Origin of the sequence: Marinobacter sp. NSM (assembly GCF_052380025.1) — a bacterium.
In the GTDB taxonomy this organism is placed as follows: domain Bacteria; phylum Pseudomonadota; class Gammaproteobacteria; order Pseudomonadales; family Oleiphilaceae; genus Marinobacter.
Map to the genome: position 1 here is coordinate 227,621 of NZ_JBQTCK010000001.1, position 55,982 is coordinate 283,602.

The 55,982-nt window shown below is 57.8% G+C and carries 58 protein-coding genes (2 of these 58 running past the window's edge); 23 read left to right on the forward strand and 35 right to left on the reverse strand.

Annotation, left to right across the window (positions count from 1 at the left end; translation table 11 throughout):
- From ACTZWX_RS01075 to ccoN, 9 genes are all read right to left on the reverse strand, one after another.
- On the reverse strand, positions 1-542 hold the 5' portion of the coding sequence (locus ACTZWX_RS01075) for a sulfite exporter TauE/SafE family protein (protein WP_444712377.1). Its footprint begins 145 nt before the window's first position; only the first 542 of its 687 coding nucleotides appear in the window; its start codon is at positions 540-542; its stop codon lies beyond the left edge, outside the window.
- On the reverse strand, positions 543-782 hold the full coding sequence (gene ccoS, locus ACTZWX_RS01080; RefSeq protein ID WP_444712378.1) for a cbb3-type cytochrome oxidase assembly protein CcoS: 240 nt from the start codon (positions 780-782) through the stop codon (positions 543-545).
- A 36-nt stretch (positions 783-818) separates the two neighbouring features.
- A complete protein-coding gene (locus tag ACTZWX_RS01085; RefSeq protein ID WP_444712379.1) occupies positions 819-3,266 on the reverse strand; it encodes a heavy metal translocating P-type ATPase in 2,448 nt (815 codons plus the stop codon).
- On the reverse strand, positions 3,263-3,778 hold the full coding sequence (locus ACTZWX_RS01090; protein WP_444712380.1) for a FixH family protein: 516 nt from the start codon (positions 3,776-3,778) through the stop codon (positions 3,263-3,265). The genes ACTZWX_RS01085 and ACTZWX_RS01090 overlap by 4 nt, the downstream gene beginning before the upstream one ends.
- A 48-nt stretch (positions 3,779-3,826) precedes the next feature.
- Positions 3,827-5,260: a cytochrome c oxidase accessory protein CcoG gene (gene ccoG / locus ACTZWX_RS01095; protein WP_444712381.1), complete on the reverse strand. Its 1,434-nt coding sequence runs from the start codon at positions 5,258-5,260 to the stop codon at positions 3,827-3,829.
- 127 nt (positions 5,261-5,387) lie between these two features.
- Positions 5,388-6,278 carry a cytochrome-c oxidase, cbb3-type subunit III gene (gene ccoP / locus ACTZWX_RS01100; RefSeq protein WP_444712382.1) on the reverse strand — a complete coding sequence of 297 codons (891 nt, stop codon included), beginning with the start codon at positions 6,276-6,278 and terminating at the stop codon, positions 5,388-5,390.
- A complete protein-coding gene (locus ACTZWX_RS01105) occupies positions 6,275-6,466 on the reverse strand; it encodes a CcoQ/FixQ family Cbb3-type cytochrome c oxidase assembly chaperone (RefSeq protein WP_058089528.1) in 192 nt (63 codons plus the stop codon). The genes ccoP and ACTZWX_RS01105 overlap by 4 nt, the downstream gene beginning before the upstream one ends.
- Before the next feature lie 4 nt (positions 6,467-6,470).
- Complete coding sequence (gene ccoO / locus ACTZWX_RS01110) at positions 6,471-7,079, reverse strand: cytochrome-c oxidase, cbb3-type subunit II (RefSeq protein WP_444712383.1); 609 nt, start codon at positions 7,077-7,079, stop codon at positions 6,471-6,473.
- A 13-nt stretch (positions 7,080-7,092) separates the two neighbouring features.
- Positions 7,093-8,523 carry a cytochrome-c oxidase, cbb3-type subunit I gene (gene ccoN / locus ACTZWX_RS01115; RefSeq protein ID WP_444712384.1) on the reverse strand — a complete coding sequence of 477 codons (1,431 nt, stop codon included), beginning with the start codon at positions 8,521-8,523 and terminating at the stop codon, positions 7,093-7,095.
- 221 nt (positions 8,524-8,744) lie between these two features.
- Here ccoN and ACTZWX_RS01120 point away from each other — a divergent pair, with 221 nt between their 5' ends.
- Positions 8,745-9,407, forward strand: coding sequence for an alpha/beta family hydrolase (locus ACTZWX_RS01120; protein ID WP_444712385.1), 663 nt, complete (start codon positions 8,745-8,747; stop codon positions 9,405-9,407).
- Here ACTZWX_RS01120 and ACTZWX_RS01125 read toward each other — a convergent pair.
- Positions 9,374-11,251, reverse strand: a complete 1,878-nt coding sequence (locus tag ACTZWX_RS01125) for a sensor domain-containing diguanylate cyclase (protein WP_444712386.1) — start codon at positions 11,249-11,251, stop codon at positions 9,374-9,376. The genes ACTZWX_RS01120 and ACTZWX_RS01125 overlap by 34 nt on opposite strands.
- Before the next feature lie 129 nt (positions 11,252-11,380).
- Here ACTZWX_RS01125 and rlmM point away from each other — a divergent pair, with 129 nt between their 5' ends.
- Positions 11,381-12,457, forward strand: a complete 1,077-nt coding sequence (gene rlmM / locus ACTZWX_RS01130; protein ID WP_444712387.1) for a 23S rRNA (cytidine(2498)-2'-O)-methyltransferase RlmM — start codon at positions 11,381-11,383, stop codon at positions 12,455-12,457.
- An 11-nt stretch (positions 12,458-12,468) separates the two neighbouring features.
- Here rlmM and ACTZWX_RS01135 read toward each other — a convergent pair whose 3' ends face one another.
- Positions 12,469-12,762 carry an antibiotic biosynthesis monooxygenase family protein gene (locus tag ACTZWX_RS01135; protein ID WP_444712388.1) on the reverse strand — a complete coding sequence of 98 codons (294 nt, stop codon included), beginning with the start codon at positions 12,760-12,762 and terminating at the stop codon, positions 12,469-12,471.
- Positions 12,763-12,844: 82 nt separating this feature from the next.
- Between ACTZWX_RS01135 and tusA the strand changes: the two genes are divergently transcribed.
- The gene (gene tusA / locus ACTZWX_RS01140; protein WP_444712389.1) at positions 12,845-13,087 is read left to right on the forward strand and encodes a sulfurtransferase TusA; all 243 of its coding nucleotides are present in this window, start codon (positions 12,845-12,847) and stop codon (positions 13,085-13,087) included.
- Between the two features lie 9 nt (positions 13,088-13,096).
- Here the strand turns inward: tusA and dsbD are convergent, their stop codons facing one another.
- Complete coding sequence (gene dsbD / locus ACTZWX_RS01145) at positions 13,097-14,992, reverse strand: protein-disulfide reductase DsbD (protein ID WP_444712390.1); 1,896 nt, start codon at positions 14,990-14,992, stop codon at positions 13,097-13,099.
- A gap of 131 nt (positions 14,993-15,123) precedes the next feature.
- On the opposite strand from dsbD, the gene ACTZWX_RS01150 reads away from it, so the two are divergent.
- From ACTZWX_RS01150 to pdxB, 3 genes are read left to right on the forward strand one after another with little or no spacing between them, the layout of a single operon-like run.
- Positions 15,124-15,714, forward strand: coding sequence for an elongation factor P hydroxylase (locus ACTZWX_RS01150; RefSeq protein ID WP_444712391.1), 591 nt, complete (start codon positions 15,124-15,126; stop codon positions 15,712-15,714).
- On the forward strand, positions 15,711-16,994 hold the full coding sequence (locus ACTZWX_RS01155) for a DEAD/DEAH box helicase (RefSeq protein WP_444712392.1): 1,284 nt from the start codon (positions 15,711-15,713) through the stop codon (positions 16,992-16,994). The genes ACTZWX_RS01150 and ACTZWX_RS01155 overlap by 4 nt, the downstream gene beginning before the upstream one ends.
- A 43-nt stretch (positions 16,995-17,037) precedes the next feature.
- The gene (gene pdxB, locus ACTZWX_RS01160; protein ID WP_444712393.1) at positions 17,038-18,192 is read left to right on the forward strand and encodes a 4-phosphoerythronate dehydrogenase PdxB; all 1,155 of its coding nucleotides are present in this window, start codon (positions 17,038-17,040) and stop codon (positions 18,190-18,192) included.
- Between the two features lie 59 nt (positions 18,193-18,251).
- On the opposite strand, the gene htpX is transcribed toward pdxB, so the two are convergent.
- The 3 genes from htpX to ACTZWX_RS01175 all read right to left on the reverse strand — a co-directional run bounded on the left by htpX (position 18,252) and on the right by ACTZWX_RS01175 (position 20,926).
- Positions 18,252-19,133 carry a protease HtpX gene (gene htpX, locus ACTZWX_RS01165; RefSeq protein WP_444712394.1) on the reverse strand — a complete coding sequence of 294 codons (882 nt, stop codon included), beginning with the start codon at positions 19,131-19,133 and terminating at the stop codon, positions 18,252-18,254.
- 93 nt (positions 19,134-19,226) lie between these two features.
- Positions 19,227-19,700 (reverse strand): hypothetical protein, encoded by a 474-nt coding sequence (locus tag ACTZWX_RS01170; protein WP_444712395.1) that lies wholly within the window; start codon positions 19,698-19,700, stop codon positions 19,227-19,229.
- An 11-nt stretch (positions 19,701-19,711) separates the two neighbouring features.
- Entirely contained in the window at positions 19,712-20,926 is a 1,215-nt protein-coding gene (locus ACTZWX_RS01175) for a pyridoxal phosphate-dependent aminotransferase (protein WP_061330984.1), read from the reverse strand.
- A gap of 250 nt (positions 20,927-21,176) precedes the next feature.
- Here ACTZWX_RS01175 and ACTZWX_RS01180 point away from each other — a divergent pair, with 250 nt between their 5' ends.
- A complete protein-coding gene (locus ACTZWX_RS01180; RefSeq protein WP_152437957.1) occupies positions 21,177-21,662 on the forward strand; it encodes a glutathione peroxidase in 486 nt (161 codons plus the stop codon).
- 1 nt (position 21,663) lies between these two features.
- A complete protein-coding gene (locus tag ACTZWX_RS01185) occupies positions 21,664-22,128 on the forward strand; it encodes a MarR family winged helix-turn-helix transcriptional regulator (protein ID WP_444712396.1) in 465 nt (154 codons plus the stop codon).
- On the opposite strand, the gene ACTZWX_RS01190 is transcribed toward ACTZWX_RS01185, so the two are convergent.
- Both ACTZWX_RS01190 and ACTZWX_RS01195 read right to left on the reverse strand, forming a co-directional pair.
- Positions 22,082-24,364, reverse strand: a complete 2,283-nt coding sequence (locus tag ACTZWX_RS01190; protein ID WP_444712837.1) for an ATP-binding protein — start codon at positions 24,362-24,364, stop codon at positions 22,082-22,084. The genes ACTZWX_RS01185 and ACTZWX_RS01190 overlap by 47 nt on opposite strands.
- 110 nt (positions 24,365-24,474) lie before the next feature.
- The gene (locus ACTZWX_RS01195) at positions 24,475-25,245 is read right to left on the reverse strand and encodes a hypothetical protein (RefSeq protein WP_444712397.1); all 771 of its coding nucleotides are present in this window, start codon (positions 25,243-25,245) and stop codon (positions 24,475-24,477) included.
- A 243-nt stretch (positions 25,246-25,488) separates the two neighbouring features.
- Here ACTZWX_RS01195 and ACTZWX_RS01200 point away from each other — a divergent pair, with 243 nt between their 5' ends.
- Complete coding sequence (locus ACTZWX_RS01200) at positions 25,489-26,499, forward strand: LysR family transcriptional regulator (protein WP_058089869.1); 1,011 nt, start codon at positions 25,489-25,491, stop codon at positions 26,497-26,499.
- Here the strand turns inward: ACTZWX_RS01200 and ACTZWX_RS01205 are convergent.
- The 8 genes from ACTZWX_RS01205 to ACTZWX_RS01240 form a co-directional block, all read right to left on the reverse strand.
- Positions 26,488-27,453 (reverse strand): GNAT family N-acetyltransferase, encoded by a 966-nt coding sequence (locus tag ACTZWX_RS01205; protein ID WP_444712398.1) that lies wholly within the window; start codon positions 27,451-27,453, stop codon positions 26,488-26,490. The genes ACTZWX_RS01200 and ACTZWX_RS01205 overlap by 12 nt on opposite strands.
- Before the next feature lie 3 nt (positions 27,454-27,456).
- Complete coding sequence (locus ACTZWX_RS01210; protein WP_444712399.1) at positions 27,457-28,608, reverse strand: JmjC domain-containing protein; 1,152 nt, start codon at positions 28,606-28,608, stop codon at positions 27,457-27,459.
- Between the two features lie 14 nt (positions 28,609-28,622).
- Complete coding sequence (gene purB / locus ACTZWX_RS01215; protein WP_058089546.1) at positions 28,623-29,990, reverse strand: adenylosuccinate lyase; 1,368 nt, start codon at positions 29,988-29,990, stop codon at positions 28,623-28,625.
- 82 nt (positions 29,991-30,072) lie between these two features.
- The gene (hflD, locus tag ACTZWX_RS01220; RefSeq protein ID WP_444712400.1) at positions 30,073-30,693 is read right to left on the reverse strand and encodes a high frequency lysogenization protein HflD; all 621 of its coding nucleotides are present in this window, start codon (positions 30,691-30,693) and stop codon (positions 30,073-30,075) included.
- Positions 30,690-31,868 (reverse strand): tRNA 2-thiouridine(34) synthase MnmA, encoded by a 1,179-nt coding sequence (gene mnmA / locus ACTZWX_RS01225; RefSeq protein WP_444712401.1) that lies wholly within the window; start codon positions 31,866-31,868, stop codon positions 30,690-30,692. The genes hflD and mnmA overlap by 4 nt, the downstream gene beginning before the upstream one ends.
- 50 nt (positions 31,869-31,918) lie before the next feature.
- Complete coding sequence (locus ACTZWX_RS01230; protein ID WP_058089549.1) at positions 31,919-32,368, reverse strand: NUDIX hydrolase; 450 nt, start codon at positions 32,366-32,368, stop codon at positions 31,919-31,921.
- A gap of 2 nt (positions 32,369-32,370) precedes the next feature.
- Complete coding sequence (locus ACTZWX_RS01235; protein ID WP_444712402.1) at positions 32,371-33,000, reverse strand: pseudouridine synthase; 630 nt, start codon at positions 32,998-33,000, stop codon at positions 32,371-32,373.
- Positions 33,001-33,132: 132 nt separating this feature from the next.
- The gene (locus tag ACTZWX_RS01240; RefSeq protein ID WP_058089870.1) at positions 33,133-33,444 is read right to left on the reverse strand and encodes a cold shock domain-containing protein; all 312 of its coding nucleotides are present in this window, start codon (positions 33,442-33,444) and stop codon (positions 33,133-33,135) included.
- Between the two features lie 344 nt (positions 33,445-33,788).
- Here ACTZWX_RS01240 and clpS point away from each other — a divergent pair, with 344 nt between their 5' ends.
- From clpS to ACTZWX_RS01255, 3 genes are all read left to right on the forward strand, one after another.
- Positions 33,789-34,148 (forward strand): ATP-dependent Clp protease adapter ClpS, encoded by a 360-nt coding sequence (gene clpS, locus ACTZWX_RS01245; RefSeq protein WP_061330994.1) that lies wholly within the window; start codon positions 33,789-33,791, stop codon positions 34,146-34,148.
- Between the two features lie 18 nt (positions 34,149-34,166).
- Complete coding sequence (gene clpA / locus ACTZWX_RS01250) at positions 34,167-36,437, forward strand: ATP-dependent Clp protease ATP-binding subunit ClpA (RefSeq protein ID WP_444712403.1); 2,271 nt, start codon at positions 34,167-34,169, stop codon at positions 36,435-36,437.
- Between the two features lie 241 nt (positions 36,438-36,678).
- Entirely contained in the window at positions 36,679-37,728 is a 1,050-nt protein-coding gene (locus ACTZWX_RS01255; protein ID WP_444712404.1) for a putative solute-binding protein, read from the forward strand.
- 78 nt (positions 37,729-37,806) lie between these two features.
- On the opposite strand, the gene infA is transcribed toward ACTZWX_RS01255, so the two are convergent.
- The 9 genes from infA to ACTZWX_RS01300 form a co-directional block, all read right to left on the reverse strand.
- On the reverse strand, positions 37,807-38,025 hold the full coding sequence (gene infA, locus ACTZWX_RS01260) for a translation initiation factor IF-1 (RefSeq protein WP_058089554.1): 219 nt from the start codon (positions 38,023-38,025) through the stop codon (positions 37,807-37,809).
- Positions 38,026-38,106: 81 nt separating this feature from the next.
- Positions 38,107-38,820 carry an arginyltransferase gene (locus ACTZWX_RS01265; RefSeq protein WP_444712405.1) on the reverse strand — a complete coding sequence of 238 codons (714 nt, stop codon included), beginning with the start codon at positions 38,818-38,820 and terminating at the stop codon, positions 38,107-38,109.
- Positions 38,821-39,534, reverse strand: a complete 714-nt coding sequence (gene aat, locus ACTZWX_RS01270; protein WP_444712406.1) for a leucyl/phenylalanyl-tRNA--protein transferase — start codon at positions 39,532-39,534, stop codon at positions 38,821-38,823.
- Positions 39,535-39,550: 16 nt separating this feature from the next.
- Positions 39,551-40,504, reverse strand: coding sequence for a thioredoxin-disulfide reductase (trxB, locus tag ACTZWX_RS01275; RefSeq protein WP_444712407.1), 954 nt, complete (start codon positions 40,502-40,504; stop codon positions 39,551-39,553).
- 152 nt (positions 40,505-40,656) lie between these two features.
- Complete coding sequence (locus ACTZWX_RS01280; RefSeq protein WP_444712408.1) at positions 40,657-41,568, reverse strand: AAA family ATPase; 912 nt, start codon at positions 41,566-41,568, stop codon at positions 40,657-40,659.
- A gap of 7 nt (positions 41,569-41,575) precedes the next feature.
- A complete protein-coding gene (locus ACTZWX_RS01285; RefSeq protein ID WP_444712409.1) occupies positions 41,576-42,499 on the reverse strand; it encodes a carbon-nitrogen hydrolase in 924 nt (307 codons plus the stop codon).
- The gene (locus ACTZWX_RS01290; RefSeq protein ID WP_444712410.1) at positions 42,496-43,548 is read right to left on the reverse strand and encodes an agmatine deiminase family protein; all 1,053 of its coding nucleotides are present in this window, start codon (positions 43,546-43,548) and stop codon (positions 42,496-42,498) included. The genes ACTZWX_RS01285 and ACTZWX_RS01290 overlap by 4 nt, the downstream gene beginning before the upstream one ends.
- Positions 43,549-43,649: 101 nt before the next feature.
- Entirely contained in the window at positions 43,650-43,952 is a 303-nt protein-coding gene (locus ACTZWX_RS01295; RefSeq protein ID WP_444712411.1) for a hypothetical protein, read from the reverse strand.
- A gap of 102 nt (positions 43,953-44,054) precedes the next feature.
- Positions 44,055-44,645 (reverse strand): PilZ domain-containing protein, encoded by a 591-nt coding sequence (locus ACTZWX_RS01300; RefSeq protein ID WP_444712412.1) that lies wholly within the window; start codon positions 44,643-44,645, stop codon positions 44,055-44,057.
- A gap of 121 nt (positions 44,646-44,766) precedes the next feature.
- Here ACTZWX_RS01300 and ACTZWX_RS01305 point away from each other — a divergent pair, with 121 nt between their 5' ends.
- Positions 44,767-46,011: a lipoprotein-releasing ABC transporter permease subunit gene (locus ACTZWX_RS01305; protein ID WP_152437970.1), complete on the forward strand. Its 1,245-nt coding sequence runs from the start codon at positions 44,767-44,769 to the stop codon at positions 46,009-46,011.
- Positions 46,004-46,711, forward strand: a complete 708-nt coding sequence (locus ACTZWX_RS01310; RefSeq protein WP_152437971.1) for an ABC transporter ATP-binding protein — start codon at positions 46,004-46,006, stop codon at positions 46,709-46,711. Before ACTZWX_RS01305 ends, ACTZWX_RS01310 begins: the two co-directional genes overlap by 8 nt.
- On the opposite strand, the gene ACTZWX_RS01315 is transcribed toward ACTZWX_RS01310, so the two are convergent.
- Entirely contained in the window at positions 46,699-47,244 is a 546-nt protein-coding gene (locus tag ACTZWX_RS01315) for a DUF2062 domain-containing protein (RefSeq protein WP_106695574.1), read from the reverse strand. The two genes, ACTZWX_RS01310 and ACTZWX_RS01315, sit on opposite strands and share 13 nt — an antisense overlap.
- A gap of 80 nt (positions 47,245-47,324) precedes the next feature.
- Between ACTZWX_RS01315 and ACTZWX_RS01320 the strand changes: the two genes are divergently transcribed.
- The 9 genes from ACTZWX_RS01320 to murB form a co-directional block, all read left to right on the forward strand.
- Positions 47,325-49,781: a DNA internalization-related competence protein ComEC/Rec2 gene (locus ACTZWX_RS01320; protein WP_444712413.1), complete on the forward strand. Its 2,457-nt coding sequence runs from the start codon at positions 47,325-47,327 to the stop codon at positions 49,779-49,781.
- A gap of 72 nt (positions 49,782-49,853) precedes the next feature.
- Complete coding sequence (locus ACTZWX_RS01325) at positions 49,854-50,480, forward strand: MotA/TolQ/ExbB proton channel family protein (RefSeq protein WP_058089566.1); 627 nt, start codon at positions 49,854-49,856, stop codon at positions 50,478-50,480.
- A 5-nt stretch (positions 50,481-50,485) separates the two neighbouring features.
- The gene (locus ACTZWX_RS01330) at positions 50,486-50,911 is read left to right on the forward strand and encodes an ExbD/TolR family protein (protein ID WP_444712414.1); all 426 of its coding nucleotides are present in this window, start codon (positions 50,486-50,488) and stop codon (positions 50,909-50,911) included.
- Positions 50,908-52,680: a lipid A export permease/ATP-binding protein MsbA gene (gene msbA / locus ACTZWX_RS01335; protein WP_152437972.1), complete on the forward strand. Its 1,773-nt coding sequence runs from the start codon at positions 50,908-50,910 to the stop codon at positions 52,678-52,680. Before ACTZWX_RS01330 ends, msbA begins: the two co-directional genes overlap by 4 nt.
- Positions 52,677-53,738 (forward strand): tetraacyldisaccharide 4'-kinase, encoded by a 1,062-nt coding sequence (gene lpxK / locus ACTZWX_RS01340; RefSeq protein WP_444712415.1) that lies wholly within the window; start codon positions 52,677-52,679, stop codon positions 53,736-53,738. Before msbA ends, lpxK begins: the two co-directional genes overlap by 4 nt.
- Positions 53,731-53,919: a Trm112 family protein gene (locus ACTZWX_RS01345; RefSeq protein ID WP_011785222.1), complete on the forward strand. Its 189-nt coding sequence runs from the start codon at positions 53,731-53,733 to the stop codon at positions 53,917-53,919. The genes lpxK and ACTZWX_RS01345 overlap by 8 nt, the downstream gene beginning before the upstream one ends.
- 26 nt (positions 53,920-53,945) lie before the next feature.
- Positions 53,946-54,731, forward strand: coding sequence for a 3-deoxy-manno-octulosonate cytidylyltransferase (gene kdsB / locus ACTZWX_RS01350; protein ID WP_444712416.1), 786 nt, complete (start codon positions 53,946-53,948; stop codon positions 54,729-54,731).
- A complete protein-coding gene (locus ACTZWX_RS01355; protein ID WP_444712417.1) occupies positions 54,724-55,203 on the forward strand; it encodes a low molecular weight protein-tyrosine-phosphatase in 480 nt (159 codons plus the stop codon). The genes kdsB and ACTZWX_RS01355 overlap by 8 nt, the downstream gene beginning before the upstream one ends.
- Positions 55,200-55,982: the 5' portion of a UDP-N-acetylmuramate dehydrogenase gene (murB, locus tag ACTZWX_RS01360; protein ID WP_444712418.1), read on the forward strand. The gene runs 249 nt beyond the window's last position; only the first 783 of its 1,032 coding nucleotides appear in the window; its start codon is at positions 55,200-55,202; its stop codon lies off the right edge, out of view. Before ACTZWX_RS01355 ends, murB begins: the two co-directional genes overlap by 4 nt.

Sequence of the window (55,982 nt, forward strand, 5' to 3'; positions counted from 1 at the left end):
CCAAGACCGAAGAACAGCATGGTCAGCGCGGCGGAGCCAATCGTTGGTTGCAGGGCCGCCCAGCCCAGAGTGCTGTACACCAGGCCGCAGGGCAGCCAACCCCAGAGTGCGCCCAGTGCCAGCGCCTGGCAGGGATGGTTGACCGGAATAAATCGGCGGGTCAGAGGGGCCAGGCGTTTCCACACCGGAGCCCCGACCTTCTCAACAAATCGGATTCCCTGCCACCACTGGCCCATCGACAATCCCATAAAGATCAGCAGCAGTCCGGCCAGGGTCATCAATAGCATCGCTGCCCAGCGCCACTGGCCCGCGGCGCTGGTACTGAAAATAGCGATCAAAGCGGCAATCAGCGCGTAACTACCCACCCGGCCCAGATTGAAGGCCAGCAACATGACGGTCTGGCGCAGTCGGAAACCTTTGCCCACCGGCAGGGTCATGGACAGCGAGGCGCTGATGCCACCGCACATTCCCAGGCAGTGGGTGCTTCCCAACAATCCGATCAGAAAAGCGCTGGAGTAACTGAGAAAAAGTTCCGGTTGCATTCAGGCTGTTTTGTCCGAGTCGCTTTGCTTTGCTTGGGACTCTGGCTCGGTTTCATCTGGCTTGGCTTTATCCTGACGAGCTTCATCGGGAATCATGTCTTTGTCGTCGTCGTAGAGAATCCGGTGCGCGGGGCCTTCCAGATCATCGTATTGGCCGTTCTTCACCGCCCAGGAAAACAGCACGACCCCCAGTGCCACCAGAACCAGCATCAGGGGGACCAGGAACATGACTATCTGCACGATGCGCTCCTAAACGATAAGTAGGTGATTACGGTATCAAGCCGTCGCATGAGAGCCAACTGTATCAGGTTCCTGTCCGGACCTCTTTGAGGATGTGCCAAGCCGCAAGGCATTGAGCACGACCAAAAGAGAGCTGGCCGACATGCCGATGGCCGCCATCCATGGGGTGACCAGGCCCGCTGCTGCGAGGGGCAGGGCGGCGACGTTGTAGGCAAGCGCCCAGAGCATATTCTGCCGAATGATCCTGCGGGTCTGCTGGCTTGCCTTGATAGCCTGGAGCAGTTGCATCAGCTGACCATTCATCAGCACCGCATCGGCTTTTAGCTGGGTCAGGTCGGCGGCGGTGCCCATGGCGACCGAGATACCCGCACCGGCCATAGAGGGGAGGTCGTTCAGGCCATCGCCCACCATCATTACTTTGTGACCTTCATCGCGAAGCTGATCGAGCACCGCCAGCTTCTGTTCCGGTGAGGCTTCGCCAATCGCCGTTTTGATACCCAGTGCCTCAGCAACCTGCTGGACATGGGCCGAGCGATCACCACTGAGGAGCAGGGTCCGTATTCCGGCTTGATTGAGTGCCTTGATGGCTTGCCCGGCATCTTCCCGGATTTGATCATCCAGTTGGAAGCTGGCAAGCCATTGATCTGCGGTAGCGAGCCAGATTTCCATGCCAGAAGCAATTTCTGCATGGGGGGGCGGAGCGGAAGTGTGTTGCTCAACGAACGCCTTGTGACCGATAAACACGGGCTTGCCATTAAAAGTACCAGACAAGCCTCCGCCCAGATGGTTGTTCACATTCTCCACGGCCACCGATGCACATTCGTGAAAAACTCTGGCGATCGGATGTTCGGAGTGTTTTTCCAGGCCGGCTGCCAGTTTCTGACAGCTGGCTTGGTCCATGTCACCGAAGGCCTGGCTGCCGGTCAGGGTTAGCTCGCCACGAGTCAAGGTGCCGGTTTTATCGAACACCACGGTGTCGATGCTGTACAGGGATTCAAGTGTGTGGCCTTTGGTGGGCAGGAAGCCGAGTTTCCGCAAACGCATGGTGGCTGAGGTGAGTGCTGTTGGTGTCGCGAGAGAGAGGGCGCAGGGGCAGGTAACCACCAGCACGGACAAAGCGATGTCGAAGGCATTACCGGCGCCGGCCAGAACCCAGCCACCCCAGACAAGGGGCGTCAGTATCAGTACCTGGCGAATAAACCTCCCGGCAATGCGATCTGCCAGGCGCGCCACGGGGGGCTTCTCGGACTGCACCCGGTCCAGTATCCGGAGGATACCGGAAAGCCGGGTTTCTGCACCGGCTTTGACTACCCGGATATCCAGTGGATTCTCGCCGTTAATGCTGCCCGCATGAACGGTGTCGCCAGGGCCTCGGGACTCGGGGAGGTATTCGCCGGTCAGGGCTGCTTCGTTTAGTGTGGATTCACCGGACACGATCTCTCCGTCCACCGGCAGTGTCTCGCCCGGGCGTACACGAATAATATCACCAGCTTTGACTTCGTGGGCCGGCACCAGATCTGTCTCGCCATCCCGTACCATGGCGGCGACGGTTGGCTGAAATCCCGCCAGGGCACCGCCTGTCAGGCCCGCGCGGTAACGGGCCTGGACTTCTACATAGCGCCCCAGCAGAAGGAAAAAGGTAAACATGCATACGGATTCGAAATACACCTCTTCGCCACCGAACACGGTGACCCAGGCACTGGCCACATAGGCGAGGCCGATAGCGATGGCCACCGGCACATCCATGGTCAGATGGCGGGTGGTCAGGTCACGCCAGGCATTCTCGAAAAACGGTCGGGCACTGTACAGCAACACGGGCGTTGCCACGATCAGGCTGAACCATCGAAAGAAGCTGACGTATTCCGGGGATAACTCACTGATCAGCTCAAAATACAGCGGAAACGCCAGCATCATGGTCTGGAACGAACCGGCGCCGGCAACCAGCAGCCGGATCAACATGGTACGGTGTTCGGCTTTCAGGGTCTGCTCGGCTTCGTCGGCCTGGAAGGGGCGGGCGGTGTAGCCGAGCTGATTGATGGCAATCAGCAGATCGCTGAGGCGGGTCTGATCCTGGGCCCAGACCAGGCGTGCTCTCTGGGTACTGTGATTAATCGAGAAAGCCTGAACGCCGGGGTGTTGCTTGAGGTGGTTTTCGAGCAACCAGATACAGGCCGCACAGGTGATGCCGCTGATCAGCAGGTTCGCTTCCTGCCCGCCTTTTACCGGGACGACGAAGGATTTCTGAACCAGCGGGTGGTCTAGTTCTTTCAGGCGATCGGTTTCGGAACGAGTCAGCTCCCGCGGGGTCACGGCGGGTTCTGTGCGAAACTGGTAGAAGCCCGTGAGCCCTTCGTTGTGAATGGTTTCGCACACAGCCTTGCAGCCCTGACAACAGAAGGGCCGGGTTTCGCCATCAAGTTCCAGGGTTATCGGCGGGTGGCCGTCCGCTGGCTCACCGCAATGAAAGCACTTCAGACCACTCACCCCTGGGTGGCGCTGGTCGCTTTCAGGGCGATTTTGTTGGATGCCGGCAGCCAGAATTCACCTTTTACTCGCCAGTCGTTGTCCGGGCCCTGCAGGTCGTAGTACCAGCGGCCGTCCATATCCTCAATCAGGTTACCGGTATACTCTCCGGCGGCCATTCGACGAAACTGGATGGTGCGATCCCGACCTGACATGGTCGGGTGGTACAGGTTGAGAACCAGGTACGGGTAGTCTGCTGCGCCTTCTTTGGTTTCCAGCGTCAGGCGTGCAGAGCGCTCGTCAACGGTCAGTCCGCCTTTAAGGCCAAGATCCAGGGCTTTCTGATCCCGTGCGATGGCCATATTGATGCCGCGCCCTTCACGGGAGTAGTCATCCGTCACCATGGAAGGAGAAAGAATGCTGCCCACCGTCAGTATGGTCATACCGGAGATAATTGCAGCGATCGGAAATATCGTCAAAAACCAGAACCAGGGTTGGCGATACCAGGGTGCTACGGGGGTGTTGTCAGTCATTACGCTATCAACTCTTGTCAGTGTATCGGGTCTGCGGCTCACGATATCCTATCGCGGGCTTGGACCAACAAAACGGCTTTCAGTTTCAAGAATAAGTGATGGATCTGTTTCGGACTCCGCATAGAAACGGATGGTGTTATTGGTGTCCGGGATAGATTCGGGCGGAACATCCACGACGGTCGGCAGCGAGCGGATTTCGGAGCTGGCAACTGTGACGTTGGTTGTTGTCAGAATCCGGATGCCTTCAAGCCCCTCAACCGACAGGTTGAAGGTCTGGGGAACTTCCGACATGTTCTGGATTTTTATCGTGTACGAGTTCTCAACGTGGCCTTCGCCGTTGAAGCTGAAAAGCGTGCCACGGTCACGCAGTACGTCCATTTTGGCCGGTACCCGCGTGATCAGAGTGAAAATAATCGCTCCGATCATCAGCGTCAGAACCGCACCGTAGCCGAAGGTTCTTGGCCGCAGAAGCTTCGAGGTTTTGCCTTCCAGCTCGTTCTCGGTGGTGTATCGGATCAGGCCTTTGGGGTAATCCATTTTTTCCATGACTTCATCGCAGGCGTCGATACACAGCGCGCAGCCAATGCATTCATATTGCAAGCCATCGCGGATATCGATACCTGTGGGGCATACCTGCACGCACTGGCCGCAGTCAATGCAGTCACCCAGGCCGACGTCTGCGGGATTGACGCTTTTCTTGCGGCCACCACGGGGCTCACCCCGGTTTGGGTCATAGGAGACAATCCGGGTGTTCGGGTCGAACATGACAGACTGGAAACGGGCATACGGGCACATGTACAGGCAAACCTGCTCGCGCATCCAGCCTGCGTTCAGGTAGGTGGCGACAGTGAAGAACGCCACCCAGAAATAGGCCCAGCCATTGGCCTGAAGGGTGAACAGATCAATGATCAGTTCCCGGATCGGGTAGAAATAACCTACAAAGGTAAGGCCCGTCGCCAGAGCGACAAACAGCCACAAGCCGTGCTTGATGGATTTCTTGGTTATTTTTTCCGGTGAGTTGGGGGCTTTGTCCAGCTTCATGCGCTTGTTGCGGCTGCCCTCAACTTTCTCCTCAATCCACATGAAGATGAAGGTCCAGACAGTCTGGGGGCAGGTATAGCCGCACCAGACCCGGCCAAACAGGGTGGTAATGAAGAACAGGCCAAAGGCACAGATAATCAGCATGCCCGAGAGCAGGAAGAAGTCTTTGGGGAAGAAGGTGACGCCATACAGGTGGAATTCCCGTGCCGGCAGATCAAAGTGAATCAGCGGCTGGCCATCAAGTGTCAGCCAGACAAACAGAAAGTACATGCCCATGAGCAGCGTCAGGCTGACGTTGCGAATCTTCTGGAACGTGCCTTTGACTTCTTTGACGTAAATCTTCTTACGGCTGGCGTAGAGATCAACGGTTTCCGGCTTGTCGTTTTTATTGGAGGGCTCGAAGGAAGGGTCTACCTGGGTGACCGGAATTTCATTGCTCATGGGTACCTCCCGAAAGGTGTCGTGCTGGGAGCGGGCCTCGAGGGTCAGCTGATCTTCTCAAGCCTGCACCCGCGGGGCAGGTGCAGGGTTGAGAAGACCGGGCCGGGGTAGCCCCGGCCGGTCTGGCTCAGTTCGACAAGCTGTAAACGTAGGCTGCCAGGATCTGGATCTGGTCGGCGGTCAGACGACCTTCCTGAGCTGGCATCTCGTTCTGGCGACCGTACTCGACGGTCTCCCGGATCCACTCGTAGGTAGAACCGTACAGCCAGATGTTGTCGGTCAGGTTGGGCGCGCCCATCGCGGTCATGCCGGTACCATCAGAGCCGTGGCACGCAGCACAGGCCTGCTGGAACACTGCTGCGCCGGCTTCCGCTGCCTCAGCATCACGCTCTCGGCCACTAAAGGCCAGTACGTAGTTAACCACCTGGTCAACCTGACGGCTGGTCATGTTGGGCATGACACCTTTGGCTGGCATGTTGCCCTGGCGACCTTTGACAAGGCTATGCAAGATCTGGTCAGGCTCACCGCCCCACAGCCAGTCGTCGTCGGTCAGGTTGGGGAAGCCCACCTGGCCGCGAGCGGCAGTACCGTGGCACACCGAACAGTTGTTGGCATACAAGCGCTGGCCAATTTTCATGGCATCTTCGTTCTTCGCCAGCTCCGGGATCGGGGTGTCGCCAAACTGGGCGTAGATTTCACCATACCTGGCATCGGCTTTGGCCACTTCCGCTTCCCACTGGTTGGCAGAGGTCCAGCCCAGAATGCCCTTGAAGTTACCCAGGCCCGGATAGAGAGCCAGGTATCCCAGTGCAAACACACAGGTTGCGATGAACAGGTAAAACCACCACTTTGGCAGCGGGTTGTCGTATTCCTCGATGCCATCGAAGGAATGGCCCATTGTGCGGTCGGTTTCGGTATCGGTCGTCTGGCTTTTGCGGGTGGCCCAAAGCAGCCACCAGCAGCCGAAGATGGTACCGAGCACGATCACGCTGATCCAGATGCTCCAGAAGGTACTCATTGTTTCTTCTCCGTTTTTTCCTGTTCGAGCGTACGCTTGGCTACTTCATCGTCGTCATCGGAGAAGGGTAGCTTTGAGGCTTCCTCATTCGCCTTCTTTCGGTGGGCGCTGAACGCCCACCAAATGATGCCGAGAAAAATCGCCATGATGACCAGCGAGTGTATGCCGCGTAACTCATTAATATCCATGGGATCACCGTTTGTCTGAAATCACAGTACCCAGCTGTTGCAGGTATGCGACCAGTGCTTCGATTTCAAACTTGCCTTCGATGTCTGAGGCAGCACTTGCTACCTGCTCGTCGGTATAAGGCACGCCGAGGGTCTGCAGTGTTCTCATTCGGGCTTCGATGGTGGTGTGCTTCACACGGTTATCAAACAGCCAGGGGAAAGCCGGCATGTTGGACTCAGGCACCACGCTGCGCGGATCGTACAGGTGCTGGCGCTGCCAGGCATCGGAGTAACGACCACCCACGCGGGCCAGGTCAGGGCCGGTGCGCTTGGATCCCCACAGGAACGGGCGGTCATAAACGAACTCGCCCGCCACGGAGTAGTGGCCATAACGCTCGGTTTCCGCCCGGAACGGGCGAATCTGCTGGGTATGGCACACGTGGCAGCCCTCGCGGATGTAGATGTCCCGGCCTTCCAGTTCCAGTGCGGACAGCGGTTCCAGACCATCAACGGGCTGGTTCACGTCCTTATGGAAGAACAGGGGCACTACTTCGGCCAGAAAGCCGCCGCTGATGACCACCACGATCAGGACGATCATCAGGCCAAGGTTCTTTTCAACTATTTCGTGTCTCATCTGGTCTCTCCCCTTACGCCGCTTGAACGGCAGCGTTGTCCTGTGCTGCGGCTTCTTTCTGGCGTACGGTCATGTACACGTTGTAAGCCATGATCAGCATGCCGGTCAGGAAGATGGCGCCACCAATAAACCGGACGAAATAGCCGGGGTAAGACGCTTCCAGAGATTCAACGAAACTGTAGGTCAGAGTGCCGTCTTCGTTAACTGCGCGCCACATCAGGCCCTGCATGATACCGTTAACCCACATGGCAACGATGTACAGGACGGTACCAACAGTAGCCAGCCAGAAGTGAACGTTGATCAGCGCACTGCTGTACATGGCTTGCAGGCCCCACAGTTTCGGGACCAGGTGGTAGACCGCGCCGATACTGATCATGGCTACCCAGCCCAGGGCACCGGAGTGCACGTGGCCGATGGTCCAGTCAGTGTTGTGGGACAGTGCGTTAACGGTCTTGATGGACATCATCGGGCCTTCGAAGGTCGACATGCCGTAGAAGGACAGGGAGACCACCAGGAAGCGAAGGATCGGATCGGTACGCAGTTTGTGCCAGGCACCAGACAGGGTCATCATGCCGTTGATCATGCCGCCCCAGGACGGAGCCAGCAGGATCAGAGACATGACCATGCCTGCAGTCTGTGCCCAGTCAGGCAGCGCAGAGTAGTGCAGGTGGTGGCCGCCGGCCCACACGTAGGTGGTGATCAGCGCCCAGAAGTGCACGATCGACAAGCGGTAGGAGTAAACCGGACGGTTTGCCTGCTTGGGTACGAAATAGTACATCATGCCCAGGAAGCCGGCGGTCAGGAAGAAGCCAACGGCGTTGTGGCCGTACCACCATTGCATCATGGCGTCAGTGACACCCGCGTACGCCGAGTAGGATTTCCAGGCGGTAGCTGGCAGGGCCATGTTGTTACCGATGTGCAGAACTGCCACGGTAATGATGAATGCGCCGTAGAACCAGTTGGCCACATAGATGTGCGGTGTGCTGCGCTTCATCACGGTACCGAAGAATACCAGCGCGTAGGTTACCCACACGATGGCAATGGCGATATCAATCGGCCATTCCAGCTCTGCGTATTCCTTGGAAGAGGTGAAGCCCAGTGGCAAGGTAATGGCGGCCGATACAATGATCGCCTGCCAGCCCCAGAATGTGAACGCTGCCATACCATCGGAGAACAGGCGGGCCTGACAGGTCCGCTGTACAACGTAGTAAGAGGTAGCAAACAGGGCACTTCCACCAAAGCCGAAGATGACGGCGTTGGTGTGCAGCGGCCGCAGGCGACCGAAGTGAGTCCAGGGCAGATCGAGGTTGAGGGATGGCCAAACCAGCTGTGCTGCAATCAGCACACCCAGAGCCATGCCTACAATACCCCATACCACTGTCATGATGGCGAATTGTCTCACCACCTTGTAGTTGTATGTCAGGTTTGCATTTACTGTGCTCATAGCCTTACCAATGGGTTTAGGATGGGGAAATATGCGGGCGCAAGTATGGAGAAACCATTAGGCCTTTGCAATGATTCAGGTCAACTCCTGACATTCATCAAATCCGCTGGAATCAGCAGTTTGGCCAACAGTTTGCAAGACTTGAACCGCGTTACAAAAGCACCTTGAAGGTTTCTGCTCGGTTGCTAATGATACCCCCTGACAGCGAGGAGTTGAATGTTGTGAACCGGATTAAGACCAAAGGCTACGGTAAAGGGGTCAAAAGTGTCATGTTGCTGGCCCATGGGGCCGGCGCGCCCATGGACTCCCCTTTTATGGAGCAACTATCTGAAGCTTTGGATCGGCAGGGGATGGCAACAGTCAGGTTTGAGTTTCCGTATATGGTTCGGCGGCGGGAAGACGGCCGCAAGCGGCCACCGGACCGAATGCCTGTGTTGCTGGATTCATTCCAGGCCGAAGTGGCGCGGGTGCGAGATGAGGTGGGTGAAGATTGCCAGGTGCTGGTTGGAGGTAAGTCGATGGGTGGTCGGGTTGCCTCAATGCTGGCCAGTGACCATGCTACGGATATTTCCGGGGTTATTTGCTATGGCTACCCTTTCCATCCCCCGGGCAAGCCCGATCGTTGGCGTATTGATCATTTCTCGACCGTTGGCTGCCCGATGTTGATTGTACAGGGAACCCGGGACCCTTTCGGCAAGCCGGAGGAGGTGGCGGCCCAGGGCGAGATGCCGGGGCTTGCCCGGCTGTGCTGGTTGGATGGCGGAAACCATGACTTTCAGACGCCGGCAAGGCATCCGGACAGCCAGGCAACCCTTATCGAGCGGGCGGCTGGCGAAACCGGCCGATTTGTTCAGGAGTTTCTGGCGGGCTCGGAGCTGCGTTGAGCAAGGGTGGTTGCGTCCCGGCCGGCGGCTTTGGAGGCGTAGAGGGCTTCATCGGCGCGTCGGAACAGGCTGTCTGGCTGCTCTTCGACGCCCAGTTCCGCGATGCCGGCGCTAACGGTGAGGCTGATGGCTGTACCATCGGGAGCGGTAATGCGAGAGTCCCGCACCGCCTCAAGAATGTCCTGGCACAATTTGGAGGCGCCGGTGGCGTCTGTACCCGGTAGCAGCAGGGCAAATTCCTCACCACCAAAACGGACCGCGACATCCCGTGGTCGCTTGATCTGGTTCTTCAGGCAGGTGGCGATGTGCCTGAGGCATTGGTCACCGAAATCGTGGCCCCAGCTGTCGTTAATCCGCTTGAAATGATCGGCATCAACCAGCGCCAGCGACAATGGCTGGCCGGTTCGACGAGCTTCACGGCAGAGTTCCGGTAACAGGTTATCCATATGCCGGCGGTTGTGCAGTCCGGTCAGGGCATCGTTCAGGCTGAGGGACGCCAGTTTCCGGTTTGCCTGCTCAAGTTCCCGCATGGTATTGCGCAGTTGTGCGGTGCGCTCGTGAACCTTGAACTCCAGCTCTGTCCGTGTCTGGTGCTCAATATCCAGCAACTTCTGATTCAGCAGGCGCCAGTGTTGCACCATGGCATAGTTCAGCAGGATAACCTGACCCCCTACAGCCGCTTGCATCATGACCTCGCGGGCCAGGTAGTCGCCCAGGTAGCCGAAGGCCGCCAGGGCATAGGCCAGGGCACCGACCACCATGATCATCCAGGCAGCGATGTACCAGAAGGCGGGTAGATAGCCCTGGCGCCAGCGGATAGTCGCAATGACCGACAACGCGGCAATCACCACCAGCGCATGGGCTGTGTTGAGCAGGATGGCTTTGGAGTAGGGTAGCAGGAAGGTCAGGGCCAGGAAGCCCACAGCAGACCAGACCAGCCCCCGGAGCACGGATTCTGAAATCGTGCCGGCACTGACATCAAGAAATGACCAGCCAAACAGTGCCATGGCGGCTGAACAGATGACCAGAGTGAGTGGGATCGACAGGTTCGCCAGCTGTGCACTCTCGGGCCAGAAATACTGATTCGCGAAGCCGCCCATGGCAAACAGAAACATCGCCATGGAGCTGATATAGAAAGCGTTATAGAAGTAGTACCGGGTGCCGGAGCTGAAGAATAGCAGCAGGTTAAAGGCGGCCAGAATCAGCAGCGCCCCGTAAAACAGGCCGTGGATCAAGGTCAGGTGATTGCTTTCCGCAATGACCTCTTCCGGTGTCATCAGGGCCAGGGGCACATTCAGCGCCCCGCTGCTGTGAACCCGAATGGTAATGGTGCGCCGTTCGGACGGATCCAGCGTGACCGGTAACAGGTAATAACGGTAATCTATACCCCGGGTGGCAAACGGCAGTGAATCACCTGTGGCCAGTGGTGGTGCGGCCTCGGTGACGACATCCGGGCTGCCTGGCTGATGGCGGTGCTGCCAGAAGGTGATTTCGTCCAGCAGCGGGTAGTTAAGTTTCAGATACCAGAGCGCTCGGTTGGCGCCCGGGTTGTGGACGGTCAGTTGTATCCAGTAGACGGCGTCTGTATGGCTGAACACCAGGTCATGGCCGTTGGCGGGTGTCCAGGGCATATCCGCCGGCAGTTCTGATGCGCTCTGAGCGGCGTGGGCTGGCTCGCCGGGGCGGGCGGAATGGAAGCACAAGTGATGATTAATTGCGCTCCGGGCTTCGGGGTTGGTCGCCTGTAGGATCGGACATGGTTCCGCCGCCATGCTGTAACCGGGCATAATGCCAGCAAAGGCCAGCAGGCCAAGCATCAGCAGGGCGCAGAATCGAGGCGTCATCAACGAAATCCCATGTCGAATGAAGGCGGAAGTGTAGCCAGCGTAAACAAATCCTGCTGTTAAACAGGTTCAAGTTTCTTGTTTGTCAGGGTGTCAGATTCCTGACAATTTTGAATGAAAAGGTGATAGATGCAACAGGTTATGCTGGTGTGCCGCCCGGGATTCGAAGCCGAGGCGGGCCAGGAAGTGGCGGATCAGGCAGCCCTTAAAGGCGTGTTTGGTTACTTTCAGCCGGTCAGGAATAGCGGGCTGGTTCGGTTTACCATTGGCAGTGAGGAAAGTCCGGAGGAACTGATGGGCCGCCTGCCGTTGGACGAACTGGTATTTGTCCGGGATTGGTTCGTTATCCTGGGCGATTGCGCGTTGCCAGTACAGGATCGGGTTGGAGCCGTTGTCGGTTTTCTGCGAGATCAGGATTGGAATGGTAGTGGCTGTGCAAGGGTAGAGGTGCGTTTACCGGAGAACAACGAGGACCGGGACCTGGGCAACTTTTCCCGAAAATGGGTAGCGCCGTTATCCAAGGACCTGCGGCGCGCGGGATTGCTTCAGGAAACGGCGGATGCAAAAACCAGAAAACGGCTGGAAATACTGCTGGCAGACTTTGGCACGGCTGTGATTGGGTACAGCCTCGCTGGTAACCGGTCGCCGTTCCCGGGGGGCGTGCCGCGGCTCAGATTACCCGCCTCGGCCCCCAGCCGCTCTGCGCTCAAACTCGAGGAAGCCTGGAAGGTATTTCTGCCGGAGGATCGCTGGCTCGACTACCTGGGTGGTGGCAGGAAAGCCGTCGATCTGGGAGCCGCGCCCGGCGGTTGGACCTGGCAACTGGTGAACCAGGGTATGATGGTGACGGCTGTTGATAATGGCCCGATGAATCCGGATTTGATGGCCAGTGGGCATGTTGAGCACATTGAGGCGGATGGTTATGTCTGGCGCCCGAAGCGGGCGGTCGACTGGATGGTTTGCGACATAGTCGATAAGCCGCGCCGCACCGCCCGGATGGCAGTGGACTGGCTGGCAGACAGGCTTTGCCGTTACACGGTATTCAACCTGAAGTTACCGATGAAGAAGCGCTACGACGAATGGCTGGTATGCCAGGACATCCTGGTGCGTGGTCTTGAGGATGCGGGCCTGACTTGCCATGTACGGGCCCGCCACCTTTATCATGATCGAGAGGAAATCACCTGTTTTATCGAGCGCCTGGACTAAGCCGGAGTGGCTCAGGGCATAGGGATTTGCTCAAGAACCGTGATGATTTCATCGCGGTCCATCATGGGCACCAGTTCTGCCATCAGCTCGCGCCGCTCCCGGGAATGGTACCAGCGATCCCAGTCAGCTTCAGAGCGCCAGTTGGCAAGGGTGATACGGTGGTTCGGGTCATGGCTGTCGACCAGCGTCTCACCTGAAATAAAACCGGGTGTGCTAACGGCCTGCTGCAGTACCAAACGTGAACGCTCCTCGTAGGCGGTTTCCAGAGACTCTGCGATGTGTCGTTCAATCAAAACCCGAATCATGCAATTGGTCCTTTATTTTCGTTGCTGTAAACAATAATTTAGCACCGGATTCTGAAAATCACGAGAACTGGAGGTGGCTGTTGTGACAACCCTGGAGTTTCAAGCCGAGCTGGACGCTCGAGGGCTGTTCTGCCCGGAACCGGTAATGATGCTGCACAACCGGATCAACGATGTTGGCGTGGGCGAAGTGTTGCGCGTTGTAGCGACCGATCCTTCAACAACCCGGGATATACCCCGTTTTTGCCAGTTCCTGGGCCATGAGCTGCTGAGCCAACAGGAACTGGAAGGGGAATTCCATTTCCTGATTCGCCGTTGTGAGAGCTGAGCACGCCGCTCAGCTTTCCCGGGCCACTTTGCCAAGATGGTCAAGGAACTGCCTACGGTTCATTTCCCCGAGCACCCGCGCTTCCTGTAGCTCTTCGCCGTTGGTTCGATAGAACAGAATGGCCGGCGGACCAAACAGCCCGAGTTCATCCAGCAGGGCCTGTTGGTCACGGGTGTTGTCGGTCATGTCGATTTGCAACAGGGTGTAGGGTGCTAACGCCTGGATCACGTCCTGGTCGCTGAACACGTTCCGCTCCATGATTTTGCACGACACGCACCAATCCGCGTAGAAGTCGAGCACAACAGGTTGCTGGTTGGCGCGGGCATCGGCCAGCATTGCGCGAATCTGTTGCGGGTCTTCGACCCGCTGGAAGTCTGCATGGCTGGCGCCGCCGCCCTGAACCTGGCCGGCAGATGCGGTAAACGGTGCCAGCGGCCGCAGCGGATCATTGGCGCCGCTGAACGCCCCTGCCAGGAGCGCCAGGCCATAGGCGAACAGTACCAGGCCCAGGCCCTTGCGTGTACGTTCCCAGCCAGCCCTGGCCGCATCAAAAGCACCCAACTGAACGCCTGTGATGGCGACCAGTAGCCCCCACATGGTCAGGCCTGCCCAGGCTGGTACCATCCGCTCGATAAGCCAGATGGCAACGGCAAGCAGCATCACGCCGTAAAAATGTTTGACGGTCGTCATCCAGTGGCCTGAGGTAGGCAGCAGCTTGCGACCGCCGACGGCCACAAGAATCAGTGGCACACCCATGCCAAGCCCGAGTGCAAGCAGGGCAACGCCACCTATGACGGCGTCCTGGGTGGTAGAGATGTAAAGCAGGCTACCGGCCAGAGGCGCAGAGACACAGGGCGAGACAATCAGTGCCGACAATGAACCAATGCCGAAGATACTGATCACCCGGGTGCCGGTCAGCTTCTGGCTGGCATCGTTCAGCGGCTCGCGGATAAACCTGGGTAGCTGAATCTCAAACAGGTCAAACATCGCCAGGGCAAACACTACAAACAGTGCCGCAAAAACACCGAGTACGAGGGGCGACTGCAGTTGTGCCTGCAGATTGAAACTGGCGCCCAGCAGGCCGGTAATCACCCCAGCGGCGGCGTAGGTAAGCGCCATGCCCAGCACGTAGCTGCCGGAAAGAAGGAGAGCATGGCCTGTCGTGCGGGTGTTGTGGCCTGAGACCATAGTGGAAATAATCGGCACCATGGGCAACACGCACGGGGTGAAGGTCAGCCCTAGCCCCAGCAGGAAGAATACACCGGCGATCATCCAGATTGACTGGCTGGACAGGAATCCGGCCAGACCGGTTGCCGAAGAGGTGTTATTTGTCGTGTTGAATGCTCCGCTGCTGGAGCCGCTGCCTGAAGCGGGTGAGGAGCGACTGCCCTGGCTATCACCTTTACCCGGATAGTACAGAACGTCCCGCGTCTGCGGCGGATAACACAGACCCGCCTTTGCGCAGCCCTGGTAGGTCACTTGCAGTTCCGCTTCCTGTATACCCTCGGGAAGGATGACCGGCACCCGGGCCTCGACCGGATCGAAGAACACCATCATCTCGCCGAAGTATTCGTCTTCGGTCAGGGTGCCGGGCAGGGAGAACTCGGGCTCGCCAATGCTGACGCCTTCAGTGACTGGAGTAATCTGTATACGGCTTTTGTAGAGATAGTGTTCCGGGGCAATATTCCAGGACAGGACAACGCTGTCGCCTTCCGTGCTGTGGTTGAAGGGCAGCGCCTCGTCTACGGGCAGGAAGCCGTTGTTGCCGCCACCAAACAGGGAGCTTCCTGAGTTGCCAAAGGCCAGGGCGGAGGCCGGAAGCAGGGTAAACAGCAGTGCCAGCAAGGCCACGAGCTGGGAGACCGGGCGGCGCAATCGTTGATGGGAGTCCGGAATAGCTGTCATGAATTCTTCGTTATCCTGGGTGTTTCCAATGGGGCGGTATCGCGGCTCGTCGCCTTGGTGCCAGTGACATCATTGCCATGGCAAAGTTCCCTCTGGTATTGCCTGCATTAAAGTCGCACAATAGCCAACCGATGAATCACAATCCAGACGATCTTATCATGCTGTTCAACGACCTGTTCCGGGAATCCTTCCGGACCATTCTGGTCAGGGGCAGTGACGAACCGGAGTACCTGCCTGCCAGTGAGCCAGACGGACTTGCCCGGGTAGTGTTTGCCCACGGTTTTTTTGCCAGTGCCCTCCACGAGATTGCCCATTGGTGTATAGCCGGTGAGCATCGGCGCACATTGCACGATTACGGATACTGGTATTGTCCGGATGGTCGCAGCCCGGAACAACAGCAGGCGTTTGAGCAGGTGGAGGTCAAGCCTCAGGCTGTTGAATGGCTGTTTTCCCTGGCGGCCGGCTCTCGCTTTCATATCAGCGTTGATAACCTTGCCGGCAGCGGCGCGGCCAATGAGCAAGGCTTCCGCCAGAATGTGCGCCTGCAGGCCTCCCGGTATCTGGCTCATGGCCTGCCATCAAGGGCTCAGCAATTTTTCGATACACTCAAGTCTTTCTACGGGACTGCCGACAGGGTCCAGCATCACTGGAACCAGGACAAGCGCCGTTTGGCGCCCATGGCAACCGAACACGACCAATCAAGGATAACAGAACCTCTATGACAGCTGACCTAAAACCTACCGGCGATTTACGCTTCAGCGATCTTAACCTGGACAAGCGTCTGCTGGATGCCATCAGTAAAATCGGATTTGAATACTGCACGCCCATTCAGGCCGAAACCCTGCCCTGGACCCTGGCTTGCGAAGACCTGATCGGCCAGGCCCAGACCGGTACCGGTAAAACGGCAGCCTTCCTGATTACTGCGATACAGACTCTGCTGGAAACACCGGTGGATGAAAAAGACCGGTTTGCCTCTGAGCCCAGAGTGCTTGCCCTGGCTCCAACCCGTGAATTGGCGATGCAGATTGCCAAGGACGCAGAGCAGCTGTGCCAGTACACCGGCCACAATGTGGTCACCGTGGTGGGCGGTATGAACTACGACAAGCAGCGTGAGCAGTTGCAGAACGAGATTGTCGACATTCTGGTGGCAACCCCGGGCCGGTTGATCGACTTCCTGGGCTCCCAGGACGTGTTTCTGGACCAGATCGACATCCTGATTCTGGATGAAGCAGACCGTATGCTGGATATGGGGTTCATCCCCGACGTCAAACGTATTATCCGCAAGTGCACCGGCAAAGAAGATCGCCAAACCCTGCTGTTCAGCGCCACCTTCAACCAGGACGTTCTGAACCTAGCGTCCATGTGGACCCAAAATGCAGAGTTTGTGGAGATCGAGCCGGAGCAGAAAACCGCCGAACGGGTAGAACAGACCGTGTATCTGGTGTCTGACGACGTCAAACTGCCGGTGCTGGTGAACTACCTTAAACGTCCGGAAGTTGAGAAGGCCATTGTGTTTGCCAATCGTCGTGACCAGTGCCGGGATCTTGAGGAGGATCTGAAGAATCAGGGCGTGAAAGTGTCCCTGATGTCTGGTGAGATCGCCCAGAACAAACGGTTGAAAACCCTGGATCAGTTCAAAAAGGGGCAGATCCAGGTTCTGGTGGCTACCGATGTGGCAGGCCGGGGCATTCACGTGAATGGCGTTACCCACGTATTCAACTACAACCTGCCTGAGAACGCCGAAGATTACGTACACCGGATTGGTCGTACCGGACGCGCAGGCAAGACCGGTGTTTCCGTCAGCTTTGCCGGAGAAGACGACTCTTTTGCCTTACCGGAGATCGAGAAGTACATTAGCCAGAAGCTGAAAACCGCGGTGCCAGACGAAGACTTGATGGTCACCTTGGATAACCCGCCGATTACTCGCAAGCGCGGTGGTCGCCGCCCCCAGAGTGGCCGCGGGCCGGCAGGGCGGGGCGGTTCGCGGCCCCGGCGCAACTGAGTCGCGTTGGTGTAGGGCGATTTAGGGTAATGGAGACCAGGTCATGCTGATCGTTGCGGACGAGAACATTCCTTTACTGGACGCGTTCTTTGGTGATATTGGAGAAATACGCCGGGTTACAGGGCGAACGCTGAGCCGTGAGCAGGTGCAGGATGCGGATATCCTGCTGGTTCGTTCGGTGACCCGTGTTAACCGGGAGTTGCTGGAAGGCAGCCGGGTTCGTTTTGTGGGTACTGCGACCATTGGCACAGACCATATTGATCTGGAGTGGTTGCAGGCTCAGGGCATCGGCTTTGCCGCCGCCCCCGGATGCAACGCCAGCAGTGTGGCTGAGTATGTGTTGTCGGTGGTATCGCTGTTTGCTGAACGACGGGGGTTGGACGATTGGACATCCCTGACGGTTGGTATCGTTGGCGTTGGTAATGTCGGTGGCCAGCTGGCTCAATGCCTGGAGCGCCTCGGTTTTGAGGTGCGCCTGTGTGACCCGCCGAGGCAGGAACGGGAACCCGGGGCTGAACCGCCCTTTGTCAGTCTCGCTGAGGCGCTGGAGTGTGACGTGGTTACCCTGCATACGCCATTAACCCGCCATCAGCCCCATGCCACCTGGCACATGGTGTCAGACCCGGAACTGGCTTCGATCGGCGCCGATCAGCTGCTGATCAACGGTGGCAGGGGAGAGGTGGTTGATAACGAGGCTTTGATGCGCCGGCTGGAGCAAGCCGATGCACCGCTGGTGGCCCTGGATGTCTGGGAGCACGAGCCCGGGATAAGTCCTGATCTTGTGGACAAGGTATGGATGGCGACGCCCCATGTTGCTGGCTATAGCCTGGAAGGCAAGATGCAGGGCACGGAAATGGTTTATCGGGCGCTGTGTCAGTTCCTGGGACTGCCCATACGCAAAAAAGCAGGCCAGTTTTTACCTGAACCAGCGGTCAGCAAAGTCTCGTTTACCAGTTCCGCCGAGGAAGATGAGGCCATTCGTACGGCACTGCGGGTCTGTTATGACCCAAGGCGGGATGATGCCAGGCTGAGACTGGCTATGCGGGGAAATCCGGAGCAACGGGCTGTGGCGTTTGACCGCCTGCGCCGGGACTATCCGGTGCGCCGGGAGTGCTCCAGCCTGAAGGTTCAACTCAAAGGGACCAGTAAATCGCTCCAGGACGGTTTCCGTGCGCTGGGCTGCAAACTCAAGATCTGATCAACATTACCTGATTGCACATACAAAGGGGCGCCGATAGCGCCCCCTTTTGTTTTCTGTCAAACCCTGGCGTTCTGCAGAGCTGCGATGCGATCCTCCAGTGGTGGGTGAGTCATGAACAAGGCTGCCAGGCCGGCCCGGGCGCCGCGATTAATGCCGAAGGCCTGGAGGGTATCGGGCATTTGATCCGGCACTTCACTTTCCTGCTTCAGGCGAGCCAGCGCGCTGATCATCGCTCCGGTACCGGCAAGCTGAGCTCCAGCGATGTCAGCCCGGAATTCCCGGCGACGGGAGAACCAGAACACAATGGTGCTGGCCAGTATGCCAAGGACAATCTCGGCTGCGATGCTGACCACGAAAAAGCCAATGCCATGGCCGTTTTCGTTCTTGAACACCACCCGGTCGACGAAGGAGCCGATGACCCGGGACGCGAAAATCACAAAGGTGTTCACCACACCCTGAATCAGCGCAAGCGTGACCATATCACCATTGGCTACATGACCAATCTCATGGCCCAGTACGGCCCGGATTTCATCCTTGTTGAAGCGGTGCAGCAGCCCCTCACTGACGGCCACCAGTGAGTCGTTCTTGTTCCAGCCGGTGGCAAACGCGTTGGATTGGGAGGCCGGGAAAATCGCCACCTCGGGCATGCCAATGCCCGCTTTCTTTGATAGCTCTGCCACGGTGTCCACCAGCCAGCGTTCGGCCGGGGTTCTGGGCGAGTCGATAACCCGGGCCTTGGTACTCCACTTGGCCATGGGTTTGGAAATCAGCAGCGAGACGATGGCACCCGCAAAGCCGAATACGGCTGCAAACGCCAGGAGCGAGCCGTAATTGATGCCTTGGTGGGCCAGATAGCTGTCAACGCCCAGCAGGCGCAAGGTAAAACTTGCGACCAGGATGACCGCCAGGTTGGTGGCCAGAAACAACAAAATCCGCATAGTCTATTCCCGTGTTAACGATCCCTGAAACTGGTTGCCTATCTGACCGATATATGTGGTCCGGGTTCACTCCTTCAAGAGCCTTACCTGGATTTAATGCACGCTCCCCGCGCCGGTATCAATGAAGAAGGAGGACTGAACGGCCAGGCTGATTCGGCTGGAACTGCCACTCTTGAGGGCCGATCTCAGCAGGTGGATATAGGTTGATAAATCCTTTTGTACGGAGGGAGGCAGTTCCGCTTCAGCGCTGTAGGCATTAAGCTCCCGTATCAACGCCTGGGGCGCCGGGGCACTGAGGCGCACAAACGCCTCGCGGGTCAGAACAGCCTGGTCCAGGGCTTCCTGCCGAATGGTGTCGACGTAGCGCAACAGGCCTTCCTCTGAAAGCCATAGGAGCGCTCCAAAGCAGGCCATGTGCCGTTTACTGTGCAGTCCGAATTCATCCGGCTCGTCTGGCCCGGCGATGTCTTCCACGAACAGGTTGATCCTTCTCGGGAACGCGGCATAAAGCTGGATCAGCGCAATAGCGACGTCCTTGTAGAACTCCTCGACATGTATGTCGGCCATATCAGCTCCGGTTACTGGCGGTAATGCTCCAGGAAATTGCCCAGGCGGCCCATGGCGTCTGCCAGGGTATCTTCCCGGGGCAGGAAAACGACGCGCAGATGCTGTTTGTCATCAATGTTGAAGGCGGAGCCCTGAACCAGCAGGATTTTCTCCTGCAGCAGCAAGTCGAGCACCAGCTTTTCATCGTTGACCACCGGGAAGTGCTTCGGGTCCAGTCTCGGGAACAGGTACAGGGCACCCTGGGGTTTGACACAGCTGACGCCGGGAATGTCGTTGAGCATGCGCCAGGCGGTTTCCCTCTGCTCATAAAGCCGGCCGCCGGGTGCCACCAGGTCGTTGATGGACTGATAGCCACCCAGAGACGTCTGGATGGCCAGCTGTGCCGGAACGTTGGCACACAGGCGCATGTTGGAAAGCATCTCGATGCCTTCGATCAGGTCTCGGGCGCGATGTTTGGCACCACTGATAATCATCCAGCCAGAGCGGTAGCCGGCGGCCCGGTAGTTCTTCGACAGCCCGTTGTAGGTGAAGAACAGCACGTCGTCGGCCAGGGAGGCAACGGAGGTGTGCTGGGTGCCGTCATACAGGATCTTGTCGTAGATCTCGTCTGACAGGATGATCAGGTTGTGCTGCCTGGCCAGTTCGATGACCTGCTGCAACAACTCTTCCGAATACACCGCACCGGTGGGGTTGTTGGGGTTGATCAGCACAATGGCCCGGGTACGGCGGGTGATCTTTTTCTTGATGTCATCAATGTCCGGGAACCAGCCCTGTTGTTCATCGCACCGGTAGTGCACCGGCTTGCCGCTGGAGAGGGTAACGGCAGCGGTCCAGAGCGGGTAATCCGGTGCCGGAATCAGCACTTCATCGCCGGTGTTCAGCAGTGCCTGCATGGACATGACGATCAGCTCACTGACGCCGTTGCCCAGGAAAATGTCGTCGATGTCGACCTTGGCGATACCCCGTTGCTGGCAGTAATGCATCACGGCTTTTCGGGCAGAGAACAGACCCTTGGACTCCACGTATCCCTGGGCCTGGTGCATGTTGTAGATAACGTCTTGCTGGATCTCTTCCGGTACATCCAGCTCGAACGCCGCCGGGTTGCCAATGTTCAGCTTGAGAACCCGATGGCCCTCTTCTTCAAGGCGACGCGCCTCACGCAGAACCACGCCACGAATTTCATAGCAAACATTGTCGAGCTTGGCGGATTTGAAATAGTTCTGCATGGGTCGCTGGCGTCCTTAACAAACAGTCTGAAAGAGGTTCCGGTAAACGGAAGCATCCTATTCTAGCGGAGGGGAGCCCCGGGGCAACAGGGGCAAATGTGTTGAATTGTGGCCAAATACGGATAGTTTGCGGCGGTTTTTGAAAGTGAACTCTGGATCACTGGCCCATTAAGACTTTCCAGAGTGTGGCTTTGCCAAATTATATTGTGCACAATGTAATTTCACGAAAATCCTCGACAGGAGTAAACGTATGTCTGGCGAATCCATTTACGATTTCAGTGTTCGTGACATTAAGGGCAATGAAGCCTCCATGGCGGATTACAAGGGAAAGGTCTTGCTGATTGTAAACACCGCTTCAAAGTGCGGCTTTACTCCGCAATTTGAGGGCTTGCAGGCATTGCATGAGCAGCTGGGCGACCAGGGCTTTGAGGTTCTGGGTTTTCCCTGTAACCAGTTCATGAACCAGGACCCCGCTAACGAGGATGCCATCAGTCAGTTCTGTTCACTGAACTATGGTGTCAGCTTTCCGATGTTTGCCAAGGTTGACGTGAACGGGGATGGCGCACATCCGCTGTTCCAGTTTTTGAAGAGGGAAGCCAGGGGCCTGATGGGGTCGGAAAAGGTGAAGTGGAACTTTACCAAGTTCCTGGTCAACCGCGACGGGCAGGTAATCCGCCGTTACGCACCCACAGCGAAACCCGCTGACATTCGCGCTGATATCGAGAAGCTGCTCTGAAATGAACGGTGATGATCAGATGCTGGCGCTCGATAACCAGATCTGCTTTGCCCTCTATGCCCTCAATCGGGCCGTCACAGCGCGGTATCGTCCCGTGCTGGCGGAGCTGGGACTGACCTATCCGCAGTATCTGGTGATGCTGGCTCTCTGGGAGCATGGCCCGGTTGGCGAAGCCGCCAGGGTATCGGATATAGGCGCCCGGTTGCGCCTGGACAGCGGCACTCTCACGCCGCTTTTGAAGCGGCTGGAGGAGCGCGGTCTGCTCATCCGGCGCCGGCAGGCAAGCGACGAGCGGTTTGTTCGCCTTAGCCTGACAGGCGACGGCTGGCGGTTGCGTGAACAGGCTCGCGGGGTGCCAGGGCAATTGATGTGCGGCCTGGATGTGGCGCCGGAGCGGTTGGTCGCCCTTCGGCAGGAGCTCAGAAGTCTGCTTGAGGTTCTGGAGCGTTCGGGGCCCAGCGATTGATAACGGCCCTGAGCTCCTCACGTTTGTAGGGTTTGGTGATGTAATCGTTCATTCCGGCTTCCAGGCAATCCTCCCGATCACCCTGCATAACATTGGCGGTCACCGCAATAATCGGCAAGTTTTGCCATTCCGGGTTGCGCCTGATGGCCCGGGTTGCCTCGTAACCATCCATAACGGGCATCTGGCAATCCATAAGAACCAGGTCGTAACGGCGCTTTTGCAACGCCTCCAATGCCCTCTGGCCGTTCTCTGCATGGTCTACCCGATGACCGAGCTTCTTCAGCAGGCTGCTGGCGACCAGCTGATTGACCTGGTTATCCTCGACCAGCAGCAGGGTGAGTTGGTTCTCGGTTCTCGCGGCCCTGGTTGATTGATCCAGCGGTTGTGAACTGCCGCTGTCCGGCAATCCTGCGGCGGCGCAGAGGCAGTGGTAGAGTTCGGTGCGTCTGAGCGGCAGCGGCAGGATAAACTGACCGGGACGGCCGGAACTGATTGAGCCAGTGCTGTCTGCCAGGATAACGCCCATTCCCAGCCAGTCATCGGCAAAGGCCTTGCACTCTTCGTCGCCAGGCTCTGCGGCCACCAGCAAGATGCCCTTTGGGTGACGGCTGGCGCTTCTGACCGGGATCGCCCAGGCCCGCAGTTGTGATTCAATTGCCAGCCGGTGCGGGTGATCCTGTGGTATGGCCATGGCGACACCTGTTTCGCACAGCCGGGTTGCAGCGGCTTCTGGCAGAGTCGGGTGTGCGGGTTCATGCACCGGCAGGGGCAGGGTGACGGTGAAATGAGTACCGGCGCCCTCGCTGGAATCCACCAGTATCTGCCCGTGCATACGTTCCACCAGTTGGCGGCACAGCGTCAGGCCAAGACCGGTGCCGCCATACAGCCGGGTGGTGTCGGTGTCGGCCTGCGAAAACGGTGAGAAGATCCGGTGCAAGCCTTCTTTGGACATGCCTATGCCGCTATCGATAACCTCCATGCGAAGGCTTCCACCGGAATAGGTGGTGCGCACCCTGACATGGCCATCGTCGGTAAACTTGACAGCGTTACTGAGAAGATTATTGAGGATCTGGCGAGTGCGCGTCGGGTCGCCCAGAAACTGCTCGGGTAGCATCGGGTCGGTTTCATTGACCAGGTTGATGTGTTTGCGGCGAGCTTGTTGGGCGTGAAGAGTTGAGCATTCCTCCACCAGGTCGCGAACGCTGAACGGAATGTTCTCGAGATTGAGTTTTCCGGCTTCGACCTTGGAGATGTCAAGAATGTCGTTGAGCAGGCTCAGCAGGCTCTCACCGGCGTTCAGGGCAATCTCCAGGCGGTTTCTCTGGCCAGCGTCCTGTTCACTTTCCAGCGCCAGCCCGAGCATTCCCAGCACCCCGTTCAGGGGGGTGCGGATCTCATGGCTCATGCTGGCCAGGAAGTTGGCCCGGGCCCGGGCCCGTCGCACCGCGTCTTCCTTGGCACGAACCAACGCCCGATTGCCCCGTTGCAGGGCCTGATTCTTTTCCGAGATCTCCCGTGTTCGATCTTCAACTTCCTGCTCCAGCTGGCTGGAGTAATTTTTCATGGCGCTTTCGGCTGCCCGCAGTTGGGCCACGCTGCCTTCCATGTGTTCAAGGTGCTGGTTGATGATGCCAACCATGGTGCCGATTTCGTCAAAACGATGGTTGGCAGGCACCGGCAGTCGGACTTTTTCCGGGGTGCTGGCCCTGACCCGGCTCAATGCTTCAATCACGTTGAGCATGGGGCGGGTCAGCACGAAATAGAAAATGCCAAGCAGCGCAACCGACAGCACCAGGCTCTTGAACAGTCCAATGACGAATGTGTTGACTGCCCGCTGGAGGAACTGCCAGCCGTAATGCCAGGTATCGATGGTGACAACCAGGTGGCCCAATGGCAGGTCCTGTAACTGGGGTACCTGGAGTTCTGTGCTGAAGATACTGCTGGAACCGAACAGCAGGTCGCTGATCCAGCGGTATCGGGAGATGGGGCTGCTTTGGCTGGCGGCCGACATGGCCTGGCCATCACTGTCCACAATCCGCGCATCTATGGTCGCCGGGTGGCGTAACAGGCCATCCAGTAGTTCCTCGGCCAGCCTCACATCGATATTGTAGGCAATCTGGGACGCCGGACTGTTACTGATCTCGATCAGTGCCCGTATGTCCTGTTCCATGGCGTCTTTCGCCGAGAAAAAGTCGAGGGTGATCTGAATCAGGTTCAGAACCAGGCCAAGAGCCATGGCCACCAGTACGGTGTCGCGGGTAAGGCGGTAGGAAAGTCTGTGCCGGAAGCTCTTTAACACGGTGAATGGTCGTCCCTGTGGCTGGTCAATTGGGTAAAGCGTGTTCCTCAGTCGTCGTAATCAGCCTTTTTCTTCCAGGTGCCATCGTCCTGCAAGAAGTTATCCCATTCCCGGTCTAGCTTTGAGTAGCTTTCGGTTTGTGTGGTGCCGTTGGCCATACTGGCTTCAAGCTCCTTGATGCGCGTTCTGAAGCTTTTGACGGCTTTCATGGCCAGCGGATTATCTTTGGATTTACCCATTTCCGTGCTGGCCAGGTGGTAGGCGTGTATGGCCTTGCGGATCTGGTTCTGCCGGATATGGTCCCGGGCCTGGAAAACGTGAAGGTCGGCGTGGGTTTTGTGCACCAGAAACAGCACATGCTTCAGGTGCTTTTTGGCGCTGGCGGTGTCGAGCCGACCGGCTTTGTGCATGGCCTCAATCATTTTGAACAGGCTTTGAAGCAGTTCTTTGACGTAGGTGGCTTTCTCCGGGGAGTCGATTCTGACCGATGCCCGGTTATCATTGTTCTCCAGTACCTGTTTCCTGATCTGTTTGATGGTGTCGAGCCATTCGTTGACCGGTTGCTCGGACTTAAGCGCGGCCAGATCGTGACAGGATTCTTCCATGCGCTTGAGCAGCAGCAGCTTGAGATCGGGAGACAGGTACTGGGCCGGAATCTCCGAGAACAGGCGGTAGGCGCGGTTGTATTCGTCTTCCCGGGCGGTCATCTTGCGAACCCGCTCAATCCGCGCCTTTTCACGCATCTGACTGATAACGATAATGACCAATGAGACGGTGACGATCGCCGCGAGCAGCAGCACAATGGTGATGGTATCCATGGCGTCGGTAATGGCTCCGGATTACAGTGAACGGACCGCCTTTGGGGGCGCGCCGCTAATTGTCAGATATTATTGGGTAACGCCCTGAAAGCCTAGCAGAAATCTGGACAGTCGTCCGTTTCCGGTTGTAAGTACAGTAAATACTTCATTCATTTAATGAATTATGGGATTGCTGTATATTGGTCTGGTGAATGTATAGGCGGGCCAGACCGGTGCCGCCACTCTGCTTTCCAGGATGCTTGCATGGACATTTCCCGGGTAGATCTCAATCTGCTTGTATACCTTGACGTGCTGCTGCGTGAACGCAATGTCACCAAGGCAGCCAATCATCTGGGCATCACCCAGCCCGCCATGAGCAACGGTTTGCGCCGGTTACGGGATCTGTTTGGCGACCCGTTGCTGGTGCGTACCAGTGAGGGCATGACAGCCACGGAGCGGGCCCGGGAACTGCAGCCGTTGGTCCGTGGCATTCTCTCGGACATTGAACAGGCGGTGCAGGAGAAAACCCCCTTTGCTGCCCAGGAGAGCCAGCGGGTATTCCGCATCATGGCCAGTGACTACGCGGAATCCTGTCTGATGCCCAGGGTATTGCGGCGGATTCGCCAGGAGGCGCCCCACGTTACCCTGGACGTGCTGACCCCCAGCGACGTGAGCTTTCTGGATGTGGAGCAGGGCCGGCTGGATATGGCCATCAACCGTTTCGACAAGATTCCCCAGTCGTTCCACCAGAAAACCCTGTGGATCGAGTATTTTGCCTGCCTGATGAATGCCCGTAACCCCATCCTGAAGGAACCGTTTACCTTGGATACCTACCTCGATGCCAGCCACATCTGGGTCAGTAAAACCGGCTTCGGCGTGGGCGTGGGGGTGAACCCCAAGGATGTCCAGAGGCTGGGGTGGGTAGATGAAGCCCTGGGGCGAATGGGGCGCAAGCGACAGATCTCGGTATTCACCCGGCATTATCAGGTGGCCATGTTGCTGGCGGAGCAGCATGACCTGATCGCCACTCTGCCATCTCGCGCGGCCTGGCTGCAGAAAGACAATCCGAACCTGGTGGTAAAGGTACCACCGTTCGAGATTCCACCGTTCGAGCTGAAAATGGCCTGGAGTCCGTTACTGCAGCACAACAGCGATCATCAATGGTTGCGAAAGCTTATTGCCGAGGTGGCGGAAGAAGTGGACGAGGAGTTCGCACCCTTCGGTGCCAGATTTGAGTCTCCCCAGGCTACCCCGGGGCTGCATTCAGAGCGGTAGTTCCCGAAGTTCCAGCGAGCCCCGGCCAGCATCCCACATGCGCTGGAAGGCTTCCTCCATGAGCTTGACCCGGCCCGGGTTGGCAAAATTGGCGAAGCCTTCGGGCTTATTGAAATCGTGGCGGTACAGTACGCCCTCGCGGTCTGCCAGCAGGAACGGCTGGTTCTCCATCGGATAATCGGTGTTGACCAACCGTAGTTCAATCCGGCTGGTGAGCCGTCGCAGCAGCTCAACCAGTTGATGCCGGCGTTTAACCAACGGCTTGTCATCGTGAATCAGGATGCGCACTTCGCTCAGCCGGTGCCGGCGAGCCACCGCAGAGATCAGTTCCCGTAACGGGTAGCGGTCATAGAGGCCGTGATCAAGCACGTCGTCATACAGCCATATGCGTTGGCCGGCTTGCGCTACCAGTGAGTCCATCAATTCCAGCATGGTGCCCTCATCGCTGAACAGCCAGCTTTTGGAATCCTCGCCAAGAATCAGTGGCTTCGCGCGTTGATCACCTGGTTGACTGGCCAGCGTGGGAGCCAGGCAGCGCATATCCAGGTGGGGAATGCCAGCATCATCATAGATATCCGAGCAGATGTGAAAGCCGAAGCGTTGGTAGAACCCGGTGGCGTGCTGCTGGGCGGAGAGTTTCAGTTCCTGGAAGCGACCAGCGGATTCGGCCAGCAGGTGTCTGAGCAGGGCATCACCAGCCCCCTGGCCACGATACTCCGGTAACACCGCCATACGACCGATATAACCGGTCTCTTCAAGCGTGGAGAACAGGCGAGCGGTAGCCGCTGGGGTGTTGTTTTCATCCACGGCCAGGTAGTGGTCAGCAATCTCGTCGGTGTCGTCCCACTCCAGCTCCGGTGGCACCTGCTGTTCCTCAACAAACACCCGTTGGCGGATGTCTCTGATGGATGAGGGCGCCAGTTGCCAGCTGTATTTTCGGAATCTCAGGTTCATGGCTTACTCGAAGTACACTGAGCCCTGATTGTACAGATTGGTGAGCAGGCCAAGCAGGGCCTCGTCGCCGGCATATTCTGCCAGAGCGCCCATGTTGATCCGGGCGCCGGCACAGAGCAGCGGTGCCAGTGGCCGGGCATCGCCTCTCAGGAGGTATTGCTCGCCATCCACAAACAGGGCAGTTTCACTGTCCAGTTCATGATAGGCGAAGCGGGAACCTTCGTTCCAGCGCAGTTGCTCGCCGGCGCGGATGGCTTCAGCCAGATCTTTTGCTTCTGCGGGTTCATCCGCCGGCACTACAATATCCATGCTCTTGGGGGCGGTGGCGAACTGGCCGAACCAAAGGGCCAGGTTGCGGCGATCGCCCAGTTGCTCACGGATGACAGTATCCAGGCGGTTGATCACTTCCGGGCCGATGGTGCCGGGGTTGTCCTGTACTCGAAGGTCCGGGTCGTCCAGGTGCTCGGCAGCTTTTTCTTTCTGGCTGAGAAAATCGGTAAAACTGGTGAGAATGTCATCGATGGTCGGGGCCCGAAAACCCACGGACAGAGTAATACAGTCGTCTTCCGCCACACCATGGTGGCCGATGCCCGGGGGCAGGTACAGCATGTCACCCGGGGCCAGGGTGACGGTTTCCTCGCCAGCCCAGCTGCTCAGGATGCGCAGTGGGGTGCCTTCTACTCTCGGCGAGGTATGGTCACAGTGGCCGCCGAACGTCCAGCGCCGGTGGCCCTGGGCCTGCAACAGGAAAACATCATACATGTCGTAGTGGGGGCCAACGCTGCCACCTTTCGGGGCGTAGCTGGCCATGATGTCATCCAGACGCCAGTTGGGAATGAAGCGGAAGTTGTCGAGCAGGTCGGCAATCTCCGGTACCCAGTGGTCCAGTCCCTGAACCAGTAAGGTCCAGTCCTGTTCCGGCAAGTCACTGAAGCGGTCCGGGCTGAAAGGACCGTTGTGCAGTTGCCAGGGTTTACCGGCATCGTTCTCGATCACGATGCGCGATTCCACTGCTTCCTCACAGGCTAGCCCGGCCAACTCGTCCGGACTAACCGGACTCTGGAAACCGGGAAATGCCTGACGGATAACCAGCGGCTTCTTCTGCCAGTAGTCCCGCAGAAATTCAGAAGCTGTCAGTCCGCCAAGCATGTCCATGGTGTTGCTCCAGGTTAAATATTGCCGGCCTGTTCGACGGCATTACCAATGTAGGTGTCCGGCGTCAGGGCGCGCAGTTCGGCCTTGGCGTGCTCCGGAATATCCAGTGTTTCCACGAAATTCTTGATGACTTCCGGGCTCATGGCTTTGCCACGGGTTAAGTCTTTGAGCTTTTCGTAGGGTTTTTCGATGTTGTAACGGCGCATCACGGTCTGGATCGGCTCGGCCAGCACTTCCCAGGCGTTGTTCAGGTCTTCGTTGAGGCGGGCCGGGTTGATTTCCAGTTTGCCCAGGCCTTTCAGGGTAGCCTCGTAGGCAATCAGGCTGTGAGCAAAGCCCACGCCCAGATTACGCAGCACGGTGGAGTCAGTCAGGTCACGCTGCCAGCGGGAGATTGGCAGCTTGGCAGACAGGTGGCTGAAGAGCGCGTTGGCGATGCCCAGGTTGCCCTCGGAGTTCTCGAAGTCGATGGGGTTTACCTTGTGGGGCATAGTGGAGGAGCCAATCTCGCCGGCCACTGTCTTCTGCTTGAAGTAGCCAAGGGAGATGTAACCCCAGATGTCCCGGTCCAGATCGATCAGGATGGTATTGAAGCGGGCAATGGCATCATACAGTTCGGCGATGTAGTCGTGGGGCTCAATCTGGGTGGTGTACGGGTTCCAGTCCAGGCCGAGGCTCTCAATGAACTCTTCGGCGTTGGCTGCCCAGTCCACATCTGGATAGGCAGACAGATGGGCGTTGTAGTTGCCGACCGCACCGTTGATCTTGCCCATGATTTCCACTTCGCGGATTTGCATCAACTGGCGGCGCAGGCGATACACCACGTTGGCCAGTTCCTTGCCGACGGTGGTGGGAGACGCGGTCTGTCCGTGGGTGCGGGACAGCATGGGCTGTTCGGCATGTTCCTTGGCCAGTTCGGCCAGTTTGTCGACGACTTTGTCCATGGCCGGTAACAGGCCGTGGTCCAGGCCTTCGCGCAGCATCAGCCCGTGAGACAGGTTATTGATGTCTTCGGAGGTACAGGCAAAGTGAACGAACTCGGTCACCGCGTGCAGCTCGGGCACATCGGCGATCTTTTCTTTGATCAGGTACTCGACCGCTTTGACATCGTGGTTGGTGGTGCGTTCGATGTCTTTGATGCGCTCCGCATCGGCCAGGCTGAATTCGCTGACCATTTTGTCCAGGAAGGCGTTGGCTTCGTCGGAGAATGCTGGCACTTCGGTAATGGCCGGGTGAGCGGCCAGTTTCTGCAACCAGCGGATTTCGACGGTTACCCGGTTACGGATCAGGCCGTATTCACTGAAGATGCTGCGAAATACGCTGACTTTACTGCCGTAGCGGCCATCGACCGGGGAAATGGCGGTCAGGGCGGTGAGTTCCATCGAAAACCTCTCAGTTCATCAAAGAAAAATCGAATCGGGACTATTAAGAAGGCGCTAATGATACACCAGAGGGCGCTGCGAATCAGCGCAGCAACTCCCGGGCGTGCATGATGACCTTTTTGCGTTTGAAGATCAGCTGCCAGCGGTGGCCGCCGCTCTGACGCCAGAGCACTGCCGAGCGGATACCGGCCAGCAACAGGGCGCGAACCTTCGCCGCATTTTCTTCCCGCTGAAGCACCTGGGGGTTGCCGCTGACCTGAATGCGCAGGCGGAACGTGCTGATGGTGTCTGTGTAAATGGACGCCAGATTGCCGATCAGGTTGCTGTGGGTGTATCCGAAGTGGCTGGCGGTATGCCGCGCCTGTTCAATCCGGCTGCCAATCACGTTGAGCATGTCGCCGTCGCGTTTGAGTTTGGATTCAAGGTGAACGAGGTTCAGCACGTAGCGCAGTATCTCGACATCCTGTGGGCGGCTCTGTTGCGCCAGTGAGGTGGACAGGGCCTCCAGGCCTTCACGGATGTCAGACAATTCGCCCCCGTAAACATCCAGGGTGGACGCTGGATCGGTGGCGAACAGAGAGCGTATGCTGGTTTCCAGGGACTCGTCGCTACAGCTGCCATTATGGGCAATCTGCCGCACCAGTGCGGCTGCCTGGAACAGGCCAGCCAATGCCAGGGTCTGGTCGTGCAGGGATTTGCTCATGCGCTGGCACCTGCATCAACGGTTTGTTCCAGCCGTGCCGGCAGCGCTTCACCGTCGCGCCAGGTTTGTTCGATTACGCCGCCGCCCAAACAGACATCGCCCTGGTAGAACACCACTGACTGGCCGGGGGTGACGGCCCGCTGGGCTTCATCAAAGACGACCTTGACGCCACCCTCGATAACGGTGACGTCGCAGTCCTGGTCTGGCTGGCGATAGCGGGTTTTTGCTTTGCAGCGGAAGCTCTGGGCGGGCGGCTCACCGGCCACCCAGTCAATGGCACCAGACACCAGGCCGCGGGAAAACAGCAGTGGGTGGTTCTTGCCCTGAACGGCAATCAGTACATTGCGGGACAGGTTTTTTTCAGCCACATACCAGGGCTCATCGCCAAATTCCGCGAGGCCGCCGATACCCAGCCCCTGGCGCTGGCCAATGGTGTGATACATCAGGCCCTGATGTTTGCCGATCACTTTGCCATCCGGTGTTTCGATGTCGCCGGGCTGGGCCGGCAGGTATTGCTTCAGGAAGTCGGTGAACTTGCGCTCCCCGATGAAGCAGATACCGGTAGAATCTTTTTTGTCGTGGGTAACAAAGCCTTGTTCCTCGGCAATACGGCGAACTTCCGGTTTTTCCAGCTCTCCTACCGGGAACAGGGTGCGGGCAATACGGTCACCCGACACCGCGTGCAGGAAGTAGCTCTGATCCTTGTTGGGGTCCAGACCCTTCAGCAGTTGAGCCTTTCCAGTGCCATCATTAAGAGGGCGCTGGCGTGTGTAGTGGCCGGTAGCGATGTAGTCGGCGCCCAGAGTGACGGCATAATCCAGAAATGCCCGGAATTTAACTTCCTTGTTGCACAGGATGTCGGGGTTGGGGGTGCGCCCTGCGCTGTATTCTGACAGAAAGTGCTCAAACACCCGGTCCCAGTATTCAGCCGCAAAACTGGCGGTGTGCAGCTTGATACCAATGGCATCCGCCACTGCCTGGGCATCGGCGAGGTCGGTCATGGCGGTGCAGTACTCAGTACCGTCGTCTTCATCCCAGTTTTTCATGAATAGGCCTTCCACCTGGTAGCCCTGGTCTTTCAGCAGCCAGGCGGCAACAGAGGAGTCCACGCCACCGGACATGCCCACAATCACGCGGGTGTTCTTGGGAGTACTGGAGTCAGGATTCTGGATCATGAGCCTTTCGGTAGCCGGTTGAAAACGGCGATTTTATCATCTTGTGGTGGTTACGTCTGGTCATCCACCACGACATCAAGGGGGAATTGCCGGCCATTTCGGTAATCCTCGATACAGCGCAGCACCAACGGGCTGCGGAGCTTGTCGCCGAGGCCCCGAATTTCTTCAATACTAAGCCAGTGCGGCTGGATAATGCCGGTGTCCAGCTCCGTGGTGACCTGCTTTATCGCGCGGGCGGCGTAGCAAAAGCGGTGATAGGTAACGCCGTTGGCCGGTGCTTTATAGGTGTATACGCCCAAAAAGAACTGAGGCTCCACTTCCCAGCCGGTCTCTTCGAGGGTTTCACGGCGCACCGCATCCAGCACGGCTTCGTTTTCTTCAATGTGGCCCGCTGGTTGATTGAACACCACCTTGTCGTTGCTGATTTCCTCAACCAGCAGAAACTGACCCTGTTCGTTCTCGACCACAACGGCGACGGTGGCATGGGGTTTCCAGGTCATGGTTAACGGGGTCTCCTGTGTCTGAACGGGCGCGATTTGTGGCGGCCGGGTTTCGGTTTGCTGGTTACCGGGCTGTCGGGCAGGTGTACAGCCTCAAGCCGATACTGGCCGGGCGCGAGGTTGTCGAGCGTCCAGTCACCAATCCGGTACCGAATAAGTCTAAGGGTAGGGTAGCCAACGGCTGCTGTCATGCGCCGTACCTGGCGGTTGCGGCCTTCGGTGATGGTGAGCTCAAGCCAGCTGGTCGGAATGGTTTCCCGGTGCCGGACTGGCGGAACCCTGGGCCAGACGGTCGGTTTGTTCATTCGGCGGGCTGTGGCGGGCCGGGTTAACCCATCTTTCAGCTTAACGCCCTGACAAAGCTGCTCAATGGCCTGCTGGGAAATCTCTCCCTCCACCTGTACCCAGTAGGTTTTTGGCATCTTGTTGTCGGGGGCGGCAATTCGATGTTGTAGCGGGCCGTGGTTGGTCAGCAGGAGCAAGCCTTCGGAGTCATAGTCCAGTCGGCCGGCGGGGTAGAGGCCCGGTTTCCTGATCCAGTCGGCGAGTGTTGCGCGAGGATTGTTCTGGCGTTCGTCGGTGAACTGGCTTAACACCTGAAATGGCTTGTTGAATAGAATCAGCTCCGCCATGCACGGGGTCCTGTCTCGCTAACGGGTGCTCGAAAGCGGCAAGCGTATAGGATTAACCCCTGTAAAAAAAGCATAAAAAAACGTACCTGCCAGCTGAACTGGCAGGTGAGAGTGATTGGCCAAGGCGCCTTCTCAGGCGTTAACGGCTCTGGGCGGATACCCGTCCCGGCCTGACGATTGGTCCCGGGAGGACGGCTCAGACTGCTTGCCCCCAATTTCAGAAGGCTGTTTCGCCTGGGTTTCGTCAGGAACGATATTGACGGCGTGCACCCCTTTGTCACTGGGCTTTTTCTCAAAGGTGACCGCCTGGCCAGCTTTCAGCGTTTTGTAGCCGTCCATTTGCACCGAAGAGAAGTGGGCGAACAGGTCATCGCTGCAGCCGTCTTCGATGATAAAGCCGTATCCCTTGGCGTTGTTGAACCATTTGACCTTGCCTCTAGGCATGATGAACTCCCCTGTTCCTTTGCTGTCACTCTTATTATTGCAATTGCTGCCTGAGACCCGGACGGGCCGGGTCATAAATGGTGCGATTCGGCATGGCAGGTGTCGCCTGCTGTTACATGCTGGTTGCACAGGTTTACATTATTTTACAATGCTCCTTAACTGTCGGCCAAACCCGGGCTCGAGTCAAGGGGCAGTAGTCGCCGAATGAGTGGTTCAACAAGGTCCGGAAGCGGTATCATGTCCGTATTGATAAATAACTCACGCTTGAACCGGGCTTTCGCTTGAAAACCGGGTTGCGGGCAACCACATTTAGTCAGGAAACCGAATAACCGGTAAACAGAACCATGCGGACAATTGAGAATTCTCTACTAGTATTTAATCAGGGGGAGGACGAACAGCCCGGGCGTCATGAAGGTGTTAGTGTTGCGCCCGAGAAGCCAGCTCTGAAGCGCCCGGCCCGGTATCGGGTTGTGCTCCTGAACGATGACTACACACCCATGGATTTCGTGGTGGATGTACTGATGAAGTTCTTCGGAATGAACGAAGAAAAGGCGACGCAGGTGATGCTGCTCGTCCATACGCAGGGAAAAGCCGTATGTGGGGTATATACCCGTGACATCGCGGAAACAAAGGCGGCACAGGTGAACCAGTATTCTTCGGAATGCGAGCATCCGCTCCTTTGCGAGATTGAACGTGCGGACTGATAGACGGCGGGGTGGCCCATGCTGAGCAAAGATCTTGAAATTACGCTGAATACGGCCTTCAAAAATGCCCGTGACAAGCGCCATGAATTCATGACGGTCGAGCATTTGTTGCTGGCTCTCCTCGATAACGAATCGGCGGTGGGTGTCCTCAAAGCCTGTGGTGCAGATCTCAAGCGCCTTGAAGATGAACTGGTCGAATTTGTCGACTCCACTACACCATTAATTCCAAGCACCGACAGTGAGCGTGAAACCCAGCCAACACTGGGGTTCCAGCGTGTTCTGCAACGGGCGGTATTCCACGTCCAGTCCTCCGGCAAGAAAGAGGTAACCGGTGCCAATGTGCTGGTAGCCATCTTCAGCGAGCAGGAGAGCCAGGCGGTGTATGTGCTGAAGAAGCAGAGCATTGCCCGTATTGATGTGGTCAATTTTGTTTCCCACGGTATCTCCCGGGTTCAGGGCGCGGAAGATCAGGAGGGTGCCGACCATGCGGCCCATGAGGAGGCCGGTGAGGAAGGTGCCCAATCCAGACCGCTGGAAAGCTATGCCACCAATCTGAACGAGCAGGCCCGGCAGGGCCGTATCGACCCGTTGATTGGTCGCGAGCACGAAGTAGAGCGTGTGGTTCAGATACTGGTGCGCCGTCGCAAGAACAATCCGTTGTTAGTGGGCGAGGCCGGTGTTGGCAAGACCGCTATTGCCGAAGGACTGGCCAAGCGAATTGTGGACGGCCAGGTACCGGAGATCATTTCCGATGCGGTGGTGTATTCCCTGGACATGGGCGCCCTGCTGGCGGGCACCAAGTACCGGGGCGATTTCGAGAAGCGCCTGAAGGGCTTGTTGAGTGATCTGAAGAAGCAGAACCACGCCATTCTGTTTATCGACGAGATCCACACCATCATTGGTGCAGGTTCGGCGTCGGGCGGGGTGATGGACGCTTCCAACCTGCTCAAACCCATGCTGAGCTCCGGGGAGTTGCGTTGCATCGGCTCCACCACCTTCCAGGAGTTCCGCGGCATCTTTGAGAAAGACAGTGCTCTGGCGCGTCGCTTCCAGAAGATCGATGTGAATGAGCCAAGTGTTGAGGATACCTACCAGATTCTCAAAGGGCTGAAGCCGAGCTTCGAAAAGCACCACGACCTGAAGTACACTGACAAGGCGCTTCGGGTGGCTGCTGAGCTGGCGGACCGCTACATCACCGACAGGCACCTGCCAGACAAGGCCATCGATGTGATCGACGAAGCCGGCGCAAGGCAGCGCCTGCAGCCGGAAGTCAAGCGCAAGAAGACCATCGATGTTACCGACATTGAAGACGTGGTGGCGAATATCGCCCGGATTCCGCCGAAGAACGTGTCCACTAGCGACAAGGATCTACTGCGTAACCTAGAGCGCGATCTGAAAATGGTGGTATTCGGACAAGACCCGGCCATCGAATCTTTGGCCACGGCGATCAAACTGGCCCGTGCCGGCTTGAAAGCGCCGGAGAAACCGGAAGGTGCCTTCCTTTTTGCGGGCCCCACAGGGGTTGGTAAAACAGAAGTGACCAAACAGCTGGCGAAGGTGCTTGGCATAGAGCTTGTGCGGTTCGACATGTCCGAGTACATGGAGCGGCATACAGTTTCTCGGCTGATTGGCGCGCCTCCCGGATATGTCGGCTATGACCAGGGCGGCCTGTTGACCGAGGCGGTGAACAAACACCCGCACTGCGTGTTGCTGCTGGATGAGATCGAAAAGGCGCATCCGGAAGTGTTCAACCTGTTGCTGCAGGTGATGGACCACGGCACCCTGACCGACAACAACGGTCGGAAGGCTGATTTCCGCCATGTGATTCTGGTGATGACCACCAACGCCGGTGCCGAGAGTATGGCTCGCCGTTCCATTGGCTTCAGCGAGCAGGATCACAGCACCGATGGCATGGAAGTGATCACCAAGACCTTCACGCCGGAGTTCCGTAACCGCCTGGACGGCATCATCCAGTTTGCTGACCTGCAGAAGGAAACCATCACCCACGTGGTCGACAAGTTCCTGACCGAACTTCAGGCTCAGCTGGATGAGAAGCACGTGGTGCTGCACGTGGACCATGCGGCCAAATCCTGGCTGGCAGAGAAGGGCTACGATGTCACCATGGGTGCCAGACCGATGGCTCGCCTGATCCAGGACAAGATCAAGCGGCCGCTGGCGGAGCAGATCCTGTTTGGCCGGTTGTCGGAGAAGGGGGGGGACGTGTTCATTCAGTTGAAAGACGATGAACTGGTCTTTGACTATGAGGACGAGCCAGCCGAAGCGGTCTGACCGCAATCGTTGGTAATGGAAGCCGCTGTCGGGCTATGCCCGGCAGCGGTTTTTTTGTGGTGCGCCTTGACGGGCGCTGTCTTGGTGCAGGTGGCGCTGGCTGTTAACCGGTTGACCGAAGCAGGCCCCGGCGCCTGGCCGTGCTGTCAATCCATTTCAGGGCAACTTCTGTCAGTTTAAGGCAAAGAATTCGTGGTGATTTGCCACGGTTTGCCAATAACAACGATAAGGAAGCAGCCCAATGAGGACGTTCCGTCAATTCTCCCTTACCCTGGCAGTGATTTTTGGTCTGTTGGTGCTCCTGGTTGGCCCGGCAGTGGCGGCTACCGAAAGAAAGCAGTTCTGCGTGTTTGATGTGGCCGGCGCTAACGGCTTTGTCTATCAGTTACTTCGTGATTACCAGCGCGGCGCAGTCTCCGCAGGTACATCTCTGGTGATGCAGCCCTACACAGATGAAGACCTGGCCATCAGGGACTTTCGCGAGGGCCAGTGTGACCTGGTGGCACTTACCGATATGGGAGTGCGGCATTTCAACGATTTTACCGGTTCGATCAGCGCCATCGGTGCCGTGCCTTACTATGAAGACTTGCGGGTCTTGCTGCATGGTCTTGCCAGCCCGCGTATCGCGAGGCACCTGAGCCAGGATGGCTATGAGGTGCTCGGTGTGGCGCCCATGGGCGCGGCGTACCTGTTCGTCAATGACCGGGCCATTAACCACGTTGAAGCGCTCAAAGGTAAACGCATCACGGTTTTTGAAGGCCACCATGATGCCCGACATATGGTGGAGTTTGTGGGTGCCGAGCCGGTGCCAGCGAAGATCTCGAACTTTGCCCGGGTTTTCAACTCAGGCCAGGCTGACATGAGCTATGCACCGGCAGCGGCCTGGGAAGTGCTTGAAATGTTCCGTGGGGCAGGCGATCGGGGTGGCATCATTCGCTACCCGGTCGGTCAGGTGACAATACAGCTGGTGGCGCGGGAAGGTGCATTCAGCCCCGAGTTTGTTCGGGAGTCCCGGAAACTGATGGCCCGGCTCTATCCGGATGCAATCAGGGTTATTCGGCAGTTCGAGGACCGTATACCAAGTGATCGGTGGGTTGATATCGGTCCGGAGGACATGCGGGAGTATCAGGAAATGCTCAGGCAGGTACGCATAGATCTGCTGTCGAATAAAGGGCAAGAGGCCCAGTTGGCCGCCGCTGTTTATCACGAAGACATGATGACGATTCTGCGCAAGATACGTTGTTATACAAACCCGGGTGCCATGGAATGTTCGGATCAGAACCGCGAATGATGGTCAGCGAACGCCCGACTTATCAGATCTAACAAAAAAGCCCCGCAAAAGCGGGGCTTTTCAGATGTCACTGGAGCATTAACGGGCGCGGTACACAATGCGGCCCTTGCTCAGGTCATAGGGAGTCAGCTCAACCTTGACCTTGTCGCCTGTCAGGATGCGAATGTAGTTCTTGCGCATTTTTCCTGAGATGTGAGCGGTTACAACGTGACCGTTGGCCAGCTCAACGCGGAACATGGTGTTGGGAAGGGTGTCGATAATAACACCTTCCATTTCAATGACATCTGATTTCGCCATTCAGTAAAAACCTCGTTCGGGAATGCTTTCGGTGATTTTAAATTGCGCAATTCTGCCTGATTTCTTAACGTTTGGCAAAAATCAGTCCAATCGCATCTCTCGCCAGTGGCCGTCGCGCAGGGCTTCAATCGGGGTAAAGCGGGTTTTGTAGTTCATTTTCCGGCATTCTTTGATCCAGTACCCCAGATAAAGATGGGGTAATTCCCGCCGGCGGGCTTCTTCGATTTGCCAGAGCACGGCAAAGGTTCCCAGGCTCCGGTGTTCCAGTTCCGGGGCGAATATGGTGTAGATGGCCGACAGGCCATCGTCCAGCAGATCCACTGCGGCCAGCCCCACCAGTTCACTGTCCAGGGAAATCTCCAGGAACCAGGAATCTGTTGCACCCTCTACCAGAAACGACATGAACTGCTCCCGGGAGGGTGGGTACATGTCCCCGTCCTTATGGCGTTCCTCTATATAGTGGGCATAGAGTCGATAGTAGCGCTCGCTGAAGGCGGCTGGCACCAGTCTGCAGCTGAGCTCCTCGTTCTTGCGCAGCACCCGCCGTTGATTGCGATCAGGCTTGAATTCATCCACTTTCAGGCGAACAGGCACACAGGCGTTGCAGTCTTCGCAGTGGGGGCGGTAGTAATGTGAGCCGCTGCGACGAAAGCCAAGGGCCGTCAACTGGCTGTAGAGTTTTTTGTCGATGTGGGCCCGTGGGTCCACAAACATGGTGGTGGCTTCGCGGTCTGGCAGGTAGCTGCAATCATGGGCTGGTGTTGCAAAGAAAACCAGGGTTCTGAGGTTGCTCATTCATGCCTCCGGGCCGGGCCAGCGCCAGGTAAATGTCCAGTCTGGCTGATCCGCTTTCCGATCCACACATGTCCTGAGTATAGATAAAAATTCCGCCCGCGGGATAGCCCTGGCACCCATGCTCAGCAGGTGGCTGCTCTCAACCTGGCAGTCCATCATCTGGTAGTCCCAGGCTGCCAGTTGGTTGGCAAGGTGCACCATTAGCACCTTGGAGGCATTGGTCTCCAGAGAAAACATCGACTCACCGAAGAAGCATCGCCCCAGCGCCAGGCCGTACATGCCGCCAGCCAGCTCGCCCTGTTGATTCCAGATTTCAATGGAGTGGGCGATGCCTTGCCGGTGCAGCCTGGTGTACGCGGTGACCATGTCATCCGTAATCCAGGTGCCCTCGGCACGGGTGTTTGCGCAAAGGCGGATGATCCGGCTGAAACACTGGTCGGCGGTGACCTCGAAGCGACGCTGGTTCAGGGTGCGTCGCAGGCTACGGGAGATGTGAATCTCGTTGGGGAAGAGCACGCACCGTGGGTTGGGCGACCACCAAAGGATAGGCTGGTCGTCACTGAACCAGGGAAAGATGCCGTTGCGATAAGCCAGCAACAGTCGCTCTGATGACAGGTCGCCACCCAGGGCCAGCAGGCCGTCCGGGTCATCCAGTGCTTCGTCTGCCGGTGGGAACCAGAGTTGATTCGGGTCCAGCCAGGGTAGCGACGTCATGTTGCGATTACCTGGATCAGTCCTGCTGATCCAGGAATTTTTCAGCATCCAGCGCGGCCATGCAGCCAAAACCGGCAGACGTTACCGCCTGGCGGTATACATGATCTGCCACGTCACCGGCGGCAAACACTCCCGGGATGCTGGATTGGGTGGCCATACCGTTCAGCCCGGACTGGATGCGGATGTAACCGTTGTCCATGTCCAACTGGCCTTCAAACAGACTGGTATTGGGTTTGTGGCCGATGGCAATGAATACGCCGGCCAGTTCAATATCCCGAGTGCTGCCGTCTTCCATGCTACGGATGCGCATACCGGTAACGCCGGTCCCATCGCCCAGAACTTCGTCCAGCGTATGGTTCCAGACAATCTTCACATTGCCGTTCTCTGCTTTCTCGAACAGTTTATCCTGCAGGATCTTCTCGGCTCGCAGTTTGTCCCTGCGATGAACCAGGGTCACCTCGTCAGCGATGTTGGAGAGATACAACGCTTCTTCCACTGCCGTATTGCCGCCACCAATCACCGCGACTTTCTGTTTCCGGTAGAAAAAACCATCGCATGTGGCGCAAGCCGATACGCCCTGACCTTTGAACTTCTCCTCGGATTCCAGCCCGAGATACATGGCAGATGCGCCTGTGGCGATAATCAGGGCGTCACAGGTGTACTCTCCGCCATCACCTTTCAGTCGGAACGGGCGGTTGTTCAGGTCAGCTTCGTTGATGGTGTCGTAGATAATGTTGGTTTCGAAGCGCTCCGCATGCATCTGCATGCGCTGCATCAGTTCCGGGCCCTGAACGCCATCGTTATCACCCGGCCAGTTGTCCACATCGGTGGTGGTGGTGAGCTGACCGCCCACTTCAATACCGGTAATCAGTGTTGGGTTCAGGTTGGCGCGGGCAGCGTAGACAGCAGCGGTGTAACCGGCCGGGCCGGAGCCAAGAATGATCAGTCGGGAGTGTCGGGTTTCGCTCATGGAATGCTCGCTGATATTTAGGATACAGGTTCAGCCCGACCGTGCGGACTGTTCATTAATAAAGAAGCCGAAAGGCTACCATGAAATAATCAGGCTGCCATTCGTTTCCGATAATGCGGCCAATTAAGCTTCGCTATATGGGCATTGCGGAATTATTTAAGTACTGAGACGGTGGTCAGCAACTGCCGGACCCTTTCTTTGCTTTTGCCGGACTCTCCCTGCTCGAGGCGATGTTCGGCAACAGATGGGAAAACCGCCTGGATATCGTCTGGCAACACATGGTTGCGGCCTGCCATCAGTGCCCAGGCTTTGGCGGCCCGGAGCAGCCCGAGGCCTGCCCTTGGGGAAAGCCCGTACAGCAGGCCAGGCATGCGACGGCTTTGTTCGAGCAGCCGCTGGAGGTAATCCAGCAGGGCCGGACTGGCTGTGACCTCGTCCACGGCACCTTGCAATGCCTGCAGTTGGTCGTGGGGGAGGATGGCCTGAAGCCTGTCCGTGAGGGTCTTGCGGTCTTCGCCTTCCAGCAGTTCCCGCTCAGCTTTCGGATCCGGATACCCCAGGCGCAGGCGCATCAGGAAGCGGTCAAGCTGGGATTCGGGCAGCGGGAAGGTGCCCCCCTGTTCGATCGGGTTCTGGGTAGCAATCACGAAAAACGGCGAGGGCAGCGGCCGGGTTTCGCCTTCGATGGATACCTGTCGTTCTTCCATGGCCTCCAGCAGGGCACTTTGGGTTCGGGGCGAGGCCCGGTTGATTTCGTCCGCCAGAACCACCTGGGCGAAGATCGGGCCCGGATGAAAAACCAGGCTGCCGGCCTGCTTGTCATACATGGAATAGCCCAGAACATCGGCGGGTAGCAGATCATTGGTGAACTGGATGCGCTGATAACTCAGGCCCATGATCTTGGCAAGGGCGTGGGACAGGGTGGTTTTGCCCATCCCGGGAATGTCCTCGATCAGCAGGTGACCGCGGGCCAGTAATCCGCAAAGGGCCAGCCGAACCTGGGTGTCCTTGCCCAACAGTATCTTGTTGAGCTCGGTAACAACGCTGTCCATCTTTTGTTTCATGTAGGCCTCAGTCCCGTACCCGTTTAAGAATGTCTTCGTAGGCATCGATACGGCGATCCCGGAGATACGGCCAGATTCGCCGAACGGATTCGGTACGGTTGCGATCAAGGGTGGCGGTCAGGATGCACTCGCTGTGGTCATCTCCCCTGGCCAGGAATTCGCCCTGGGGGCCACAGATGAAGCTGTTGCCCCAGAATCGGATGCCATCACCCTGACCGGTTGGGTCCGGTTCGGTGCCAACCCGATTGGGAGCAATAACGGGCAGGTTATTGGCGACGGCATGACCCCTTTGCACCGTAACCCAGGCTTCCAGCTGCCGGGCCTGTTCTTCGGGGTCGTCGGTGATGTCCCAACCGATGGCGGTGGGGTAGATCAGGATATCGGCACCGGCCAGTGCCATCAGGCGGGCTGCCTCCGGGTACCACTGGTCCCAGCACACCAGAACCCCGAGCTTTCCGATAGAGGTATCGATCGGGGTGAAGCCGCTGCGGCCGTCATTGAACCAGGCGTCTCCGGGGGTGAAATAGAATTTCTCGTAGAAGCCTGGGTCATCGGGGATGTGCATCTTTCGGTAGATGCCAGCCAGGCTGCCGTCGGTATCAAACACCACGGAGGTATTGTGGTAGACGCCGTTCATGCGCCGTTCGAAGATGGAGCCGACCAGGACAATCTCCAGTTCGCCGGCGAGGTCTGCCAGCCGGTTGCTGGTGGGGCCGGGAATGGGCTCCGCCAGTTCGAAAATGTCTGTGTCTTCTGTCTGGCAGAAATACAGCGTGGCATGTAGCTCCTGCAGCACCACCAGTTGTGCGCCGCCCCTGGCGGCTTCACGGATCAGTTTCTCCGACGTGGCGAGGCTGGCAGCCTTGTCGTCGGTACATTTTTGCTGGATAGCCGCAATCTTCAGCTGCGGGTTCTGGGGCCGGCTAGTCATAGCGTGACCACTCCTGCGGGAATCTGCATGGTGACACAGTGAAGGCTGCCGTGCTGTTGGATCAGCGGGCGGCAGTTGATCGGAACAATCTCCCGGTCAGGAAAAATCCCGGCCATGATTCGGATGGCTTCCTGATCTTGCGGTACATCGTACACAGGCAACAGAACCGCGCCATTGATGATCAGAAAGTTGGCGTAGGTGGCGGGCAGGCGCTCGCCGTCTTCATCATGGATGGCATCCGGCCAGGGCAGGGCAGTCAGTTTATAGGGGCTGCCATCCTTCTGCCGGAACTCCTGCAGCTCTTCTTCCATGGCCGCCAGTGCGCTGTAGTGTTCGTCGGCTGCGTCCGGGCAGGTAACGTAGCAGATGTGGTCAGGGGCGCAGAATCGAGCCAGGGTGTCGATATGGCTATCCGTATCGTCACCGGCCAGGTAGCCGTGGTTCAGCCAGAGAATCCGATCGGCCCCCAGGAGTTCCGACAGTAACTGTTCGATAGCCGATCGGTCCATGGAAGGATTTCGGGACGGTGTCAGCATGCATTCACTGGTGGTCAGGACCGTGCCCTGGCCGTCGGATTCGATGGAACCACCTTCCAGAACGAAATCCACAGACTGCAAACGATGGCCGCCAAAGACGCCGGCATTCGCCAGATGGTGATTGAGGGCGTTGTCTTTCTCCCACGGAAACTTGCCACCCCAGGCGTTGAACCGGAAGTCCAGCAGGGTGAGGCCGTCGCCGGTGTCGACCGTTATCGGGCCGTGATCCCGCGCCCAGGTGTCGTTAGCGGGTGCCGGGACGGTGATCACACGCCCCGGAAGACCGTTCTCTTCTGCGAAATGGTTTAGTTCCTGGCCGAGTTTCTGCAGCCGTGCCACGAATTCACAACTGATCACCAGATGCTCAAATCGAAGCACCTGGTGAGCAATGTTCAGGAAGACACGTTCAACCTCGTCCATTATCCGGGCCCAGTCAGTGCCCGGATGAGGCCAGGTCAACATGACTGCGCTCTGGGGCGCCCACTCCGCAGGCAACACTCGCTTGGATGTCACTGTATTTGTCACCTTGGTTCGCAAAAGCCGCCATTCTATCTGACCATTGCCACAACGTCAGGCCATGGGCGGGGAAAATTGAACCTTTGTCCGGAGGGGGATTAACGGTTGCGCTTGACGACAGTGTGCAGCACCCGGTCGTGTTCGAAATAGACGATAAAATCGGAGTAGTGCCACTGGCTGATAGGAGGCTCACCTAATGGCCCATGGATATCCTGAGGAGCGCCCCAGCGGTTGCGAACCGAGGATTGGGTCATGCCGGTGGTCGGCAGGCTGACCTGGCTGCGATCGGCCTGGCTGCCAACGGGAATTTTCAGCTGTTCGGCGTGCAGGTTGGTTGCCAGGCCGGCAGACATAAGGGACGTCAGTGCCACGGCGGTAATCAGATTTCGCTTGTTCTTCATTGGGTTCTCCATTAATGCCTGGTTCCCGCGAACGATACCGCAGGGCATGGATAAAACGTAATATCCCGAAAAAACGTGCAAAAGTGAGTGTTTTTTCAAAGTTTACTCTTTTTGCCGCTGCCGGATTTGCCAACGCATCACATGGCGGGCAATTTGTTGGCGGCTACTGTCGTCAAGTTGAACGAACTCGGTGTGAACCCTTGCTCCGCCTCGATCATCCGCCTCTGTGCTTAGAACTTCCGCAATGGCTTGAGGTTGATAAAGTTCCGGTGGCAGGGTCATACGTACCGCAATACGGTCGCCCTGGTTCCAGGCAGGGGTACTGCTGAAAAACGACAGGCCACCCTCGCTGAGAGTCACATCCTGCCAGTCCTCCGGTTGCAACGGATTTTGCTCAAAGGCGATAATGCGCGCTAGCGTGTCGAGCTTGCTGTTCATGGATTTGATCAATCCGGTCAGTAGCCGGTCACGTTCCGCGAGGCTGGCGAGGTGTGCTTTTACATCCTGATCCAACCGGCGGAATTCAGCTTTGAGGCTTTCCAGTGGCGATCCATTGAACGGGTCATCCTGCTCGCTGTCAGCGTTACCGGAGAGACGGCGGATTTCAAGACCAATACGGTCCTTGATCCGGAAATACTCGCGTCGGTCGGCTTTGGCATCGGTGATCGGTGGCGTGATAGGCGAGCCTGGCATTCTGTCTCCGGCGGGCTGAAATTTTATTGGTAAAGAGTAGTTTAGCAGTTTCCCGGGGGCTCGCGAGTGATCCGGGGTACCAAACCACGACAGGCCAGAAGGTAGCGACAGGCACCTCCCCATGTTCAGACCCTTATCGTTCTATATCGGCTTGCGGTACACCGCAGCCAAGAGACGTAATCACTTTATATCCTTTATATCCCTGACCTCCATGCTCGGGCTGATGCTTGGCGTGGCGGTCCTGATCATCGTGTTGTCCGTCATGAATGGTTTTGACCGGGAATTGAAGCAGCGCATTCTGGGCATGGTGCCCCACGCCACGATTCAGGGGGCGTCGGGCCCGCTGGAAGACTGGGAAGAGATTGATCGCCGCGTACAGGAGCATCCACGGGTACTGGCGGCCGCGCCCTTTATCCAGGGCCAGGGCATGGTGACAGGCGGTGGTGATGTTCGGGGAGTGATGCTAAGCGGCATTGTGCCCGAGCAGGAAGCCACGGTATCGATCATTGAGAATCACTTCATTGAAGGCAACCTGGATGAACTCAAGCCGGGAGAATTCGGCATTATCATCGGTCGGCTGATGGCCAACAGCCTTAGGCTGCAGGTCGGAGACAAACTGACGGTTGTCCTGCCGGAAGCCTCGGTAACCCCGGCCGGCGTACTGCCCAGGCTAAAGCGCTTTACCGTTAAAGGTATCTTCAGTGTCGGTGCCGAGCTGGATGGCAATTATGCGCTGATTCATATGGATGATGCGGCCCGCCTGATGCGAACCGGCGGCCGTGCCGAGGGCGTGCGCCTGCTGGTGGATGACCTGTTTGCAGCACCGCGCGTGGTCAACCAGGTTGCGCAGGATCTGGGAGGGCGTTACTACGTATCTGACTGGACCCGTACCCACGGCAACCTGTTCCAGGCTATACGGATGGAAAAGACCATGATTGGCCTGTTGCTGATGTTCATTGTGGCCGTGGCCGCTTTCAATATTGTTTCCACCCTGGTCATGGTGGTCACCGACAAAACCGCAGACATCGCGATTTTGCGAACCATGGGGGCAACACCCGGGCGCATTATGCGAATTTTCATCATTCAGGGGGCGGTAATAGGTATCTTTGGCACCCTGATGGGAACCGCGCTCGGAATCTTCGGAGCCCTGAATATCAGTGGCTTCATTTCCTGGCTTGAGGGGCTGATGGGGCATCAATTCCTGAGTGCCGACGTCTACTTCATCAGTTACCTGCCGTCCCAATTGCAGTGGCAGGATGTGGCCATTATCAGTAGTGCCGGAATGGTGATGAGCCTGCTGGCAACGATTTACCCGGCATGGCGGGCATCCAGGGTCGAACCGGCAGAGGCGTTACGTTATGAGTGAAGTAGAAATGACGACCAGCAAGCCTTTGGTAATCGACTGCCGCCAGGTTACCCGAACCTACGACCAGGGCCCCGAGACACTGACGATTTTCTCCGACATTTCCCTGGAAGTGTCGGCAGGCGAAACCGTTGCCATCGTGGGCAGCAGTGGTGCTGGCAAAACCACGTTGCTGAACCTGCTTGGCGGCCTGGACCGGCCGTCATCCGGCCAGATTCATATCTGTGGTGAGGATATTCACCGGTTGTCGGAAGCCGGCCGGGCACGTTTCCGCAATGGCCACCTTGGCTTTGTCTACCAGTTCCATCACCTGTTGCCGGAGTTCACAGCGCTGGAAAACGTTATGATGCCCTGCGCACTGGGCGGTCAGTCGCTGGCTGTGGCCAGGCAGAAAGCCGAAAAATTGCTGGACCGGGTTGGCCTGGGCAAGCGATTGAAGCATAAGCCTTCCGAGCTGTCTGGCGGTGAGCGCCAGCGGGTGGCCATTGCCCGGGCGCTGGTCAACGAGCCCCAATGTGTGTTGATGGACGAGCCAACCGGTAACCTGGACGAGCATACCGGCGAGGGTATCAGGGCTCTGATTGAGGATTTGCGAGAGCAGTCTGGCATTGCCTTTGTTATGGTCACCCACGATATGCGAATGGCGCGGAGCCTCGGCCGGGTGTTGCGACTGGAGCAAGGGCGGTTGGTTCAGGAAGCCTGATTACGGGCCTTCTTGCAGGCTTTTCTTGAAAAGCGCCGAACCTGCCAGTCGGTGCGGATTTTTCGCCGCCAAAGGTACTGGATGATCAGATAGGCGCTGCAACCCGCAGCAGTCGCCACCACAATTGACCCGACATAGAGCGGCACGCCAATCTCCATCAGGCGGCTGCTCAGCCAGGACCAGGAGAGCTGGAATTCGAAAGCCAGCACGGGGCGGTCCAGAATCCAGGCGCCTACTTTGTAGTTAAAGTAGAAGATGGGCGGCATGGTCAACGGATTGCTGATCCAGACCAGGGCGACGGACAACGGCAGGTTGGCATTGATCCAGATGGCCATGCCTGCTGCCGCCGCCATTTGGAATGGCATCGGGATAAAACTGAGAAAAAGTCCGATCAGGAAGGCGCGAGACACACTGTGCCGGTTGATGTGCCACAGGTTGGGTTCATGAAGGATATCGCCCAGAAAGCGCAATGATTCGATGGATTGCACTTTTTCCGGGGAAGGCAGATACCGTTTCATGAACTTCTTGGGCATAGGAAGTTCGGCCTGTTGCTTCGGAATGGATAACTTCCGGCACCCTGAGCGCGCCGGGCTAATGCACTGGAGGACAAGGATTGTCCGGTCTGTTTCATACTCACCAAACGCCTGAACACAGCGTAGTCGGCGCGCCCGGCATTGTCGCGTTCTCGTGCGGCGTTATCTTACTGTATCAACTAACGCTTTTACCACCGCCCTGGTGGCTGTTTTTGGTCGGGCTGCTGATGGTTAGTGCGTCTCTCCTGATCCGTCAGGGTACCATGCGCCGTCTGATCAGGCTGTTGGCTCTGCTTGTGCTGGGTCTGGCCTGGGCTGGCTGGCATTCTGAAGCGCGCCTGGCGGAGCGCTTGCCGGCGGATATGGAAGGCAAGCGTCTGGAACTATCAGGGTATGTTTGTGAGCTTCCGCAGGCCGGCAGTTTCAGCAGTTTGCGCTTTAGCGTGTGTGTTGTCAGTTGGCACAGCGAAGGCCAACAGGACGCCACACCGGTACTTCCCCGCAGAGTGCGTCTCTCCTGGTATGGCCGGAATGATCAGGCGCTGCCCGGCCATCGGCTGAGACTGGAGGTGGTCCTTAAACGGCCGCATGGCAACCTGAATCCCGAGGGGTTTCGCTATGAGGATTGGCTGTTCAGGAAAGGTTACCGGGCAACCGGAAGCGTTCGGGCGGTTGCCCTGGACCAGGATCTTCATTGTGGCTGGCATTGCCGGTACCACGCCTGGCATCAAACGGTCGCTGAGCAGGTTCATCGGCATTTTTCCGATGCCGGTGAATACCCTTTGATTGCCTCGTTGCTGATCGGCCACCGCGGTTATCTCACGGATCGGCATTGGCAAACGCTTCGGGCAACGGGCACGATTCACCTGGTGGCGATATCAGGGTTGCACTTGGGACTGGTGGCGGTTGGTGCTGGCCTGGTTGCGCGCCGCTTCACCTTGTCCGTGCCGGCGCACTGGCTGGATGAGCGGCGCAGGCGAATCGCAGGCTTTGCGCTGGTTATCCTGTGTTGCCTGTTCTATGCACTGGTTGCCGGGTTTACCGTACCAACCCGCCGAGCCTTGATCATGGTTCTGGTTGGCGGCTGGTATCTGCTTCTGGCCCGCGAGGCCAGTGTCTGGCGACCATTCTGTTCAGCCTTGTTTCTGGTGCTGTTACTTGACCCGTTCGCGCCGCTGGATCAGGGGTTCTGGTTGTCCTTTGGTGCGGTGGCGGTCTTGCTGGCGGTATTCAGCGGGCGCCTGGCAGGCCCCGGCTGGGTCAGGGGCCTGGTATTGGCACAGGTAGCGGTTTTTGCGGGCTTGTGGCCATTGTTGTCCGGGCTTGGGCAGAGCCAGCCGCTGGCCGGTTTGGTGGCAAACCTGGTGGCGATTCCCTGGGTATCGCTGGTTGTGATGCCGGTGCTGTTTGCAGGTGCTTTGTTGGTGCTGGTGTCCGCTGGCGCGGTAACGGGTTGGGTAAGTTCGCTGCTTGACGCAGTACTGGGCCCGTTGATGGCCTGGCTGCAGTGGGTGGAGCAACTGGCGGCTCCAGTGTCCGCATTAACGCCAGAGGCATCACCCTTTTTACTGACATTGTTGGCGGCTGTCGTCGTTCTGCTGCTCCGTTTCCCTGACAGGGTTTTTCGCCTGATGACCGTGGCGTTAGTCGGGGCCTGGGCGGTCACGGCGGTGTTGACAAGGCCTGCCGCCATTAACCCGGAGGTGGTGGAGCCGGAAATTCGTGTCTGGGATGTGGGCCAGGGTCTGTCTGTTCTGGTGCGTGTGGGGCGCAAGGCACTGGTTTACGACACAGGGCCGGAAGTACGGGGTGTGTTTTCGGCTGTTGACTCGACACTGCTTCCGAACCTCCGGGCCCTGGGGATTAATAAACTTGATCGTCTGATAATCAGCCACGGTGACAGTGACCATGCCGGTGGCCTGGTACAGTTGGTACAAGCCGTAGATGTGGAGCAGATACAGAGCGGTGAGCCGGAAGTCGTGGCCGGGATTCTGGACGAAGTGCAGGGGAAATCGGTAGGACAGTGTCGATCAGAGCCGTTCGAATGGCATGGGGTTGTGTTCGAATTCTGGCAGTCCCAAGCCGAGCGCACCGGAAACGATGCGTCCTGTGTGGTCCGGGTTCACCATCCCGCCAGTGGTTCTGACGTGCTGCTTACCGGGGATATCAGTAAACGGGTAGAGGCAGATATGCTTGCCCCCGGCACGGTGCCGTGGTTGCGCAAGGCAGTGGATTTCCGCTTGGTGCTTGCGCCGCACCACGGCAGCAAAACATCTTCCTCTGCACCGTGGATCGATCGTGTCGCGCCCGACTGGGTAATCTACACGGCGGGCTATCGGCATAGATACGGCCACCCCCATCCTGATGTAGTGGCCCGGTACCAGCTGGCGAATGCTCGCCCACTCAACACCGCCTGCTCCGGAGAGATCGTCATTACCTTGAGTAAGCATGGCCCGAAAATCAGTGAGCTACGCCACACTGTTCCGTTTTGGATCCAGGGGCCGGGGCTGACCCGTGACCAATGTAAAATACCGTGACATTCCGGGTGTGGCCTGAACCGGCAGCTATGCTAAAGTAGCGCGGCTTGTAATTAATCAGGGAGATCAAGCGTGTTCGAGCTGTTGAAAGCCGGTGGCATCCTGATGGTGCCCATTGTTGCCTGTTCCATCCTGGCGCTTGCCATTGTTCTGGAGCGGTTCTGGACTCTGCGAGCCTCCAGGGTAGCGCCCCCACAATCGATTAACGAACTCTGGCGCTGGATCAAGAAAAAAGAACTGAATGGGCGCAAGCTCAAGGCGCTTCAGGGCTCCTCACCGCTGGGCCGTATACTCGCTGGCGGGCTGATCAACGCCAAGCACGGCCGGGAGATCATGAAAGAGAGCATCGAGCACGAAGCCAGCCAGGTCATCCATGATCTGGAACGCTTCCTGAACCCCCTCGGTACCATTGCCACTATTACACCGTTGCTGGGTTTGCTGGGCACGGTCATCGGTATGATCAAAGTATTTGCGGAAATTCAGCTGGCGGGCGTGGGTAACGCCGGTAATCTCGCTGGCGGTATTTCGGAGGCGCTGATCACCACGGCTGCGGGCCTGAGCGTCGCTATTCCCGCCCTGATTTGTCATCGCTACTTCATTCGTCGCGTTGATGAGCTGGTCGTTAACATGGAGCAGGAAGCCATCAAGCTGGTGGAAGTGGTTCATGGCGACCGTGAAATCGACGTGGAAGGAGCCTGAACACCGTGAAGTTCAAGCGCCAGAGAAGCCAGGAGGTCGGGGTTGACCTGACGCCACTGATCGATGTGGTGTTCCTGTTGCTGATTTTCTTTATGGTGTCCACCACCTTTACTCGGGAAAGCCACCTGCAGGTGGATTTGCCCGAGGCGAGCGGCGAACCGGTTTCGCCCTTTGAGGTAAGGCAGATCGATGTAGTGATCAATGCTGAGGGCCAATACATCCTGAACGAGAGGACACTGGTCAATAATCGGCGTGAAACCCTTGAGCGGGGTGTCAGGGAATTAGCTGAGGGAGACAACAGCTTGCCGTTTATCATTACGGCCGATGCCAGAACTCCCCATGAATACGTTGTGCGCGCCATGGATGTGGCCGGCCGCCTGGGGTTTGCGAAACTGAGCATAACCACAGAGTGGGAGGCTGAGAATCCGTGATCGATGCAAGGCCGGAACCTCTGAAGGTACCGCCAACCGGAAGCTGGGCAACCTACAAACGATTGCTCGCCTATGTGAAACCCTTCTGGTTCGCGTTCTCCCTCGCGGTGCTGGGGAACATTATCTATGCCGCGGCCTCCACAGGCATGGCGGCTGCCATGGAGTATGTGATCACCGCCATTGAGAATCCGACGGATCAGAACCGGTTGCTGTTGACGGGCCTGATTGTCGGCATTTTCGCCTTGCGGGGTGTGGGCACCTTTTTCAGTCAATACTTCATCAGTTACGTCGGGCGGCAGGTAATCAATGCCCTCCGCAATGATGTGTTCGATCGCCTGATGACACTGCCGTCGCGGTATTATGATGACAATGCTTCTGGCAGGTTGGTGTCCAAACTTACCTTCAATGTCGAGCAGGTGGCCGAGGCCTCAACCAACGCCATCACCATCACCCTCCGCGAAGGCCTGACCATCGTCGGCTTGCTAGGCTTTATGCTGTATACCAACTGGAAGCTGACCCTGGTGTTCCTGACCGTGGGGCCGGTGATCGGGTTGGTGGTGAATTACGCCAGCAAGCGTTTTCGCCGAATCAGCAAGCGCATTCAGGGGTCGATGGGTGATATCACCCATGTGGCCTCAGAATCCATCTCCGGTTACAGGGTGGTGCGAACCTTTGGAGGGGAAGACTACGAACGTGAACGCTTCCGGGAAGTCAGCGACCAGAACCTCAAACAAAGCCTGAAAATGGCCTCTACTCAGGCCATCAGCGTGCCGGTCATCCAGGTGTTGGTGGCTATCGCCATTGCCGCGCTGGTCTGGACCATGTTGTCTCCGGAAATCCGTGGTGAGATGAGTACCGGCCAGTTAATCGCCTTCATTACCGCGGCGACGACCATGGCCAAGCCCATTCGTCAGGTAACCTCGGTGCATGCCAAGATTCAGAAGGGCGTGGCTGCGGCCTATGACGTGTTTGAAACCATGGACGAGCAGCCAGAGGAAGATCGCGGCGAATACACCCCAGACCGTGTGGAAGGCCATATTGAGTTCGATAAGGTGTGCTTCCGCTATCGTGATCAACTGGATAATGTCTTGGACGGTATTTCAGTGAAGGTGCCGGCCGGGCAGAGTGTGGCACTGGTCGGCCGTTCGGGCAGTGGTAAATCGTCTATGGTCAGCCTGCTACCCCGATTCTATGAGTACACCGAGGGTGACATCCGAATCGATGGCAGGTCTCTCAAGGAGTTCTCGCTCAAGGGTCTGCGTTCCCAGATTGCTCTGGTGAACCAGAACGTGGTGCTGTTCAACGACACCATTGCCGCCAACATCGCCTACGGTGCCTTGCGCAACTGCAGTCGTGAAGAAATCCGGGAAGCCGCCGCCAAGGCTCATGCCCTGGAGTTTATCGACCGGATGCCGGAAGGCCTGGATACCATGATCGGGGATAACGGCGTGATGTTGTCTGGCGGCCAGCGCCAGCGCCTGGCCATTGCCCGGGCTTTGCTGAAGAACGCCCCGATCCTGATCCTTGATGAGGCCACGTCGGCACTGGATACAGAGTCGGAACGGCATATTCAGGAAGCCCTTGAGACGGTGATGCAAGGCCGGACGACGCTGGTCATTGCCCACCGCCTGTCCACCATCGAAAAGGCGGACCGGATACTGGTGATGGACAAAGGCCACATTGTCGAATCCGGCACGCATGAGGAATTGCTGGCGGCAGACGGCGCCTATGCCCAGTTGCATCAGATCCAGTTCAGCGAGCATGCATGAGCAGCAGCCGCATTGACCGCTTTTGGTATGGCCAGGGCAAGCCCCTGGCCATCCTCGGTCCATTGGCCTGGCTGTACCGGGTGGTGTCTGAATCGAAACGCCGGAAAGCCTGGCAGGCCCGCAATGAAAGCTTGCCCTTGCCGGTCGTAGTGGTTGGCAATATCACCGCAGGTGGTACCGGCAAATCCCCCCTGACCGCCCGGCTGGTGCAACGCATGAAGCAGGACGGCTGGCATCCGGTTATCCTGAGCCGGGGCTACGGCGGCAAGAGCGATCATTATCCTCTGTTGGTAAAAGACACCACGCCGGCATCGGTTTGCGGTGATGAGCCGCTGATGCTGGCGTTGGCCACGGGGTGCCCGGTGGTGGTCGATCCCGACCGTTGTCGCGGTGGGCACTGGGCCCTGGCGCAGGCACTCGGCGACGTCCTGATCTGTGATGACGGCTTGCAGCATTACCGCTTGCCCAGGGATATTGAGCTGGCGGTGTTTGATGCCGGCCGGGGCATTGGTAACGGTGCCCTGATTCCGGTGGGCCCATTGCGCGAACCGGTAACACGGCTCTCGAGTGTGGATTTTGTGATTCTCAATGGAGAAGTGTTCCCGCCGCCGGGTCAGCAGATCGACGAGTTTGCCGGCGTAGCGCATCCCGAGATCCATGCCATGTCACTGCAGCCGGCGTCGTTGGTCAACCTGAACTCCGGGGAGACTCTGGCGCCCTCAGCACTCGGGGGGCGGTCAGTGCGTGCGGTTGCCGGAATAGGCAACCCGGGACGTTTCTTTGACACACTGAGGAGCCTGGGAGCACAGGTCACCGAAGCGGCTTTTCCCGATCATCACCGTTTCCGCCCGGAAGACCTTGGCTCCAGTGCGGGTGAGTGGCTGGTCATGACCGCGAAAGATGCGGTCAAATGCCGGGGCTTTGCACCCGACAACGCCTGGGTATTGACGGTGGATGCCTGTCTGTCGGAACCTTTTGAACATCGCTTTCTGGAACGGCTCAGGGCATGCTCTGGGCAGTTGCATCAACAAAATACTGAGAGAACCAACCATGGATAAGAAACTGTTGGCCATGCTTGCCTGCCCGGTGTGCAAGGGTGAACTCAAGCTCAACGATGCCCGTACCGAGCTGATCTGTTACCAGGACGCCATGGCGTTTCCGATTCGTGAGGGTATCCCTGTCATGTTAGCCGTAGAGGCCCGTACCCTGAGTACCGACGAACGGCTTGATAAGCACTGACACACCCGCCAGCAGGACGCATCAGTATGTCATTTACCGTTGTCATCCCCGCCCGCTACGCCTCCAGCCGGTTACCCGGTAAACCGCTGGCCATGATTGCCGGTAAACCGATGATCCAGCACGTATGTGAACGCGCCCAGGAAAGTCGGGCGAGCAGGGTCGTGGTTGCCACCGACGACCAGCGCATTGAGGCATCGTGCCAGGCATTCGGTGCCGAGGTGGTCATGACGTCACCACACCACGCCAGTGGCACGGACCGGCTTGAGGAGGTTGCCCGAAAGCTGGGGCTGGACCCGGACCACCGGGTGGTTAACGTACAGGGTGACGAGCCGCTGATACCGCCGGCGTTAATTAACCAGGTGGCCGATAATCTCGACTACTTCCCTGAGGCCAGTATTGCCACCCTGTGCGAGCGTATCCACGACGCCCGGCAGGTATTCAACCCGAACGTGGTGAAGGTGGTGTTCGATAGCCGGGGAATGGCGCACTACTTCAGCCGAGCACCCATCCCCTGGGCGCGGGACTTCTGGCCCGCCAACGCATCGGTGGCTGACGTAGACTTACCCGAGGGCATTGGTTACTTCCGGCACATTGGCATTTATGGCTACCGTGCCAGTGTGCTCAGCCAGTTTGTCAGCTGGCCGCCGGCACCGACAGAACAGGTGGAAGCGCTGGAACAGCTCCGGGCCTTGTATAACGGTGCTCACATTCACGTGGATATCGCTGATCGACCGCCCGCATCGGGCGTTGATACCGAAGAGGATCTGGCCCGGGTGCGGGCTCTAATAGAAGCAGGAGGACGTTATGCCTGATCAGGTCAGTGTGTTGTTTGTTTGTCTGGGTAACATCTGTCGTTCGCCAACGGCGGAAGGGGTGTTCCGGCAACTGGTCACTGAGCAGGGAATGACAGAACATCTGCACATTGACTCCTGTGGCACCGGTAACTGGCATATTGGTAAGTCGCCGGATGCCCGGGCCATGGCGGCGGCAGACCGTCGCGGTGTGGATATCAGTGACCTGAGGGCCCGGCAGATCAAGGCTGAAGACCTCGACCGGTTTGATTACGTGTTGGTGATGGATAGGCAGAACCTGGCCGATGTCAGGGATATCTGGCATCTGAATGGCGGCACCGAACCTCGCCTTTTTCTTGAGTTTGGTGAGTCCGGCCAGGCCGAGGTGCCGGATCCATACTACGGCGGTGAGGACGGTTTTGAACGAGTGCTGGACCTGATCCACGAAGCCAGTCAAGGCTTACTGGAGGATATCCGGGGGCGATTGGCTTGAATGGCGCGCTGAGTGTCACCGAGCATGCTGATCTGCGTAAGCTGAATACACTCGCGATTGCGGCGCGGGCTCGTTATTTGATCCGGATTTCCGGCGTGGATGACCTCACCGCCGCACTGGCCTGGGCTGAGGCCCGGGAGCTGGACACCCTGATTCTCGGTGGTGGCAGTAACCTTGTGTTTGCCGGTGATTTTGACGGTGCGGTCCTGCACATACAGATTCGGGGCCGGCATTGGGAAAAAGTAAACGGTGATGACGCCGTACTTGTTCTGGGTGCTGGTGAAAACTGGCATGAGGCGGTTTTATACGCTGCCCGCTCGGGTTACCGGGGCATAGAAAACCTGGCGCTGATTCCCGGTACTGCCGGCGCTGCGCCGGTGCAGAACATTGGTGCCTACGGTGTTGAACTTGCCGATACCCTGGTAAGTGTGACAGCGTTGGATCGTGTTACCCGGGGTGTGGTTACCCTGACCGCCGGCGATTGCCAGTTTGGATACCGTGACAGCCTGTTCAAACGGCAGCCTGGCCGCTACACCATCCTTGAACTTAGACTAAAACTTTCCCGATCCTTGCCATTAAAGCTGGATTACCGGGACCTTCAGGATTATCTCGGGGATACCGATGTCAACGCCCTTACGCCTCTGGAGGTTGCTGAAGCGGTGATGGCGGTGCGGCACCGCAAGCTGCCGGACCCCGCTGTTTTGCCTAACGCGGGCAGCTTCTTCAAGAATCCGGTGATCAATCAGGTGGCGTTTGAAAGGTTGCAGGAGCGCTTTCCT

Coding starts and splice junctions, on each gene's coding strand:
- ACTZWX_RS01090 (WP_444712380.1), bottom strand. CDS start 3,778: ATGACTGACAACACCCCCGTAGCACCCTGGTATCGCCAACCCTGGTTC.
- ccoG (WP_444712381.1), bottom strand. CDS start 5,260: ATGAGCAATGAAATTCCGGTCACCCAGGTAGACCCTTCCTTCGAGCCC.
- ccoP (WP_444712382.1), bottom strand. CDS start 6,278: ATGAGTACCTTCTGGAGCATCTGGATCAGCGTGATCGTGCTCGGTACC.
- ACTZWX_RS01105 (WP_058089528.1), bottom strand. CDS start 6,466: ATGGATATTAATGAGTTACGCGGCATACACTCGCTGGTCATCATGGCG.
- ccoO (WP_444712383.1), bottom strand. CDS start 7,079: ATGAGACACGAAATAGTTGAAAAGAACCTTGGCCTGATGATCGTCCTG.
- ccoN (WP_444712384.1), bottom strand. CDS start 8,523: ATGAGCACAGTAAATGCAAACCTGACATACAACTACAAGGTGGTGAGA.
- ACTZWX_RS01125 (WP_444712386.1), bottom strand. CDS start 11,251: ATGACGCCTCGATTCTGCGCCCTGCTGATGCTTGGCCTGCTGGCCTTT.
- rlmM (WP_444712387.1), top strand. CDS start 11,381: ATGCAACAGGTTATGCTGGTGTGCCGCCCGGGATTCGAAGCCGAGGCG.
- ACTZWX_RS01135 (WP_444712388.1), bottom strand. CDS start 12,762: ATGATTCGGGTTTTGATTGAACGACACATCGCAGAGTCTCTGGAAACC.
- dsbD (WP_444712390.1), bottom strand. CDS start 14,992: ATGACAGCTATTCCGGACTCCCATCAACGATTGCGCCGCCCGGTCTCC.
- ACTZWX_RS01150 (WP_444712391.1), top strand. CDS start 15,124: ATGAATCACAATCCAGACGATCTTATCATGCTGTTCAACGACCTGTTC.
- ACTZWX_RS01155 (WP_444712392.1), top strand. CDS start 15,711: ATGACAGCTGACCTAAAACCTACCGGCGATTTACGCTTCAGCGATCTT.
- pdxB (WP_444712393.1), top strand. CDS start 17,038: ATGCTGATCGTTGCGGACGAGAACATTCCTTTACTGGACGCGTTCTTT.
- htpX (WP_444712394.1), bottom strand. CDS start 19,133: ATGCGGATTTTGTTGTTTCTGGCCACCAACCTGGCGGTCATCCTGGTC.
- ACTZWX_RS01170 (WP_444712395.1), bottom strand. CDS start 19,700: ATGGCCGACATACATGTCGAGGAGTTCTACAAGGACGTCGCTATTGCG.
- ACTZWX_RS01175 (WP_061330984.1), bottom strand. CDS start 20,926: ATGCAGAACTATTTCAAATCCGCCAAGCTCGACAATGTTTGCTATGAA.
- ACTZWX_RS01180 (WP_152437957.1), top strand. CDS start 21,177: ATGTCTGGCGAATCCATTTACGATTTCAGTGTTCGTGACATTAAGGGC.
- ACTZWX_RS01185 (WP_444712396.1), top strand. CDS start 21,664: ATGAACGGTGATGATCAGATGCTGGCGCTCGATAACCAGATCTGCTTT.
- ACTZWX_RS01190 (WP_444712837.1), bottom strand. CDS start 24,364: ATGGCTCTTGGCCTGGTTCTGAACCTGATTCAGATCACCCTCGACTTT.
- ACTZWX_RS01195 (WP_444712397.1), bottom strand. CDS start 25,245: ATGGATACCATCACCATTGTGCTGCTGCTCGCGGCGATCGTCACCGTC.
- ACTZWX_RS01200 (WP_058089869.1), top strand. CDS start 25,489: ATGGACATTTCCCGGGTAGATCTCAATCTGCTTGTATACCTTGACGTG.
- ACTZWX_RS01205 (WP_444712398.1), bottom strand. CDS start 27,453: ATGAACCTGAGATTCCGAAAATACAGCTGGCAACTGGCGCCCTCATCC.
- ACTZWX_RS01210 (WP_444712399.1), bottom strand. CDS start 28,608: ATGGACATGCTTGGCGGACTGACAGCTTCTGAATTTCTGCGGGACTAC.
- purB (WP_058089546.1), bottom strand. CDS start 29,990: ATGGAACTCACCGCCCTGACCGCCATTTCCCCGGTCGATGGCCGCTAC.
- hflD (WP_444712400.1), bottom strand. CDS start 30,693: ATGAGCAAATCCCTGCACGACCAGACCCTGGCATTGGCTGGCCTGTTC.
- mnmA (WP_444712401.1), bottom strand. CDS start 31,868: ATGATCCAGAATCCTGACTCCAGTACTCCCAAGAACACCCGCGTGATT.
- ACTZWX_RS01230 (WP_058089549.1), bottom strand. CDS start 32,368: ATGACCTGGAAACCCCATGCCACCGTCGCCGTTGTGGTCGAGAACGAA.
- ACTZWX_RS01235 (WP_444712402.1), bottom strand. CDS start 33,000: ATGGCGGAGCTGATTCTATTCAACAAGCCATTTCAGGTGTTAAGCCAG.
- ACTZWX_RS01240 (WP_058089870.1), bottom strand. CDS start 33,444: ATGCCTAGAGGCAAGGTCAAATGGTTCAACAACGCCAAGGGATACGGC.
- clpS (WP_061330994.1), top strand. CDS start 33,789: ATGCGGACAATTGAGAATTCTCTACTAGTATTTAATCAGGGGGAGGAC.
- clpA (WP_444712403.1), top strand. CDS start 34,167: ATGCTGAGCAAAGATCTTGAAATTACGCTGAATACGGCCTTCAAAAAT.
- ACTZWX_RS01255 (WP_444712404.1), top strand. CDS start 36,679: ATGAGGACGTTCCGTCAATTCTCCCTTACCCTGGCAGTGATTTTTGGT.
- infA (WP_058089554.1), bottom strand. CDS start 38,025: ATGGCGAAATCAGATGTCATTGAAATGGAAGGTGTTATTATCGACACC.
- ACTZWX_RS01265 (WP_444712405.1), bottom strand. CDS start 38,820: ATGAGCAACCTCAGAACCCTGGTTTTCTTTGCAACACCAGCCCATGAT.
- aat (WP_444712406.1), bottom strand. CDS start 39,534: ATGACGTCGCTACCCTGGCTGGACCCGAATCAACTCTGGTTCCCACCG.
- trxB (WP_444712407.1), bottom strand. CDS start 40,504: ATGAGCGAAACCCGACACTCCCGACTGATCATTCTTGGCTCCGGCCCG.
- ACTZWX_RS01280 (WP_444712408.1), bottom strand. CDS start 41,568: ATGAAACAAAAGATGGACAGCGTTGTTACCGAGCTCAACAAGATACTG.
- ACTZWX_RS01285 (WP_444712409.1), bottom strand. CDS start 42,499: ATGACTAGCCGGCCCCAGAACCCGCAGCTGAAGATTGCGGCTATCCAG.
- ACTZWX_RS01295 (WP_444712411.1), bottom strand. CDS start 43,952: ATGAAGAACAAGCGAAATCTGATTACCGCCGTGGCACTGACGTCCCTT.
- ACTZWX_RS01300 (WP_444712412.1), bottom strand. CDS start 44,645: ATGCCAGGCTCGCCTATCACGCCACCGATCACCGATGCCAAAGCCGAC.
- ACTZWX_RS01305 (WP_152437970.1), top strand. CDS start 44,767: ATGTTCAGACCCTTATCGTTCTATATCGGCTTGCGGTACACCGCAGCC.
- ACTZWX_RS01310 (WP_152437971.1), top strand. CDS start 46,004: ATGAGTGAAGTAGAAATGACGACCAGCAAGCCTTTGGTAATCGACTGC.
- ACTZWX_RS01315 (WP_106695574.1), bottom strand. CDS start 47,244: ATGCCCAAGAAGTTCATGAAACGGTATCTGCCTTCCCCGGAAAAAGTG.
- lpxK (WP_444712415.1), top strand. CDS start 52,677: ATGAGCAGCAGCCGCATTGACCGCTTTTGGTATGGCCAGGGCAAGCCC.
- ACTZWX_RS01345 (WP_011785222.1), top strand. CDS start 53,731: ATGGATAAGAAACTGTTGGCCATGCTTGCCTGCCCGGTGTGCAAGGGT.
- kdsB (WP_444712416.1), top strand. CDS start 53,946: ATGTCATTTACCGTTGTCATCCCCGCCCGCTACGCCTCCAGCCGGTTA.
- ACTZWX_RS01355 (WP_444712417.1), top strand. CDS start 54,724: ATGCCTGATCAGGTCAGTGTGTTGTTTGTTTGTCTGGGTAACATCTGT.